At 61.5% G+C, this 57,142-nt stretch carries 50 protein-coding genes and 1 pseudogene (1 of these 51 cut by a window edge); 18 read left to right on the plus strand and 33 right to left on the minus strand.

Annotated features, from left to right (window positions below):
- The 4 genes and pseudogenes from BP38_RS0114650 to BP38_RS20860 all read right to left on the minus strand — a co-directional run.
- Window positions 1–261, minus strand: a pseudogene (locus BP38_RS0114650) (IS481 family transposase); the annotation flags it as partial.
- Window positions 262–370: 109 nt separating this feature from the next.
- Window positions 371–1,615 (minus strand): alpha/beta hydrolase family protein, encoded by a 1,245-nt coding sequence (locus BP38_RS0114655; RefSeq protein WP_026988357.1) that lies wholly within the window; start codon window positions 1,613–1,615, stop codon window positions 371–373.
- Window positions 1,616–1,742: 127 nt separating this feature from the next.
- A complete protein-coding gene (locus tag BP38_RS0114660; protein WP_026988358.1) occupies window positions 1,743–2,321 on the minus strand; it encodes an HD domain-containing protein in 579 nt (192 codons plus the stop codon).
- Window positions 2,321–3,451, minus strand: a complete 1,131-nt coding sequence (locus BP38_RS20860; RefSeq protein WP_081816704.1) for a TauD/TfdA family dioxygenase — start codon at window positions 3,449–3,451, stop codon at window positions 2,321–2,323. The genes BP38_RS0114660 and BP38_RS20860 overlap by 1 nt, the downstream gene beginning before the upstream one ends.
- Before the next feature lie 121 nt (window positions 3,452–3,572).
- On the opposite strand from BP38_RS20860, the gene BP38_RS20865 reads away from it, so the two are divergent.
- Window positions 3,573–4,526 carry a LysR family transcriptional regulator gene (locus BP38_RS20865; protein ID WP_051609408.1) on the plus strand — a complete coding sequence of 318 codons (954 nt, stop codon included), beginning with the start codon at window positions 3,573–3,575 and terminating at the stop codon, window positions 4,524–4,526.
- A 90-nt stretch (window positions 4,527–4,616) separates the two neighbouring features.
- The gene (locus tag BP38_RS0114675; RefSeq protein ID WP_162175170.1) at window positions 4,617–5,261 is read left to right on the plus strand and encodes a class I SAM-dependent DNA methyltransferase; all 645 of its coding nucleotides are present in this window, start codon (window positions 4,617–4,619) and stop codon (window positions 5,259–5,261) included.
- 123 nt (window positions 5,262–5,384) lie between these two features.
- Here BP38_RS0114675 and BP38_RS20870 read toward each other — a convergent pair whose 3' ends face one another.
- The 4 genes from BP38_RS20870 to BP38_RS0114690 form a co-directional block, all read right to left on the minus strand.
- Window positions 5,385–5,615 (minus strand): entericidin A/B family lipoprotein, encoded by a 231-nt coding sequence (locus BP38_RS20870; protein WP_035725458.1) that lies wholly within the window; start codon window positions 5,613–5,615, stop codon window positions 5,385–5,387.
- A gap of 261 nt (window positions 5,616–5,876) precedes the next feature.
- Window positions 5,877–6,050 carry an entericidin A/B family lipoprotein gene (locus BP38_RS22340; protein ID WP_081816705.1) on the minus strand — a complete coding sequence of 58 codons (174 nt, stop codon included), beginning with the start codon at window positions 6,048–6,050 and terminating at the stop codon, window positions 5,877–5,879.
- Between the two features lie 140 nt (window positions 6,051–6,190).
- Window positions 6,191–7,543 carry a magnesium transporter gene (gene mgtE, locus BP38_RS20875; RefSeq protein WP_035725459.1) on the minus strand — a complete coding sequence of 451 codons (1,353 nt, stop codon included), beginning with the start codon at window positions 7,541–7,543 and terminating at the stop codon, window positions 6,191–6,193.
- A gap of 272 nt (window positions 7,544–7,815) precedes the next feature.
- Window positions 7,816–10,053 carry a primosomal protein N' gene (locus tag BP38_RS0114690; protein ID WP_081816706.1) on the minus strand — a complete coding sequence of 746 codons (2,238 nt, stop codon included), beginning with the start codon at window positions 10,051–10,053 and terminating at the stop codon, window positions 7,816–7,818.
- Window positions 10,054–10,207: 154 nt separating this feature from the next.
- On the opposite strand from BP38_RS0114690, the gene fsa reads away from it, so the two are divergent.
- Genes fsa through BP38_RS0114705 form a run of 3 tightly spaced genes read left to right on the plus strand, consistent with a single transcriptional unit; the run spans window position 10,208 to window position 12,586 of the window.
- Window positions 10,208–10,870, plus strand: a complete 663-nt coding sequence (gene fsa / locus BP38_RS0114695; protein ID WP_026988361.1) for a fructose-6-phosphate aldolase — start codon at window positions 10,208–10,210, stop codon at window positions 10,868–10,870.
- Between the two features lies 1 nt (window position 10,871).
- On the plus strand, window positions 10,872–11,642 hold the full coding sequence (locus BP38_RS20880) for a DUF484 family protein (RefSeq protein WP_051609410.1): 771 nt from the start codon (window positions 10,872–10,874) through the stop codon (window positions 11,640–11,642).
- Complete coding sequence (locus tag BP38_RS0114705; RefSeq protein WP_051609411.1) at window positions 11,621–12,586, plus strand: tyrosine recombinase XerC; 966 nt, start codon at window positions 11,621–11,623, stop codon at window positions 12,584–12,586. Before BP38_RS20880 ends, BP38_RS0114705 begins: the two co-directional genes overlap by 22 nt.
- A gap of 48 nt (window positions 12,587–12,634) precedes the next feature.
- Here BP38_RS0114705 and BP38_RS0114710 read toward each other — a convergent pair whose 3' ends face one another.
- On the minus strand, window positions 12,635–13,615 hold the full coding sequence (locus BP38_RS0114710) for a 2-hydroxyacid dehydrogenase (RefSeq protein ID WP_026988363.1): 981 nt from the start codon (window positions 13,613–13,615) through the stop codon (window positions 12,635–12,637).
- A 210-nt stretch (window positions 13,616–13,825) separates the two neighbouring features.
- Between BP38_RS0114710 and BP38_RS0114715 the strand changes: the two genes are divergently transcribed.
- Window positions 13,826–14,347, plus strand: a complete 522-nt coding sequence (locus BP38_RS0114715; protein WP_051609427.1) for an SH3 domain-containing protein — start codon at window positions 13,826–13,828, stop codon at window positions 14,345–14,347.
- A 63-nt stretch (window positions 14,348–14,410) separates the two neighbouring features.
- Here BP38_RS0114715 and BP38_RS0114720 read toward each other — a convergent pair whose 3' ends face one another.
- The 4 genes from BP38_RS0114720 to irrA all read right to left on the minus strand — a co-directional run bounded on the left by BP38_RS0114720 (window position 14,411) and on the right by irrA (window position 17,610).
- Window positions 14,411–15,004, minus strand: a complete 594-nt coding sequence (locus BP38_RS0114720; RefSeq protein ID WP_026988365.1) for a DUF3501 family protein — start codon at window positions 15,002–15,004, stop codon at window positions 14,411–14,413.
- Window positions 15,005–15,051: 47 nt separating this feature from the next.
- Entirely contained in the window at window positions 15,052–16,413 is a 1,362-nt protein-coding gene (locus BP38_RS0114725) for a heterodisulfide reductase-related iron-sulfur binding cluster (protein WP_026988366.1), read from the minus strand.
- Between the two features lie 151 nt (window positions 16,414–16,564).
- Entirely contained in the window at window positions 16,565–16,981 is a 417-nt protein-coding gene (locus tag BP38_RS0114730; protein ID WP_022728492.1) for a rubrerythrin family protein, read from the minus strand.
- Between the two features lie 200 nt (window positions 16,982–17,181).
- Window positions 17,182–17,610 carry an iron response transcriptional regulator IrrA gene (gene irrA / locus BP38_RS0114735; protein ID WP_026988367.1) on the minus strand — a complete coding sequence of 143 codons (429 nt, stop codon included), beginning with the start codon at window positions 17,608–17,610 and terminating at the stop codon, window positions 17,182–17,184.
- A gap of 224 nt (window positions 17,611–17,834) precedes the next feature.
- Here irrA and fabA point away from each other — a divergent pair, with 224 nt between their 5' ends.
- The 3 genes from fabA to fabI all read left to right on the plus strand — a co-directional run bounded on the left by fabA (window position 17,835) and on the right by fabI (window position 20,570).
- A complete protein-coding gene (gene fabA / locus BP38_RS0114740) occupies window positions 17,835–18,359 on the plus strand; it encodes a 3-hydroxyacyl-[acyl-carrier-protein] dehydratase FabA (protein ID WP_026988368.1) in 525 nt (174 codons plus the stop codon).
- A gap of 123 nt (window positions 18,360–18,482) precedes the next feature.
- Window positions 18,483–19,703, plus strand: coding sequence for a beta-ketoacyl-ACP synthase I (gene fabB / locus BP38_RS0114745; protein WP_026988369.1), 1,221 nt, complete (start codon window positions 18,483–18,485; stop codon window positions 19,701–19,703).
- A gap of 39 nt (window positions 19,704–19,742) precedes the next feature.
- Complete coding sequence (gene fabI, locus BP38_RS0114750; protein ID WP_322098967.1) at window positions 19,743–20,570, plus strand: enoyl-ACP reductase FabI; 828 nt, start codon at window positions 19,743–19,745, stop codon at window positions 20,568–20,570.
- A 146-nt stretch (window positions 20,571–20,716) separates the two neighbouring features.
- Here the strand turns inward: fabI and BP38_RS22690 are convergent, their stop codons facing one another.
- Together BP38_RS22690 and BP38_RS0114760 are read right to left on the minus strand one after the other, a co-directional pair.
- The gene (locus tag BP38_RS22690) at window positions 20,717–20,875 is read right to left on the minus strand and encodes a hypothetical protein (protein WP_155992459.1); all 159 of its coding nucleotides are present in this window, start codon (window positions 20,873–20,875) and stop codon (window positions 20,717–20,719) included.
- A 27-nt stretch (window positions 20,876–20,902) separates the two neighbouring features.
- Complete coding sequence (locus tag BP38_RS0114760) at window positions 20,903–23,878, minus strand: Rne/Rng family ribonuclease (RefSeq protein WP_026988371.1); 2,976 nt, start codon at window positions 23,876–23,878, stop codon at window positions 20,903–20,905.
- Between the two features lie 516 nt (window positions 23,879–24,394).
- On the opposite strand from BP38_RS0114760, the gene BP38_RS0114765 reads away from it, so the two are divergent.
- The 4 genes from BP38_RS0114765 to BP38_RS22345 all read left to right on the plus strand — a co-directional run bounded on the left by BP38_RS0114765 (window position 24,395) and on the right by BP38_RS22345 (window position 29,866).
- On the plus strand, window positions 24,395–25,633 hold the full coding sequence (locus BP38_RS0114765) for an N-acetylmuramoyl-L-alanine amidase (RefSeq protein ID WP_026988372.1): 1,239 nt from the start codon (window positions 24,395–24,397) through the stop codon (window positions 25,631–25,633).
- Window positions 25,634–25,865: 232 nt separating this feature from the next.
- Window positions 25,866–28,382, plus strand: a complete 2,517-nt coding sequence (locus BP38_RS20885) for a penicillin-binding protein 1A (RefSeq protein ID WP_035725461.1) — start codon at window positions 25,866–25,868, stop codon at window positions 28,380–28,382.
- A 74-nt stretch (window positions 28,383–28,456) separates the two neighbouring features.
- A protein-coding gene (prfB, locus tag BP38_RS0114775; protein ID WP_155992460.1) for a peptide chain release factor 2 occupies window positions 28,457–29,588 on the plus strand; the annotation gives its coding sequence in 2 pieces (ribosomal slippage) (window positions 28,457–28,525 and window positions 28,527–29,588; 1,131 coding nt in all).
- A 14-nt stretch (window positions 29,589–29,602) separates the two neighbouring features.
- Window positions 29,603–29,866 carry a DUF1289 domain-containing protein gene (locus BP38_RS22345; protein ID WP_081816708.1) on the plus strand — a complete coding sequence of 88 codons (264 nt, stop codon included), beginning with the start codon at window positions 29,603–29,605 and terminating at the stop codon, window positions 29,864–29,866.
- A gap of 33 nt (window positions 29,867–29,899) precedes the next feature.
- Here BP38_RS22345 and metH read toward each other — a convergent pair whose 3' ends face one another.
- From metH to BP38_RS20890, 5 genes are read right to left on the minus strand one after another with little or no spacing between them, the layout of a single operon-like run.
- On the minus strand, window positions 29,900–32,566 hold the full coding sequence (metH, locus tag BP38_RS0114785; RefSeq protein WP_026988374.1) for a methionine synthase: 2,667 nt from the start codon (window positions 32,564–32,566) through the stop codon (window positions 29,900–29,902).
- A gap of 14 nt (window positions 32,567–32,580) precedes the next feature.
- Window positions 32,581–33,651, minus strand: a complete 1,071-nt coding sequence (locus BP38_RS23270; protein ID WP_026988375.1) for a homocysteine S-methyltransferase family protein — start codon at window positions 33,649–33,651, stop codon at window positions 32,581–32,583.
- A gap of 31 nt (window positions 33,652–33,682) precedes the next feature.
- On the minus strand, window positions 33,683–34,546 hold the full coding sequence (locus BP38_RS0114795; protein ID WP_026988376.1) for a homocysteine S-methyltransferase family protein: 864 nt from the start codon (window positions 34,544–34,546) through the stop codon (window positions 33,683–33,685).
- A 1-nt stretch (window position 34,547) separates the two neighbouring features.
- Complete coding sequence (metF, locus tag BP38_RS0114800; protein ID WP_026988377.1) at window positions 34,548–35,408, minus strand: methylenetetrahydrofolate reductase [NAD(P)H]; 861 nt, start codon at window positions 35,406–35,408, stop codon at window positions 34,548–34,550.
- A complete protein-coding gene (locus tag BP38_RS20890; protein ID WP_051609412.1) occupies window positions 35,405–36,397 on the minus strand; it encodes an ArsR/SmtB family transcription factor in 993 nt (330 codons plus the stop codon). The genes metF and BP38_RS20890 overlap by 4 nt, the downstream gene beginning before the upstream one ends.
- 208 nt (window positions 36,398–36,605) lie before the next feature.
- Here BP38_RS20890 and BP38_RS0114810 point away from each other — a divergent pair, with 208 nt between their 5' ends.
- Together BP38_RS0114810 and BP38_RS20895 are read left to right on the plus strand one after the other, a co-directional pair.
- Entirely contained in the window at window positions 36,606–37,217 is a 612-nt protein-coding gene (locus BP38_RS0114810; RefSeq protein ID WP_081816710.1) for a flavin reductase family protein, read from the plus strand.
- A gap of 21 nt (window positions 37,218–37,238) precedes the next feature.
- A complete protein-coding gene (locus BP38_RS20895; protein WP_051609413.1) occupies window positions 37,239–38,252 on the plus strand; it encodes a bifunctional riboflavin kinase/FAD synthetase in 1,014 nt (337 codons plus the stop codon).
- 48 nt (window positions 38,253–38,300) lie between these two features.
- Here the strand turns inward: BP38_RS20895 and BP38_RS21920 are convergent, their stop codons facing one another.
- The gene (locus BP38_RS21920) at window positions 38,301–40,154 is read right to left on the minus strand and encodes a right-handed parallel beta-helix repeat-containing protein (protein WP_162175171.1); all 1,854 of its coding nucleotides are present in this window, start codon (window positions 40,152–40,154) and stop codon (window positions 38,301–38,303) included.
- Window positions 40,155–40,539: 385 nt separating this feature from the next.
- Window positions 40,540–41,175 carry a peroxiredoxin gene (locus BP38_RS0114825; RefSeq protein ID WP_026988379.1) on the minus strand — a complete coding sequence of 212 codons (636 nt, stop codon included), beginning with the start codon at window positions 41,173–41,175 and terminating at the stop codon, window positions 40,540–40,542.
- Between the two features lie 234 nt (window positions 41,176–41,409).
- On the opposite strand from BP38_RS0114825, the gene BP38_RS20905 reads away from it, so the two are divergent.
- Complete coding sequence (locus tag BP38_RS20905; RefSeq protein ID WP_035725463.1) at window positions 41,410–41,973, plus strand: 5-formyltetrahydrofolate cyclo-ligase; 564 nt, start codon at window positions 41,410–41,412, stop codon at window positions 41,971–41,973.
- Here the strand turns inward: BP38_RS20905 and BP38_RS20910 are convergent.
- The 4 genes from BP38_RS20910 to BP38_RS0114850 form a co-directional block, all read right to left on the minus strand.
- On the minus strand, window positions 41,965–42,930 hold the full coding sequence (locus BP38_RS20910) for an alpha-L-glutamate ligase-like protein (RefSeq protein ID WP_051609415.1): 966 nt from the start codon (window positions 42,928–42,930) through the stop codon (window positions 41,965–41,967). The two genes, BP38_RS20905 and BP38_RS20910, sit on opposite strands and share 9 nt — an antisense overlap.
- A complete protein-coding gene (locus BP38_RS0114840) occupies window positions 42,927–44,477 on the minus strand; it encodes a UUP1 family membrane protein (protein WP_026988380.1) in 1,551 nt (516 codons plus the stop codon). Before BP38_RS0114840 ends, BP38_RS20910 begins: the two co-directional genes overlap by 4 nt.
- Entirely contained in the window at window positions 44,474–44,965 is a 492-nt protein-coding gene (locus tag BP38_RS0114845; RefSeq protein WP_162175172.1) for an ATP-dependent zinc protease family protein, read from the minus strand. Before BP38_RS0114845 ends, BP38_RS0114840 begins: the two co-directional genes overlap by 4 nt.
- Window positions 44,966–45,153: 188 nt before the next feature.
- Window positions 45,154–46,140, minus strand: a complete 987-nt coding sequence (locus BP38_RS0114850; RefSeq protein WP_035725464.1) for a DUF481 domain-containing protein — start codon at window positions 46,138–46,140, stop codon at window positions 45,154–45,156.
- A 153-nt stretch (window positions 46,141–46,293) separates the two neighbouring features.
- Here BP38_RS0114850 and BP38_RS0114855 point away from each other — a divergent pair, with 153 nt between their 5' ends.
- The gene (locus tag BP38_RS0114855; RefSeq protein WP_026988383.1) at window positions 46,294–48,603 is read left to right on the plus strand and encodes a molybdopterin-dependent oxidoreductase; all 2,310 of its coding nucleotides are present in this window, start codon (window positions 46,294–46,296) and stop codon (window positions 48,601–48,603) included.
- A gap of 17 nt (window positions 48,604–48,620) precedes the next feature.
- On the opposite strand, the gene rodA is transcribed toward BP38_RS0114855, so the two are convergent.
- The 7 genes from rodA to BP38_RS23225 form a co-directional block, all read right to left on the minus strand.
- Window positions 48,621–49,781 (minus strand): rod shape-determining protein RodA, encoded by a 1,161-nt coding sequence (rodA, locus tag BP38_RS0114860; RefSeq protein WP_026988384.1) that lies wholly within the window; start codon window positions 49,779–49,781, stop codon window positions 48,621–48,623.
- A 4-nt stretch (window positions 49,782–49,785) separates the two neighbouring features.
- Window positions 49,786–51,666 carry a penicillin-binding protein 2 gene (mrdA, locus tag BP38_RS0114865; RefSeq protein ID WP_026988385.1) on the minus strand — a complete coding sequence of 627 codons (1,881 nt, stop codon included), beginning with the start codon at window positions 51,664–51,666 and terminating at the stop codon, window positions 49,786–49,788.
- 48 nt (window positions 51,667–51,714) lie between these two features.
- Window positions 51,715–52,227 carry a rod shape-determining protein MreD gene (mreD, locus tag BP38_RS0114870; protein WP_026988386.1) on the minus strand — a complete coding sequence of 171 codons (513 nt, stop codon included), beginning with the start codon at window positions 52,225–52,227 and terminating at the stop codon, window positions 51,715–51,717.
- A 4-nt stretch (window positions 52,228–52,231) separates the two neighbouring features.
- Window positions 52,232–53,092: a rod shape-determining protein MreC gene (gene mreC / locus BP38_RS0114875; protein ID WP_051609417.1), complete on the minus strand. Its 861-nt coding sequence runs from the start codon at window positions 53,090–53,092 to the stop codon at window positions 52,232–52,234.
- Between the two features lie 159 nt (window positions 53,093–53,251).
- Complete coding sequence (locus BP38_RS0114880) at window positions 53,252–54,292, minus strand: rod shape-determining protein (protein WP_022728518.1); 1,041 nt, start codon at window positions 54,290–54,292, stop codon at window positions 53,252–53,254.
- Between the two features lie 224 nt (window positions 54,293–54,516).
- Complete coding sequence (locus BP38_RS0114885; RefSeq protein ID WP_026988388.1) at window positions 54,517–56,082, minus strand: 2-isopropylmalate synthase; 1,566 nt, start codon at window positions 56,080–56,082, stop codon at window positions 54,517–54,519.
- Window positions 56,083–56,194: 112 nt separating this feature from the next.
- A complete protein-coding gene (locus BP38_RS23225) occupies window positions 56,195–56,329 on the minus strand; it encodes a hypothetical protein (protein ID WP_281174423.1) in 135 nt (44 codons plus the stop codon).
- 147 nt (window positions 56,330–56,476) lie between these two features.
- Between BP38_RS23225 and BP38_RS0114895 the strand changes: the two genes are divergently transcribed.
- Window positions 56,477–57,142: the 5' portion of a zinc-dependent alcohol dehydrogenase family protein gene (locus tag BP38_RS0114895; RefSeq protein ID WP_026988389.1), read on the plus strand. 375 nt of this gene lie beyond the right edge of the window; only the first 666 of its 1,041 coding nucleotides appear in the window; the start codon lies at window positions 56,477–56,479; its stop codon lies beyond the right edge, outside the window.

Here is a 57,142-nt window from a genome sequence, read left to right on the forward strand (position 1 = left end):
AAGGCAGTCATCCAATGGCAACAGGGTGTGCCGCCGAAAGGCAATGATCACGGCCTCTTCCTCGAGGCTGAGAACGCTTGATGCTGGTTCCTTGGGACCAGTCTGCCTGTCGGTGACCGTCGCCCGCTTGCGCCATTTGAGAACCGTCTTCGGATTGATCCCATAGGTCTGGCTCAACTCCGAGGCCGAAGCTTCCGATCGCTGTATTGCAGCTCTGATGGCGTGCGTGGTCGTGGCGCAGCTGTGTAGAACTTGGCCCATAGTGCCTCCTTCCAGTCCTCGGACAGAATCACACCATCAAAACCTGGGATCAAACAGCTACCCTCAAGACTTCAGGCAAAGCGGCAGGACCCTTTGGTCGGGACGGCTCCTATGTCCTATCCCGGCTTGGCCTGGATGAGTCAGGGCGACCCTCCGTAAAGACATCATCCAGCCAGGCGAAGACCCGTTCGTCGAAGATCTCGCGGCCCATGCCTTCGCAGTGGCCACCGGCGCCTTCGGCTTTCGTGAAGCGTTGGAAGGTCACTTCGGCCGCCGTCATGGCGTTGGCCAGCAGCTGCCCCTGCCCCGTCGAGACAGCGTCCTCCTCGTTGTCGCAGATCAGGCTGGGACAGGTGATGTGCGGGGCGGCGTCCCGGTTATGATAGGCGACCAGTTGGCGGCAATAGTCCTGAACGCTGTCCACACCATGTGCCGCCATGCGCGGACGGAAAAGGAAGGTACCGTCGTTGCCCTGGGCCAGGCTTTCGAAAATGTCATGTGCGTCCTGGCTGTCCTCGTCCAGGCGTTCGATCATGTTGGGGGGCAGGCGCGCGAACATGGCCGAACCGATATCGTATTGTCCCGGATCGGCCACCAGTGCTGCCAGGCGGGGTTCCCCGCCTGCGGCACGTGGCACGAGATAGCCGCCAAAGCTGACGCCCATGGCCACCAGGCATTCCGGGTCCAGGCGGGAGTCCTCCAGGGCCCGGTCGACCACGGCCTTCAGGGCCGTCTCGAAGTCGGGGCGCATGAAGGCCCGGATCTCGGGATCATAGAGCGTCTTGCCCTGCCCCGGTCCATCGACGGCCAGCACGGCATAGCCCCGCGCCAGGGCCGGCAGCCCCACCATGACCAGCATTTCCTCAAGGCTGGAATCATAGCCCGAGGGCAACACCAGGGTCCGGTAGGGCCGGCCATTGCTGGCAGGCAGAGCCAGATAGGCGTGAAGCGTCCCGCCCTCATAGGGAATCTGCATGCCTTCGCCGGACCAGGGGCTCAGATTCATGAAACCCTGGAAGCAGGCCGCGATCCGTGGCCAGGCCTCCTGCAGCTCGCGGCAATCGAGGTTGATCCGGTGATAGAAGCAGGATTGACGCCAGGCCTCAGCGGCGCGCAGGAACAGCCCTCTGGCCGTTTCCTGCTGTCCAGCCGCCTGCGCGTGTTCGGCACGCGTCTCCAGGCGCTCGGCCAGCCGCCTCCAGGCCTGGTGCCAGCTGTCGACATTGGCGTCCCGAATGTCCGCGGCTGTGGCCATCACCTCTCCGATGGACGCGGCGCCAAGATAGGCCTTGCCCAGGCTGCGCTGCAGCTGGGCATTGAAATTCCGTGTCGCAAACGGGGTGAAGTAGTTCATCCTGAACGCATCCCTACCTGAGCCTTCCAGGCCGAGAGGAGTACGGCACTTTTCGAAGGTTTTCCCGCGGCTACATGAAGATAGCGCTGCGCAAGATTCTTACAAGTCCAATAATACGACAGTTTGTTCAGCCGTTTTGTTCCTTCAGGATCGCCGGGTCGAAGGGCGGACGGGCAAATATCTCGCGCAGCAGGGGCTCGAAGTGGGAAAGCGGCTGCGTGGGATAGCTCGGGTCGAAGGACTCCTGGTCCCAGTCGCGGCAGAAACGCTGGCAGCTTTCGAAATAGGGATGGTCCGCATAGGCCAGGTGCCGGTCCGTCGGCAGGTCCAGCCGGTCGCCATAGAACTGCATCTGGAACAGGCCGTGCATCTCCAGCACCCAGGTCACCTCCTCGCGCACATAGGGCCTCAGGATCGCGGCGGCGAACTGGGAGTGATTGTGCGGAGCCAGGTCGTCGCCCAGGTCGTGGATCAGGGCGGCCACGATCATCTCTTTGTCGGCCCCATCGGCTTCGGCCCGTGTTGCGGTCTGAAGCGAGTGTTCCAGGCGCGTGACCTGATAGCCTTCCAGCGAATGCTCCAACCCGGCCAGCGCCGCCAGGATGCGGTCGGCCACACCCTCGGCATGCTGGCGCTCCAATCGGTCAAGGAAGTGATAATCCGCGCGCGTGCCCTCGCTCATGCGCGTAAAGCTGACCTGTTCCATCACGCGACCTCCCGCACGTCGGCTGCAGGCTGGTCTTGCGCAGACAGCACGCGGTAAAGGCTTTCCGGCCCATCCCGGTCGATGTAACAGCCCTGAAGGTGGCGAAGTCCCTCGTCGGGGTCATAGGCTGTGCGCCCATGCAGCACGCGGTTGTTGTCGAACATCATCAGCTGCCCCTGCTCCAGCAGGAAGCGGAATTCGTTCTCGGGGTCGGACAGAAGGCTGCCCAGGCGGTTTCGCGCACGATGGAAAGACCTCAGCACAGCGGGGTCCAGCAGCGGCGTTTCATCCAGGCGCGGGCTGTAGTGAATTCCGGTTGGACGGCCCAGGTGGTCGGTCTCGATCATGGGATGGCGGTCGGTCAGGTGAGCCTGGCCATCGCGGAAGCGGAAACCGACCTCGATCTCCTTCAATAGCTGGAAACCTTCGGGGTCCTCGTCCTGCAACTGATCGCAGACACGAAACCCGTCCACCAGGGTCGAATGGCCGCCCGTGGTTTCGTTGGCCAGGCAATGCAGGATCTGGATGCCCGGCACCGGATTGCGATAGGGATTGTCCGTATGCGGCGCCAGGGGCACGGGGCGATAAGCCAGGTCGTTCGAGCCCGGCCGCGAATAGACCTCGAAAAAACGCCCAAAGTTGGTATGCCTCACCTGCCCGAAGTGTGCCGCCACGCTGAGGATGGAGTCCCGCTCCGTGGGCGTGTTTTCCAGGATCACGAAACCACGGGCCAGGAAGGCCTCGACACAGGCCAAGGTTTCGCGGTCATCGTCCTTGAGCTTCTGCCAATCGAAGATTTTCCCGGCCCCATCCACGGCCGCCCAGGTCGTGACGCTGGGCAGGCCATTGTCCTGTGCGATGGCTGCCTTCAGGTCTTCCAGGGCATAGCTGTCGCGGAAACCGTCGCTGTAGGTCACCTGCAGCGCACCATCCGCCACAACGGCCATTTCAAAGCCCAGATCCTCAGGCAGTTCGTGCGGGTTGAACAGGCGCTGGCCCGTGACCGGGTCACAGAGGCTTGCAGCCCGGCTACGCTCGCGCAGCCAGAGCGCCGGCAGGGAACAGCGTTCACGCCCCAGGGTCACGAAAGGCTGGTTGTCCACCACATCGAAGGTCATGGGTGACGTCATGAAAATCCTCGTTCCAACTTGTCTTGCGGGTCATGTGGCATGCATGTCGTGGCCAGAAAGTGACCCTCAGGGACTGGCAAAAAAAGCTGGAAAGTCTTAAGGAAATCCATAAGTTGGGCTTATGGATTCACTGGCTCGCCGCCTTCCGCCCATGAACGCGCTCATCGCCTTCGAGGCGGTGGTCCGCTGCGGCACGATCACCGCCGCGGCAAGGGAACTCGGCACCAGTCAACCGGCTGTGTCCCAGCGTCTGCGCAGTCTTGAAGCGCATCTGGACAGTCCCCTGTTCCAGCGCAGCGGGCGCCTTCTTAAGCCGACGCCACAGGCGCAGCGCTATTGGGAGGATGTTGCCCGGGCCCTGCACGGCATTGCCGGGGCCAGCGAGGACATGAAACCCGGCCGACAGGCCCGGCCCCCCATCGTCATTTCCGCCCCTTTCGGATTTGCCCATCTCTGGCTCGAACCCTTGCTTCCATCGCTGGAAGCCGCCTTTCCGGAACGGGACTTCATCATTCGAGCCGAAGATGATCCGCGTGTGAACCCCCAGCGCCGACCCGACATGGAAGTCCGCTTTGGCCAGCATGAGCGCAGCGGCTCCGCACTGCGTTTTCTGTTCCATGAGGCGGCCCAGCCGGTCTGTTCGCCCGCCTTTGCCGCGCGTCACGGCCTGGTTCCGGATGACCTGCTCGCGCCTGAACGCCTGCGCGAATTGCCTCTGCTTCATCTGGACGAACAGGAATCGCGCTGGTGCGACTGGCCGCTCTGGTTCCAGGCCCAGGGGATCGAGAATTTCCAACCCGACGTCCGACTCTACTACAACAACTACCCCCTGCTGCAGCAGGCCGCGCTGGAGGGCAAGGGCATTGCGCTGGGCTGGCGCGGACTGGTGGAGCCGCTGCTGGAGGAGAGCCGGCTGGTGACATGCGGCCAGGCCTTCACACGCTCCGGACGGGGCTATGGCCTGTTCCTGCACAACCTGTCCAGCCGGCCGGCCCGCCAGGTTGCCGACTGGATCGCCGAACAGGCAATTCCCCTGGCAGACCGCCTGCCACAACAGGACAGTGAAGGCCGCTGAATGGCTGGCATGCAGCCCGCTTCCTTGCAAGGCTGGCTGCAGCATGTGAGAAAACAGGCACTCAGCAACAACAAGGGAGACATCAGACCCGTGTCTGAAAACGAAGACCATTCCTGGCTGAAGGATATTCGCAAGATGGACCGCGAGGAGCTGCGTGCCTACTACGACCAGTGGGCCGAGTCCTATGACGAAACCCTGCACTCCTGGGACTACCAGGCACCGAAGCAGGCGGCGGCCATGCTGAAGCCACTGATTTCAGCCGACGCCACGATATTCGACGCCGGCTGCGGCACCGGGCTGAGCGGCCTGGCCCTGCGCGATGCCGGCTACACCGGACGTATCGACGGCAGCGACCTTTCGCCCGAGTCCGTCGAACTGGCCAGGAAGCGAGAAATCTACAACTCGGTGCAGGTCATCGACCTGGACAAGCATCCACTGCCCCTGGACAACGACCTCTATGAGGCAACCGTTTCCATCGGTGTCCTGACCTACATTAAGGATATGAACGGCCTGCTTTCGGAATTCTGTCGTGTCACGCGCCCCGGCGGCTACATCCTGTTCACCCACCGCGACGACCTTGTGGCCGAACAGGACTTCTTCGCCCTGACCCGGGAGCTGGAGGACAAGGGCCTCTGGGAGAAAGTCGAGATCACGGACTCCCAACCCTATTTGCCTGGCCATCCCGACTATGCCGACAACATCGGCATCATCTATTTCCTCTTCCGGGTGCGCTAAGCTGGAGCCTGTCCCCAGACAAGATGAATGGGAATGACGAAAGGCGGCCATCGGTCTCGATGGCCGCCTTTCGTTGATCAATGCCGAGGCCCCTTTTGGGGCCAGCATGGCTCTTCTGGAACGTCAGTCTTCCAGTTCTTCCTCGGCTTCACGCGCTGTTTCACTTGTCGCTTCACCAGCAGCCTGAGTATCTTCCCCCATTCCTTCAATGGTATTGCAGGAAGACAGGGCCGTGCTTGCACCAAAGGCAAGAAGAATCATGAAAATCGGTGCCATCAGTGCGGATGAAATATTCATTTTCATTTCCTTTTTTCCGAATTCCTCGAACACCAGATGGCTTTGATTATCCATCATTCAACAGGAGTTCTGATTCCTTGCTCTGTGACTATTCTATGGCATGGTTCACCACACTGGGCCGCAACAAGCCCCCTGCCGCTGTCCCGCTTCCCCCCTGGACAATGAACGCAATCTGAGTCCGCCTTCGTCTACCGCACAGCCCCTGACAGACCAATGGGTAAGGCGGCTGTCATCACATCCGACAACAGACGTTTACAGCGCGATGGAGGCGTCAGGCTTATACAAATCCGGCCTTGGCTGAACCGTCGGATTTTCCCATCAGTTCGAGAGCTCTCTCTTGGCATCACGGGCAGTTTCACTTGTCGCCTCACCAGCCAATTCCACATCACGCCCCATTCCTTCAATGGTATTGCAGGCAGAAAGCGCTACCCCCACGCCAAGTACGATTAGAACCATTACAATTAATAGATATGAATTATAAGGAATATACATTTTTATTTCCAATTATTTCCTGATTTCTATAAATAGTATTAATTATTTATAATTCAATAATAATTAATGAGTCTTCCTGAATATTCCATCCTATTACCTATGAGTAGGACCGAAGCCTGCGACAAGCCTGCCCTGATGTCTCAGATTGCCGGTTGAAACAACACCACGGTCGCGATGGTGAAAAAGATGATCACACCCACGGCGTCGGCAATGGTCGTGACCAGCGGGGCGCTGGCTGTCGCCGGATCCAGCTTCATGCGATCCAGCAGGAAGGGCAGCGACAAACCGATCAGGCTGCCAACCAGGACCACCAGGACCATGGTCAGGGAAACCACGAGCGCGATGTCCACGCCTCCACGCAACAGACCGATGGCAGAAACCGCCAGCGCCAGAGTGAGGCCCAGCGCCAGGGCCACAAGCAGCTCACGCCCCAGCAGACGTCCCCAGTCCCGCATCACCACATCGCCGGTTGCGATGGCACGGACCATGAGAGTGGCAGACTGGGATCCGGCATTGCCGCTGCTGCCGATCAGCAGGGGCAGGAAGAACAGCAGGCCCACGTGACTGGAAATGGTCTCCTCGAAATAGGCGATGCCGGCACCTGAGAACAGGTTGCCGACAATCAGCAAGGCCAGCCAGAAAATGCGCTTGCGATAGAGTGTTCTCATGCTGGCATTGCGTACGCTCTCGCTCAGCTTGCCGACCGTCCCGATCCGGTGGAAGTCCTCGGTGGCTTCTTCCTGCAAGGCATCCAGCGCATCGTCGTGCGTGACGATCCCCACCAGGCGCCCGTCCGAGTCCACCACCGGTACGGCAATCACGTCATAGCGCGCAATCTTGCGGGCCACGTCTTCCTGAGAATCCTCGACGCCTACCGCAAGGGTTTCAGAGATCATGACCTCGGACACCCGAGTCTCCGGCTGTGCCAGAATCAGATCCCGCAAACGCACGGACGACACCAGACGGCGATCATCATCGATCACATAGGTGCGATAGATCGTTTCCTTGTCAGGCGCTTCCCGACGCAGGACATCCAGGGCCTCGCGCACGGTAATGTCGGAGCGCAGCGCCACGTAGTCTGAGGTCATGAGCGCGCCCGCCGTGCCTTCCGCGTGCCCGGCCAGGCGCCGAATGTCCTCGCGCGCGGCCTGGGCAAGACCGGGCAGCAGGGCCTCCTGCTGTTCGGGGGACAGGCGGTTGAACAGATCAGTGCGGTCATCCGCATTCATCGCGCTGACGATCTGCGCCAGTTGTCCCCGCTCCAACCTCTGGGCCAGCTTGACCTGACCGCCAGGTTTCAGATAGCGGAAAACAGCGGTCTGGCGTGCCAGCGGCAGGGACAACAGTTGGGCCTCTGCCGTTTGCGGCGGCAACTCCTCCAGGAAGGTTGCGATATCCACGGCATAGGCTGTGTCCAGAAATTCACGAGCCGCTTCGGGATCTTCCCTCAGCACCTGCTCGATCGGCGTGCGTGTCCGGGCATCTTCCTTCATATATCCGCCTCCTTGGCATGGGCTGCCGGGATTGGCCAGAGGAGGGGGATTCGATCACTCAGATCCCGTTACCACCCCCGGCCGAGGACCGGCGATTCGGCATGATGGCCCGCCGGGCCCCGCTTCATGCCTGTTCTCCGAAGTGTCTCTGCTGATGACTCTACTCGGATCGTCCACTGCGGTTGTGCCTTTGCAAAAGCGCCGCAGGCAGACGATAGCAGTTGCTTCAGTCCATGCAGCAAGATTCGCCACGGCTGGCAACCGGGCCGCAGCTAGAGGAAGCTGTAGGGATCCACGTCAATGGCCAGGCGGACCGAGCCGTGCAGGGAAACCCGGTCGCGCCATTCCGCCAGCAGCCGCTGGAGCGGCAGGTCGCGGCGTGCCTTGACCAAAAAGCGGCGGCGGTGCCGGCCGCGCAGGACCGCCAGGGGGGCCGGGGCCGGTCCCAGCACCTCCAGCCCCTCTGCCTGTGGGGCCGCCCGTGCCATGGCCCTGCTGGCCGCATCGGCCTGTTCGGCATCGGGCGCGGAGATGACAAGGGCCGCCATGCGCGAGAAGGGCGGCAGGAAGCCGCGCTCCCGCGTCTCGGCCTCATGGGCCAGGAAGGCATCGCGGTCGCCCGACTGAAGCGCCTGCAATACGGGATGCTCGGGGATGTAACTCTGCAGCAGGACGCGTCCGGGCCGTTCCGCCCGGCCCGCCCGGCCTGCGACCTGCTGCAAGAGCTGATAGGTGCGCTCGCCTGCACGCAGGTCGCCACCGCCCAGCCCCAGATCGGCATCCACCACGCCCACCAGGGTCAGCCAGGGGAAATGATGCCCCTTGGCAACGATCTGGGTCCCGACGATCAAGTCCACTTCGCGCTGCTGAATCTGCCGCATCAGATCCTGTGCGGCCGCCGGCCCCGGCAGGGTATCACTGGACAGCAGGAGGTGACGTGCTTCCGGGAACAACAGGCGCACCTCCTCGTCCAGCCGCTCCACCCCCGGGCCGCAAGCCACCAGGCTGTCCGTCTCGTCGCAGGAGGGGCAAGCCCTGGGCAGTGGGGCACGGTAACCGCAATGATGGCATTGCAACTGTCCCCACTTGCGGTGCTCCACCAGCCAGGCCGTGCAATCGGGACACTCGATCCTGTGGCCGCAGGTGCGGCAGAGCGTCAGCGGTGCGTATCCTCGCCGATTGAGGAACAGCAGGGCCTGTTCGCCCTGCTCCAGTGTTTCGGTGATGGCCTTGCGCAGGCTTGGCGCCAGCCAGCTCTGCCCGCCGCTGGGCAGGCGTTCGGGCCGGTCCTTGCGCAGGTCCAGCACCGAAACCTCCGGCAGGCTGGCGCCGCCATGGCGCGCGGGAAGCTCCTCCAGCTGGTACTTGCCGGCCTGAACATTGAGGACGCTTTCCAGCGAGGGCGTTGCAGAGGCCAGAATCACCGGGAACTGGCCCAGTTGACCCCGCACCACAGCCATGTCCCGCGCCTGGTAGATCACGCCGTCCTCCTGCTTGTAGGCGGGATCGTGTTCCTCGTCGACCACGATCAGGCCCAGGTCGCGGAAGGGCAGGAACAAGGATGATCGCGCGCCCACAAGGACGGAGGCTTCACCTTCGGCCACGGCCCGCCAGGTCGTGCGCCGCTGCGCTGGAGTCAGGTCGCTGTGCCACTCTGCCGGCTGTACCCCGAAGCGCCGCTCGAACCGCTCGATCCATTGCGAGGACAGCGCGATCTCCGGCTGCAGGACCAGGACCTGGCGGCCTTGCTGCAGGGCGCTGGCCACCGCTTCGAAGTAGACTTCGGTCTTGCCCGAGCCGGTCACACCATCCAGCAGCGTCACCGAGAAGGCGTCCTCCCTGACCTTGCCGCAGAGCGCCTCGGCCACACTGGCCTGCCCTGCGGACAGGGTGGGCCCGGGACGAGCCCCCTCCGGGACCGCGAAGCTGCGCCTGGGACGCTGGGAAACCGCCTGCAGCAAGCCCGCCTCCTGCAGGCCCTTCACCACAGAGGAACTGACCCCTGCCTCCCGGGCCATGACTCCCGGTGGATGGGCGAAGCCCTGTTCCGCCAGCTCGATCACTCTCTGCCGGGCCGGGGTCAGGCGCAGATCATCCGACACGGGCTGGTCGCTGCGAACCAGGACCTGATGCGGGCGTGGTGGATCCAGGGCGGCCGGAACCGACAGGGCCATGCGCAAGACACCCCCCAGCGGCGCCAGGGTATAGCCGGCCACCCAGGTGATGAAGCGGCGCTGGACATCCGGCATGGGGGGAACATCGTGCACCCGTAGCACGCTTTTCAAACGGTCCCGTGCAATATCCGCTTGGTCCTGCCGCTTCCAGATGACTCCAGGCAAGCGCCGTTTGCCAAGCGGCACCTCGACAAAAGTCCCCGGCATGGCCGACAGGTCTTCGGGCAACAGATAGCTGTAGGGCTGATCCAGTGGCAGGGGCAGCAGGACGGCCACCACTGCCCCGCCCTCGATGACTTTCTCATCCGTACTCAGGCTGGCAGGCGGGGAAACCATGGGCTAGACTGGACTCCAGGGAACAGGGGCCATGTGGCTGCCCCGCTGGCCGGCCGTTGCCACAGAGGCGGCGCCGGATCGGGGCTGGACGCAGAAGACATGAGGTTCTATCACCCCCCGCAAGGCTAAAGGCAAACCCGGAGTACAGCATACCATGAAGTTTTTCATCGATACCGCCGATCTGGACGAGATCCGCGACCTTGCAGCAACCGGCCTTGTCGACGGCGTTACCACCAATCCGTCGCTGATCGCCAAGAACGGCGGCGATTTCCTGGAGGTCATCAAGCAGATCTGCGCTGTCGTACCGGGACCTGTCTCGGCCGAAGTCACCGCAACCGACCATGACACCATGCTGGCCGAAGGACGCCACCTGGCCAAGCTGGCGGACAATGTCTGTGTGAAGGTGCCCCTGACCCCGGATGGACTGAAGACCTGCAAGGCGCTGTCCGAGGAGGGCACAAGGGTCAACGTCACACTCTGCTTCTCGCCGGCCCAAGCCTTGCTGGCCGCCAAGGCGGGCGCCAGCTACATCTCGCCCTTCATCGGTCGACTGGACGACATCGGAACAGAGGGCATGGAACTGATCGGCCAGATCGTCGAGATCTATGCCAACTATCCGGACCTTCAGACCGAGGTCCTTGTCGCCTCCGTGCGCTCGCCGATGCATGTGGTGGAGTCGGCCCGCCTGGGCGCCGACGTGGCCACCCTTCCACCGGCGGTGCTGCGCTCGCTGTTCAAGCATCCGCTGACCGACAAGGGACTCGACGCCTTCCTGGCCGATTGGGCCAAGACGGGCCAGAGCATCCTGGGCAAGTGAGATGACACGCAAACGGCAAGACGCCGCGCAGGAACCAACCAAGGCAGAGGAGCCCGCCGGCTCCGATGCTGCGGCGCGCGCGGCGATCAATGCCGACATGGTGGCGGCCTGGCTGCGCCGGCATCCGGACTTCCTGGTCCGCCACCCGGACATCCTCGATTCCCTGGACCCCCCGGCCACACCGGGGCTGGAAGACACCGGGCGCAGTGTGATCGACATGCAGCAGGCGATGGTCCTGCGGCTGCGTCAGGAAAACGAGGAGCTGCGGCGTACGCGCGACGAGATGATCACCACGCTGCGCGACAACCTTCACTCGCAGCACAAGATCCACGAAGTCGTGATCACCCTGCTCTCGGCCCAATCCTTCGAGCATCTGATCGAAACCATCTCCAACGAGATGATGGTCCTGCTGGATCTGGACGCCACCAGCCTTTGCGTGGAGAACGAGACCGGCAAGGTGCCGCAGATGCATATCGGCCGGATCCAGTGCCTGCCGGCAGACAGCGTCAATGCCCTGTTCGGGCCCTCTGCCCGCGTGGTCCTGCGCGACCACCAGCCGGGGGACCCTGCCCTTTTCGGCCCGGCAAGCGAACTTATCCAGTCCGATGCGCTTCTCAGGCTGTCCATATCCGGCAGCACGCCCCCGGCCCTGCTGGCCCTGGGCAGCCGCGATCCCGAGCATTTCTCGAGCAGTCAGGGCACCGAGCTCCTGCAGTTCCTGGGCCACTGTCTTGAACGCCTGATACGCGGATGGCTGGAAATACCGGAATAGTCCCCGGCCTGCAGGCCAACAGCGACCTGCTGACCCTCATCGAGCGTTGGCAACGCTGGCTGGCCCATGAAAAGCGCATGTCCCCTCATACGCTACAGGCCTACAACCGCGATCTGGGCGCGTTCCTCTCATTTCTCGGAGCACATCATGGACAGCTGCCCGACACGAAGCTTCTGGCCAGTCTGAGTACGGCCGATTTCCGGGCCTGGATGACACAACGCACCCTGGACGGCCTTCAGAAAAGCTCATCTGCCCGGGCGCTGTCCACGTTGCGCAACTTCTATCGCTGGGCCGCACGCAACGGGCATTTCGACAACCCCGCCATCACCGCCCTGCGCAGTCCACGACAGGCGCTTCAAGTGCCGAAAGCGCTCGATGAAGAAGACTCCCGCAGGGCCACGGAAGCCGTTCACGAGTTGGACGAACGCCCCTGGATCGGCAAACGCGATTCGGCCGTTCTGCTCCTGCTCTATGGGGCCGGCCTGCGCATCAGCGAGGCGCTGTCCCTGACCCCGGCTGACCTGCCGGACTCAGGTCAGGAAGGACTCGTGGTCACCGGAAAGGGCAACAAGCAACGCCAGCTGCCGCTGCTGCCCGTGATTCGGGCGGCCCTCGGGGACTACATGAACAGCTGCCCCCATGACCTGCCGCCGGACCAGCCCCTTTTCCGCGGCGTGCGCGGCGGCCCTCTGTCCGCAAGGGTGATCCAGGGTCGCATGCAGCAACTGCGCGGACTTCTGGGCCTGCCTGAGAAGGCGACGCCCCATGCGCTGCGTCACTCCTTTGCCACGCACCTCCTGGCCGATGGTGGCGACCTGCGCACCATCCAGGAACTGCTGGGTCATGCCTCTCTGTCGACGACACAACGCTATACGGCCGTGGACGCCGCAGGTCTGCGCCGGGTCTATGACCAGGCCCACCCCCGAGCACGACGCCGCGACTGACGGCAACTGCGTGTATCAGGCCGAATCACGCCGATAGATTGGCAGTTCCTAAAACATCGCCTCCAGAACCCGGTCGGGCGGGGTGTGGCCATCCACGAATGTCTTGATGTTGATGATGACCTTCTCACCCATGGCGTGACGTCCCTCGATGGTGGCCGAGCCCATGTGCGGCAAGGCCACGACATTGGTCAGCTTCAACAGCTTGGGATTGATGGCCGGCTCGTGCTCGAAGACGTCCAGGCCGGCCCCAGCCAGATCGCCTGCCCCAAGCATGCGCACCAGGGCATTCTCGTCGATCACCTCGCCACGGCTTGTATTGACCAGGATCGAGTCCGGTCGCATCAGTTTCAGCCGACGCGCGGACAAGAGGTGATAGGTGGCCGGCGTGTGCGGGCAATTCACCGAAACGATGTCCATGCGGGCCAGCATCTGGTCCAGGCTTTCCCAGTAGGTGGCCTCCAGCGGCTTTTCGATGTCCTCATGCAGCCGGCGCCGATTGTGATAGTGGATCGAGAGGCCGAACCCCTTGGCCCGCCGGGCCAGAGCCTGGCCGATCCGGCCCATGCCGATGATGCCCAGGCGCTTGCCCCAGATGCGATGGCCCAGCATCGAGGTGGGACTCCACCCCGTCCAGTCGCCCGAGCGCGCCAGACGCTCACCTTCCGTAAGGCGGCGGGCGACGGCAAGAATCAGCGCCATGGTCATGTCGGCCGTATCTTCGGTCAGGACACCCGGCGTGTTGGTGACGGTAATCCCGCGCGCCCTGGCCGTCTTCAGGTCGATATGGTCGACGCCGGTGCCGAACGAAGCGATCAGTTGCAGTTGTTCGCCCGCCTGGCTGAGAACAGCGGAGTCGATACGATCCGTCACGGTGGGAACCAGGACATCGGCTTTGCGCACAGCCTCGATCAGATCGGCCTGACTCATGGGGCTGTCGTCCAGGTTCAACTGGCAATCGAACAACTCCATCATGCGCGTTTCGATCAGGTCCGGAAGCCGCCGGGTGACAATAACCTTGGGTTTGTTCATGGAATTGTATCCGTTGCCTGGTTTCTGACGTTTCGCCCGACACGCCCCCTACTCGGCAGGCGATACCGCGCGTTTAGCAGGGGCCCTCGCCGTTTGTCCAGCCTGCGGGACTTGACCTGAATCGATGAAGCCGCCTAGCTAGATTGAACGAAATCTTCGGTCTGTTCCATCGTGCGCACAATCCCTGTCTTCATTCTGGCTGCATTTTTCATGTTTCTTGCCTCCCCTGACGCCCCACAGGCTCAGGAGGATGAGGTTACAGCCACGACAAACGAGCGCACGGAAGTGGAACGGCCAGGGCGCACCGGCCTGCCCATTCCGCGTTTCGTTTCCCTGCATTCCAATGAGATCAACCTGCGCAAGGGACCGGGCACACGCTATCCCATAAAGTGGGTCTATCGTCGCCGGGGCCTGCCCGTGGAAGTCATCGATGAATTCACCACCTGGCGGCGCATTCGCGACTGGGAAGGCACTGTCGGCTGGGTTCACCAATCCATGCTCAGCGGCACGCGCACCCTGCGCGTCCTGCCCAGTGACACTGGCGAGCGCCGCATCCTGTTGCGTGAACAGCCTTCGCACACAGCGGAAGCGGTGGCAGAGTTGGAACCCGGCGTGCTGGGCAACCTGGAGGACTGTGAAGGCACGTGGTGCCGTGCCATCTTCTCCGGTCTGGAGGGCTGGCTGCCGCGGACGGCCTTCTTCGGTGTCTACGACAACGAAAAGCTGGACTGACGGCCCTCAAGTTTCCCTGGCGGGAATGCAGGACCGTCCGTCCAGGCTTCCTGGCTGCGGCAATCAGCCGAAGTCGGCGGCCAGCGCGGCCCGGGTCTTCTCGGGCAGGACCGTGATGTGCGCGTAGGCTTCGTGGGTGAAGCCCAGCATCACCTTGGCGCCCTCTTCCCGGAATGCCGCAACCTGTGCATCGGTGAAGGGAAAGTGGATGAACTGCACCGAAGAGGCCTTGCCGTCGGCTGTCGTGCGGTCCACATCCTCTTCCGGCTTGCCTTCGATCCGCTCGCCGTTGATCTCGAAGAAGGCGGTTTCCTCGACTCCGCCCAGTTTCGAGAGGAAAGCGGCGCGGCGCACCGGATCGTCGATTTCGAACATGACGGTCGCCACCAGTTCACGTCCCTTGGGAATCAAGGGATTGTAGGCGGCCAGCTCGTCGGCAATCTGCTCTTCTCCGCCCTTCTCGATATAGAGCATTTCCTGAATCTGCGACCACATGGTGTCGTAGTTCTCGAAATAGAAGGTACAGACCGGCCCCACGTCGCAACGACGGTGCTTCTTGCGCTCGACAAGCTCACTGCGCAGGCGCTTGCGCTCGGCCTCGTACTTGTCCAGCGGCCAGATATCGTCGCGTGTGATCTCTTTCTTCGGAGCGGACATTTTCTCAGGGCTCCTTTCGGTTTTCCTGAACAGGGGATACGGAAGGCTCAGGCTTTTAAGCCATAAGCCTGCGCGAAGAGTTCGATTGGGTGATAGGACACCTTGGGAACGGGCTTGCGCTCCTCCTCCTTGGTCTGGGCATCGATCCGCTCCATGCCCTGAAGGATATGGGTTCCAGCCAGGGGACATTCAGAGGCGACATACTTGGGCTCATTCTTGTAGACATCCCGGGCCACGGGCTTTCCGATCTTGAGCGCCGTTTCGAAATTGCCCTTCATGACACCCCAGGAGCCCCCATGCCCGGAACAGCGCGGCAGCTGCTTGATCTGGGCCTCAGGTATCAGCTTCAGCATTTCACGCGCCTTGTTGCCCATGTTCTGGGCCCGCGCATGACAGGCAATATGCAGGGCGACACTGCCATCCAGGGGCTCAAGTCCGTCGGCCAGGCCTTCCTTGCCTGCGATATCCACAATGTATTCGGTCACGTCGTAGGTGGCCCGGGCCAAGCGCGCGATATCCTCGTTTTCCGGCAGGATCAGCGGCCATTCGAATTTCATCATGAGGGCACAGGAGGGCGTCAGGGCAATGATGTCATGCCCCTTATCCACCCAGGGTAGCAGTTCCGCAGCAACCTTCTTGGCCCCTTCGGCAACGGTCTCGATTTCGCCCTTCTCGAACTGCGGCATGCCACAGCACTGTGGATAGGAGACTTCGGTTTCGACACCGTTGTGCGTCAGCACCCGGCGCGCGGCCTGGCCAATGGAGGTTTCGTTGTAGTTCGCAAAACAGGTGGCGTAGATCACCGCCTTGCGCCCGTGGGCCGGCGCCTTGTCGTTGACCGGCAGGCTGTCGCTCTTGGCCTCGGCCTCCAGCGTCTTGGAGCAGTATTTCGGCAGGGCCGCGTTGCGATCCACACCGGCCAGGGACTCCAGGACCGGACGGGTCAGGCCGTTCTTGGTATTGCTGGCCCAGTTCGCCAGTCCCGAAAACGCGGTTCCCAGCTTGCCGTTCCGATCCGTCTTCGTCAGTTCGCCCGCCAGGCCTTCCTTCTTGCCGTGATGGATTTCGGCCGCCCGGTAACGCAACATGAGGTGCGGAAAATCGATATCGAATTCATGGGGTGGCACATAGGGGCAGCTCACCATGAAGCACATGTCGCACAAGGTGCAGGCATCCACGACCTGCTTGTAATCGGCCTTGTCGACGGTATCCAGCTCCATGCTGGGCGCATCGTCGATCAGGTCGAAAAGCCTGGGGAAGGAATCGCAAAGATTGAAACAGCGCCGACATCCATGACAGATGTCGAAGACGCGTTCCATTTCTTCATGAATCTTGTCCCAGTCATAGAAGTCCGGGGCATTCCAATCGAGGGGATGACGAACCGGGGCGTCCAGACTGCCTTCACGCATACCTCACTCCGGAATTAGCTTGTGCGGAACGGCCGGCGCCGATTGTCCGCTCCATGACAGAACTATCCCGTCACGCAGCGCAAGCTGGCACCGATCAGCTCGAACGAAAAACGGGGCCCTGTCAGTCAGGGCCCCGTTTCACCGAGCCTACTCAGCTCATTGTTTCCAGAGCTTTCTGGAAGCGACCGGCGTGGGAACGCTCAGCCTTGGCCAACGTTTCGAACCAGTCGGCAATCTCGTCGAAACCCTCTTCCCGGGCGCTGCGCGCCATGCCGGGGTACATGTCGGTGTACTCATGGGTTTCGCCTGCAACGGCCGCCTTCAGGTTCAACTCGGTCTCGCCGATCGGCTCACCCGTCGCCGGGTCACCGACCTCTTCCAGGAACCCGAGGTGGCCGTGGGCATGGCCTGTTTCACCCTCGGCTGTGGAGCGGAAGACGGAAGCCACGTCGTTGAAACCTTCAACGTCGGCCTTCTGTGCGAAATAGAGGTAACGGCGATTGGCCATGCTCTCGCCAGCGAAGGCATCTTTCAGGTTCTGCTCGGTCTTCGTACCTTTCAAAGACATCTTGATCTCTCCCCAAATCTTTCTGGACTTTTTACATATGCCTACTGCAAGGCTTCTATACCTAATCCTATGAGCAAAAAAAAGAACCTGTCAAGGTTCTTAGACAGGTTCTAAAAATTTAGGAGAATTCTGTATCGGGAATTGAACGATCATCGGCCGGCTCAGGCCAGCCGCCAATCTGAGAGCTCGTGCAGGAGGGTTTACTCGTCGGAAACGCGTATGATGACATCCACGCGCTGGACCTTGGCGCCTTCCGGAGGAGTCGGCACAGAACTCAATTGCACCTCCTCACCTGGAATGTCCACCAGCTTTCCACTTTCCTCGAAGAAGAAGTGGTGATGGTCGCCAATGTTCGTATCGAAATAGGAACGACCAGGCTCGACGACAACCTCGCGCAGCAATCCGGCTTCGGTGAACTGGTTCAACGTATTGTAGATGGTGGCAAGCGACACCCGGACACCCTGTGCCATGGCCTCGGCATGCAACTGCTCTGCCGTCACATGCCGTTCGACAGGCTGCCCGTCGGTTTCGAACAGAAGTTTGCCCAAGGCCAACCGCTGCCGCGTCGGCCGCAAGCCGACCTCCTTCAGGCGATCTATCAATCCGCTATAGGGTCGCTGTGTAGTCATGCCTGCAATATAACGCATAAAGCGGAATATGAAAGGTATTTTTCAAACGGTTAACCGGTTAATTGGAAGAAGTCGAAGTTGACCCTGGGCAATTTCCGATGTCAGGCTGTTAATGAGGCTTTCCGTAAGCGCTTGAGTCGCGTATTTCAATTTCCAAAATATCGGCACAGAAATATACCGGAACCACGCTTTTCATTCCCCATCAAGTTCCCTAAGGTGAGCCTGTGACTGAAAAGAAAAACAGCTATAGTTTTGAAGACCTTCTGGCCTGCGGGCACGGAACGCTATTCGGCCCCGGCAATGCGCAGTTGCCTCTGCCGCCCATGCTCATGTTCGACCGCATCACGCATATCAGCGAGGAGGGCGGCGATCACGGCAAGGGAGAGATCATTGCCGAACTGGATGTCAGGCCAGACCTCTGGTTCTTCGACTGCCATTTCGAAGGCGATCCTGTCATGCCCGGGTGCCTGGGCCTGGATGCGCTCTGGCAATTGGTCGGATTCTTCCTGGGCCGCACCGGTGCGGCCGGCAAGGGCCGTGCGCTCGGCGTGGGCGAGGTCAAGTTCACCGGCCAGGTTCTGCCCGATATCAAGAAAGTGACCTACAAGCTCAACCTCAAGCGTGTAATCCTGCGCAAGCTCGTCATGGGCATTGCTGACGGTACTGTACTGGCCGATGACAATCCCATTTACGAGGCAAAGGACCTTCGTGTTGGGCTTTTCCAGGCCGAAAGCGTTTCCCAGGGATAATGGCGGACGCCGGGATAGCGAGGAACGCGGCAGGCTCTTGCGGCGCCTTGTCCTCTTCTCCCAGGAGGTACAGGGTGGCAGACTACCCGGATCTCACCATACAGCCAATTAAGGAATGATATCATGCGACGCGTTGTCGTGACCGGACTTGGAATCGTCTCGAGCATCGGGAACAACCGCGACGAAGTGGTCGACTCCCTGCGTGCCGGGCGTTCCGGTATCGTGAAGGCGGAAGACTATGCGGAAATGGGTTTCCGCAGCCAGGTCAAGGGTTCCATCGATATCAACCTGGAGGAACACATCGACCGCCGTCTGCGCCGTTTCATGGGCGACGGCGCCGCCTTCAACTACATCGCCATGCAGCAGGCCATTGCCGATGCCGGCCTTGAGGACAAGGAGGTCAGCCACGAGCGGACTGGCCTGATCATGGGCTCGGGCGGTCCTTCGACCTCGAATCAGGTGGAAGCGGCCGACATCGCCCGCAGCAAGGGAATCAAGCGCATTGGCCCCTACATGGTGCCGCGCTGCATGTCCTCGACAAACTCGGCCAATCTTTCGACATCGTTCAAGATCAAGGGTATCAGCTATTCCATCTCGTCCGCCTGTTCCACATCGGCACACTGCATCGGCAATGCCGCGGAAATGATCCAGTGGGGCAAGCAGGACGTCATGTTTGCCGGTGGCGGCGAAGAGCTGCACTGGAGCCTTTCCATGCTCTTCGATGCCATGGGCGCCATGTCCTCGCACTACAACGACACGCCCGAGAAGGCCTCTCGGCCCTATGATACCGGGCGGGATGGCTTCATCATCTCGGGCGGCGGCGGTGTGCTGATTCTTGAAGAGCTGGAACACGCCAAGGCACGGGGCGCCAAGATCTATGCCGAGATTGCCGGCTATGGGGCCTCCTCGGACGGGGATGACATGGTGGCCCCCTCCGGAGAGGGCGCCGTGCGCTGCATGCGCCAGGCCCTGGAAACCCTGGAAGGGCAGCGGGTTGACTATATCAACACCCATGGCACCTCGACACCGGTGGGTGATGGCACGGAACTGCAGTCCATCCGCGAGGTTTTCGGCAACGACCTGCCCCGCATCAGTTCCACCAAGTCCATGACAGGGCATGCGCAAGGCGCAGCCGGTGTCACGGAAGCCATCTATTCGCTGCTGATGATGGAAGAAGGCTTCCTGGCCCCCTCCATCAACATCGACGAGCCCGACCCGGAGGCCGAAGGCATCCCCATCGTTCAGAACAAGAGCGAGGAGGGTGAATTGAACTGCGTTCTCTCGAATTCCTTCGGTTTCGGAGGCACCAACTGCACCCTGGCCATGCGGCGGCTTCAGGAATAGCGCGCCGGCGACCTCAGCAACACGACAAGAAAGGGCTGGATGAACATGGGCTTGATGAGCGGCAAGCGTGGCCTCGTAATGGGGGTCGCAAACGACCATTCGATCGCCTGGGGAATTGCCAGAGAGGTTGCCAATGCGGGCGCCGAACTTGCCTTTACCTATCAAGGCGAGGCCTTCGGGAAGCGCGTGAAGCCGCTCGCCCAGTCACTGGGAAGTGATATTCTGTTGCCGTGCGACGTGGACGACAGCGACGGCGTTGCCAACACCTTCGCCGAGCTTCGCAAGCACTGGGACAGCCTGGACTTCGTGCTGCATGCTGTCGCCTATTCCGACAAGGACGAGCTGAAGGGACGCTATCTGGACACAAGCCGGGACAATTTTGCCAAGACCATGGCGATTTCCTGCTATTCCTTCACCGAGGTCGCGCGTGAAGCCCAGTCCATGATGACCGATGGCGGCGCTCTGCTCACCCTGACCTACCTGGGCGCCACAAGGGTCACGCCGAACTACAACGTGATGGGTGTGGCCAAGGCCGCCCTCGAAGCCAGCGTTCGCTATCTGGCAACCGACCTGGGTCCCAGGAATATCCGCGTGAATGCCATCTCGGCCGGACCAATGCGCACTCTGGCGGGCTCGGCCATCGCCAATGCGCGCTTCACCTATGGCTGGAGCCGGGACCAGGCCCCCCTGAACCGTTCCGTGGAACTCGACGAGGTCGGCGGGGCTGGTGTCTACCTCATGTCTGATCTGGCCGAAGGCGTCACCGGTGAAATCCACTATGTGGACTGTGGCTATAACCTGATCGGCATCCCAAGTCCGCAGCGGATGACCCAGAGCGAAGTCGACAAGGCCCGCACGAACGACTGATCATCACCATCAGTCTTTGCGCAAACCCTGCTCCGCGTACAAGTCTGGTTGACTACGGGTGAGGGTGAGCAGCTGCCAGCATTGATCCCAGGCAAGGCGAGACGGGCCTCGTCCACAAGACCTTTTTGGCCACAGAGTCTTCCGGATCAATAGCTGCCCCGGATCATCCGGGCCAGGCGCGGATCTTTCAGGATGAAATCGTGGACCAGCGCCATCACGATATGGCCTGCCAGGGCACCAACAGGGCCATGACCCAGTGCAGAGTCCGGCTTATCAGGCCATAGCCCTGTCTGTGATCCATCCATACCATGTTCAGTGGAAGAGTCCGGGGGTTATTCCAGCAAGCGGTTCCACCAGCCACGCTTTCGTGGCCGCTTCTGCTGCTGAGGCTGCGCGCTGTCGTCTCCAGCTACCGTCTCTCCGGTCTCTGGCTCGTCCTTCGAAGTGTCCTGGCCATGGCCATTCTCACGCGTGGCGCTTTCGGTCTGAACTGGCTCGCTGGACTGCTCGGTAACCGGCTGTGTCTGGCCATTGCCCGATGCAGCCACGTCAGCACCCGCGCCCGATTCGTCCGCCGCGTTTGTTTCAGCGGCGCTCTCGTCCTGCGCCTTCTTTGCGGTGGACTTGCGCGTCGAGGTCCTGCGCCGGCTGGAAGCTTTCTTCACCGGTTTTTCGTCAGGTTCGCTATCCTGCGCAACAGCATCCGCATCCCCTGCTGAAGCAGCCTCGGCTGTGGCAGTGTCCTCAGCGCTCTCGGTAGGCTCGCTTTTCTTGCGCGTGCGTCGGGTGCGCTTTTTCGGAGCGTCTTCAGTTGCCTCGCCTTCGGCCGGAGTCTCCTCGGTGGGCTCAGCTGCTTTCCGGCGGCGGCTCCGACGCGGTTTGGCGGGTGCCGCCTCTTCCTGCTGGGCTTCTCCTTCCGCAGAACCAGCCGCCTCTTCGCCAACGTCAGCAGAGGCGCTGTCTCCAGCACCGGCTTCAACCGCCGCAGCTTCGGCATCCGGCTTCCGACTGCGCCGCGTGCGGCGCCTGGGCTTCGGCTTCTCTTCCGCGTTTTCCACGGCCTGTTCGGCGCTTTCCTGACCGCTGCTGTCCTGAGGGTCAGCACTTACTTCAGCGGACTGCTCATCCGAGGGCTGCTGCGGTGCAGCTTCACCGTCACCTTCGTCCCTGTCCGTAGAAGATTCACCCTCGCTATCCCGGGATTCCGCCTGCTGGCTGTCTTCTCCATCCCGACGGCCACGACGACGGCGGCCGCCGCGACGACCACGGCGACGGCGGCGGCTCTTCTGCTCTTCAGTTTCCTCGTCCTCACCGCCACGCGCCTCTGTAGAGCCGGCTTCTGTAGAGGAGGTGTCCTCCTCGTCCCCGTCTTCGGAGTCGGCTGCGCTCTGGCTTTCCGTACTTTCCGTACTTTCCTTGTCGTCGCCTTGACCTCGGCGACGGCGGCCACCCCGACGGCCTCGGCGGCGGCGGTTGCCCTCTTCGTCGCTCTGCTGACGGCGGTCCTCGTCCTCGGAGGCAGACGCAGTCTCTTCGCTATCGGCTTCGGACTGGTCCTCGGCCTGGGTGGCCTCGCCGGGAGCCTTCGACGAGTCATAACTCAGGCGCTGCAGGGAAAAGTCCTGGGGGCCAAGTTCGCTGTCCGTCTGTACGACCACCTGCAGGTCGAAACGTTCCTCGACACGCCGCAGGTCTTCGCGCTTGTCATTGAACAGCGTCATCATGACCTCGACCGGCAGCCGCACTTCGACCTTGCCGCCGCCACGCCGCACGGCCTCGTCGGTCACGGCCCGCAGGAGGGTAGAGCTCACCGCATCGGGCGAACGCAGGTGACCCGTTCCACGACAGACCGGGCAGGCAATGTTCACCGTTTCGAACAGGCTGGGGCGCAGACGCTGGCGCGACAGCTCCAGAAGACCGAACGGACTGATCCGTCCCAACTGGATACGCGCGCGGTCATTGCGCATGGCTTCCTTCAGGCGCCGCTCGACCTCACGATTGTGCTTGGAATCCTCCATATCGATGAAGTCGATCACCACCAAGCCTGCCAGATCGCGCAGGCGCAACTGACGGGCCACTTCGTCGGCGGCCTCCACATTGGTCTTGAGCGCCGTTTCCTCGATATGCCGCTCCCGTGTGGAACGGCCGGAGTTCACGTCGATCGAGACCAGCGCTTCGGTGGGATTGATGACGATGGACCCGCCGGACTTGAGCTGGACCGTATGGCTGTACATGGCCTCCAGCTGTTCTTCCACCTGATGGCGATGGAACAGCGGCGCGGACGGATCGTTGTAGTGCGTAACCCTGCGGGCGTGGCTGGGCATCAGCATCTTCATGAAGGCCTTAGCGGACTTGTAGCCCTCCTCGCCCTCCACGAGGATATTCTCCATGTCGCGGGTATAGACATCGCGGATGGCCCGCTTGATCAGGTTGGCTTCCTCGTGGATCAGGCAGGGCGCCGTCGAGGACAGCGTCGTGTTGCGGATATCGTCCCACAGCCGCAGCAGGTATTCGTAGTCCCGGCGGATTTCAGTCTTGTTGCGTTGACTGCCGGCCGTGCGCACGATAACGGCCATCCCGTCCGGGATATCCAGCTCGGAGACCACGGATTTCAGGCGCTTGCGATCTGCGGCATTACTGATCTTGCGGCTGATCCCTCCGCCCTTCGCGGTGTTGGGCATCAGCACGCAGTAGCGTCCGGCCAGGGAGAGGTAGGTCGTCAGCGCGGCACCCTTGTTGCCGCGCTCTTCCTTTGTGACCTGGACCAGCATCACCTGGCGGCGCTTGATCACCTCCTGGATCTTGTAGCGGCGCAGCAGCTGGATGCGCCGGCGTTCGACCTCATCGTCCTCGTCACCGCCGACCGTATCGACGGAATTCTCGGTGGCGATCTCCTCGACGGAGCTGTCACCCCCCGGCTCGTCATCCTCCTCGTCACGGCCATTGGACGGGGTGGACTGACGGGTTCCTCCGTCGTCGTGATCCTCGCCATTCCCCTCGCTCTGGGACTCCTGGGCGCGCTGCTCCGCTTCCTCGGCAAGGAGCTTTTCGCGATCGGCGATGGGGATGCGGTAATAGTCGGGGTGGATTTCGCTGAAGGGCAGAAAGCCGTGGCGATTGCCCCCATACTCGACAAAGGCCGCCTGAAGCGAAGGTTCGACCCGTGTTACCTTGGCAAGATAGATATTGCCCTTGAGTTGGTGCTTGGTGGCTGTTTCGTAGTCAAATTCTTCAACCCGATTGCCATTGACCACCACCACCCGGGTTTCTCCCTGGCGGGTGGCATCGATTAGCATGCGTTGTGCCATAAAAGCGTGACTCCAGTTCGCGCCCGGCGGCGGCCTTGCCCCTCAGGGGTGGCGCTGCCGGCAACGCAGAAATAAGTTGGGTGTAAGACTTCATTTCGAACGGCTCCAGAAATGGTACTGCGGTTCCCACCAGGTGAGACTGTCTCTCCTGCCGGTCATGCTTTGCGCTGTTTCTTGACTGCGAGTCTGCATGTAACCGACTTCCCGGTTGAAAGGGCGGCAACCCATCAGTGGGTTGCAAGCCGTCCTGGACGAATCCTGCTAAACCTGCCGCGATGAACGACGATCCTTGGCGGCGCCTTATCGAAATGCCGCGCCTGCTTTCGGGCCGCTTCACGGAAGATGTTCGAAGAAGCACTGCTTGCATCAAACATTCAGGCAACTCCTACCCTATTAGGGCAAAAGCGCCACGGCAATGCTTTTGCGCAACAAAACTGTCGAAACTTTCTATTTTCATTGCACAGGGGCCACGAGGAAGCTATCCTTCATAAGCAAGGAGATTCAGGAAGATAGGCAATGATCTTAAACCGCATTTACATGGTGAGCGCGGTCAGGGCGACAATTCTCCTGTTTCTCGCTTTGCTTGCGAGCCTGATTCTGGCCGGAAGTGCTGCCGCCAAGCCCTTGGTGGAAGATGCGCGACTCGGTCTTCATCCGGACAAGACGCGTTTCGTTCTGGAACTCAGCGAACGTCCCCAGTACCGGATCTTTACGCTCGTCTCCCCCTACAGGCTGGTCATTGACCTGCCTGAGCTGGACTGGCCCGACCGCCAGGAAACGACCCCCCAGGCGAAAGGCCTGGTCTCGGCCCTTCGGTATGGACTCTTCACCCCGGGCACGAGCCGTGTGGTTCTGGACCTGTCCCGGCCTGCGGAAGTTTCGGAGATCCTGACCCTGCCCCCGCGTGACGGGCGCCACCACCGCCTGGTCGTGGACATGGCAGAGATTGAACCGGCCGTCTTTCGCAAGCGCGTGCAGCGCAAGGTCCATCGCTCCGATGATGCACTCAGGCAGGCATCGCTTGCCATGCCATCGCCCCCACGAAAGCCGGCGCAGGACCAGCGGCCGACCATCGTCGTGGATGCTGGCCATGGAGGTGTTGATCCGGGGGCCATAGGCGTTTCCGGCACGCGCGAAAAGGATCTGGTCCTGACCTACGCCCGTGCCCTGCAGGACAGACTGAAAGCGTCCGGAGCGTACAACGTGGTCATGACCCGCGACGATGACCGCTTCATCCCCCTGCGCGGCCGTGTGGACATTGCAGAGAAGCACAACGGCGATCTCTTCATCTCGCTGCACGCCAACACCAATCCCTCCAGCCGGGTCAAGGGCGCATCGGTCTATACGCTGTCTGAAAACGCCTCGGACGCCGAGGCAGCCGCACTGGCCGCCAAGGAGAACCGCTCCGACGTCATTGCAGGCGTCGACCTCTCGAGCGAGAACCCCGACGTCTCGCAGATCTTGATCAGCCTTGCGCGACGCGACGCCATGAACAGCTCGAAAAGTTTCGCCAATGTAACCGTGGAGGAACTGGGCAAGCGCGTTGACCTGTTGCGTAACACCCATCGCTTCGCGGGCTTTGCCGTGCTCAAGTCCGCTTCGGTTCCCTCGGTGTTGTTCGAGATCGGGTACATGTCACACCCGGCCGAGGAGCAGCAACTGCAGTCCGCCGCGCACAGGAAGAAGTTGATCGAAGGCCTGGTCCAGGCCATAGAACGGCACTTTGATGTCCAGCAGGCCTATAACCGCAACTGAATCGCCCTTCTATCCGCGGATCACTTCGTCCGCAGGGCAGATACACGCGGGCTGGTTCAAGCCTGTGCAGATTGTGTGAATTGAAGAACCTGTCACGGACTCACCTCATGATTCGATGCAACACTGTCGCGAATATGCCATAATCTTGAACGTGAATAGGGATCATTCGGATGTGAAATGCCTCCGTCTCCTCTCGAACGGTCCTTTCCTGCAAGTGAACTGAACGGTTGGTATGTTCATAAGACTCCTTTCCATACTTTTTGGCGCGCTCGTGCTTGGCCTTGTCGTAGCCGCCGGCGCCGGACTTTATCTGTTTCACCATTTCGGCAAGGACCTGCCGGATTACGAGCAGTTGGCCGATTATCAGCCGCCGACCGTCACCCGGGTACATGCCGGGGATGGACGCCTGTTGAGCGAACTTGCCATCGAAAACCGTGTCTTTGTCCCCATGGAGGCGATGCCAGACATGGTGAAGCAGGCCTTTATCGCCGCCGAGGACCAGAACTTCTACAGCCATCCAGGCGTTGACGTGCTCTCCATCGTGCGCGCTGCCGTAACCAACCTGCGCAACCTGGGCACCAACCAGCGGCCCGTGGGCGCCTCGACCATCACCCAGCAGGTGGCCAAGAACTTCCTGCTGAGCAACGAGGTCAGCCTGGAACGCAAGATTCGCGAAGCCATCCTGTCGATCCGCATGGAGCGTGCGCTTTCCAAGGACCGTATCCTCGAGCTCTATCTGAACGAGATCTACCTGGGCATGGGCTCCTACGGCGTGGCATCGGCGGCGATCAATTACTTCAACAAGTCCATGGACGAACTCACCCTGGACGAAATGGCCTATCTGGCCGCCCTGCCCAAGGCGCCCAGCAATTATCACCCCATTCGTGAGAAGGAAACCGCCATAGCGCGCCGGAACTGGGTGATCGGGCGCATGCTGGAAGATGGATTCGTCACCGAGGAACAGGCCGAAGCCGCACGCGCCGCCGACCTGGAAATCCAAAGCCGCGGTGAAACCGAAGTCACCCGCGCTGATTTCTTCTCCGAGGAAGTGCGTCGCAAACTGGTCAAGCGCTTCGGGGACGATCAGGTCTATAACGGTGGCTTGTCCGTTCAAACATCCCTGGATCCGGATCTTCAGGAAATCGCGCGAAAGACCTTGCGTGACGGCTTGATATCCTATGATCGCCGGCACGGCTGGCGCGGTGCTCTGGGGCAGATCGAATTCGGCGAGCAGGGTTGGGCCAAGAGCCTGAACGAGTTGCCGATTCCGCCATCCGCTGCCCCCTGGCAGATGGCCGCCGTCCTGGAACTGGATGAGGCCGAGGCGCGCATCGGCCTGACGGACGGCAGTCACGGTCGAATCCCCATGTCCGAACTGACCTGGGCGCGGCCCGCGCTGGACAACCAGGCTGTCGGCGCCCAGCCGTCAACACCGTCCGATGTCCTTGAAGTTGGCGATGTGATCCTGGTTGAGGCCCTTAAATCCGGGGACACGGAGGAAGAGGACAGCGCCGAAGCGGAAGGTTCGAACGACGCCGAAACGCAAGAAGAAACCTCGGTGCAAGACTATGGCTTGCGCCAGGTTCCCGCCGTTAATGGAGGGCTGGTGGCGTTGAACCCGCACACCGGCAGGGTGCTTGCCATGCAGGGCGGCTTCTCCTATTCACAAAGTGAGTTCAATCGCGCAACCCAAGCCATGCGGCAACCTGGCTCCTCCTTCAAGCCCTTCGTCTATTTGACCGCGCTGAACAACGGCTTCACCCCTTCGACCATTATCCTGGACGCCCCCTTCGTGGCAGACCAGGGGCCAGGTCTCGAAAAGTGGCGTCCCAGCAACTACACGAACCGCTTCTATGGACCGACGCCCATGCGCATCGGCATCGAGAAGTCGCGCAACCTGATGACCGTACGGCTGGCCCAGACGGTCGGTATCGAGAAGGTGGCCAATACGGCGGAGCGTTTCGGCGTCTTTGAGACTGAGGTCATGCCGACCCTCTCACTCGCGCTCGGTGCAGGCGAGACGACTGTCCTGCGCCTGACGGCCGCTTATGCCAAGCTGGTCAATGGAGGCAAGGAGATCACGCCCACTTTCATCGACCGCGTCCAGGGACGCCTGGGCGAGACACTGTTCCGGAACGACGATCGGAACTGTGAAGACTGCCGGAACGTCGAATGGAACGGCCAGGCCCCGCCGCGTCTGCCTGATGACCGCGAGCAGCTCGTCAGTCCGGGCAGTGCCTATCAGGTTGTGTCCATGCTGGAAGGCGTGGTCCAGCGCGGCACGGCAACGACCGTGTCCCAGGTGGGCAAGCCGCTTGCCGGCAAGACGGGCACGACGAACGATTACAAGGATGCCTGGTTCGTCGGCTTCTCGCCTGACCTTGCCGTTGGTGTCTACGTCGGTTTCGACCAGCCGCGCAATCTGGGCAGTGGGGAAGCCGGCGGACGAGTCGCGGCCCCGATCTTTCGGGATTTCATGATGGCTGCGCTGGAAGACGCGCCAGCAATACCCTTCCGCACGCCCGAGGATATCCGGCTTGTCCGTGTCATCCACGAAACCGGAAAAGCGGCGCGCGGCCAGGGTGGCCAGGTGATCTGGGAGGCTTTCCAGGAAGGAACCGGCCCCGAAGACCGGCGACGCATCACCTCCGACGGCAGCGTCATGGCTGAGGAACCCGTCAGCGGATCATCAGAGGACGACAGCGACTCGTCTTCTTCCTCCTCAGGAAGCACCGGTGGGCTGTACTAGCCCCCGGCAGGTCGGTTATAAGGCAGGCCGATTCAAGCGAGTCACACGCAACAGATTTTTGGGAGTACCCGCAAATGCGCGCTGAAACGCAAGCGGTGGTCGACGAGATTCGTCAGTCGTTGACCCTGCTGAGGAGGCATCTTTGACTGGGACAATGCACTTAAACGCCTGGAAGAACTGAACGCTCTGGCCGAGGACCCCCAGCTCTGGGACAATCCGGACAATGCCCAGAAGTTGATGCGCGAGCGCAGCAACCTCGAGGACAAGATCACGGCCTATCGCAAACTCGAGCAAAGACTCGAGGATGCTTTGACCCTGTACGGGCTGGGCGAGTCCGAGGAGGACGAGGACAGCCTGCAGGAAGCCCATGAGCAGTTGGTCCAGATCAAGGCAGAGGTGGCTAAGAAGGAGGTCGAAAGCCTTCTGTCCGGCGAGGCCGATGCCAACGACTGTTATCTGGAGGTAAACGCAGGCGCCGGCGGAACCGAAGCGCAGGACTGGGCGCAGATCCTGGTGCGCATGTACACGCGCTGGGCCGAAGCCAAGGGCTACAAGGTCGAGTGGGTCGAGGAAAGCGAAGGCGAGGAAGCGGGCCTGAAATCCGCGACCATGATCATTCGCGGCCACAATGCCTTTGGCTGGCTGAAGACCGAGACGGGCGTGCACCGCCTGGTGCGCATCTCGCCCTTCGACAGCCAGGCGCGCAGGCATACCTCCTTCGCCTCTGTCTGGGTCTATCCCGTGATCGATGACAGCATCGAGATCGAGGTTCTCGACAAGGACCTTCGCGTGGACACCTACCGCGCCTCGGGTGCAGGAGGGCAGCACGTCAACAAGACGGATTCCGCCGTTCGCATGACGCATATCCCCACGGGTATCGTTGTGCAGTGCCAGAACGATCGCTCGCAGCACAAGAACAGGGCCACGGCCATGAGCATGCTGCGTGCCCGTCTGTACGAGCACGAGCTGCGCAAGCGCGAGGAAGCCGCCGAAGCGGAGACTGCCGCGAAGACCGAGATTGGCTGGGGACATCAGATCCGGTCTTACGTCCTGCAGCCCTACCAGATGATCAAGGATCTGCGCACCGGCGTCGAGAAGGGCAATGCCCAGGGCGTACTGGACGGCGACCTGGATGACTTCCTGGAAGCTTCCCTGGCTTACCGCCTGGACCGTGGGTCCCAGCGCGGTGACCAAGAGTCGGCCTGAGGAACCTTCACTTCATGTCATCAGAAGACAAAGCCGCCGGCCCTCTGTCCGGTGAAAGCCGGAGCGAGCGTCGGCGGCGACGCGAACAGAGGCGCGGGGCTGTGCTGGACACCTCCGTCCCCTCACCTTGCGTTGCGATCTGCCAGATGGACAGTTCAAACGCGCAATGCATCGGCTGTCATCGAATGATCGACGAAATTCGCGACTGGCCAATTCTTACGGCAGACGAAAAACGCGCCGTTCTCGCAGCCATTGAAGAACGCAAGAACGGCGCTTAAGGTTTTCCGAGGGAGTCGGAATAAAGGGGCGGTTCAGGCCGCCTCTTTTTTCTTCCGCTGATTCGGATCATAGGCCAGGTTCGGTGCCAGCCAGCGCTCGGCATCCTCAAGGGACATGCCCTTGCGCTTGGCATAGTCCCTGACCTGATCCTCCTCGATCTTGGACACTCCGAAATAGGCCACGTCCGGGTGAGCGAAGTAATAGCCGCTGACCGACGAAGCCGGCCACATGGCACAGCCTTCCGTCAGCTCGATCCCGGTACGCTCGGTGGCCTCCAACAACTTGAAGAGTTCCGGCTTTTCCGTGTGGTCCGGACAGGCCGGATAGCCAGGTGCCGGACGGATTCCGCGATACTTCTCGGCAATGAAATCCTCGTTGCTGAGGTTCTCATCGGGCGCATAGCCCCAGAATTCCTTGCGCACGCGCGCATGCATGCGCTCGGCGAAAGCTTCCGCGAGACGATCGCCCAATGCCTGCACCAGGATGGCATTGTAGTCGTCGTTGTTGTTCTTGAGCTCCGTGGAGATTTTCTCCACCTCGGTACCCGTCGTGACAGCGAAGGCACCGATATAGTCCTCGACCCCGGTCTCCTTGGGCGCAATGTAGTCGGCCAACGCCAGGTGCGGACGATTCTTGCCGCTACGATCCATCTGCTGGCGCAGGGTATGGATATGGCTCAGCACCTCCTCGCGGTTCTCCTCGGTGTAGAGCTCGATATCGTCACCCACCGAGTTGGCCGCCCAGAAACCGATGACGGCACGCGGACGGAACCACTTCTCCTCGATGATCCGCTTCAGCATTTCCTGAGCGTCCTTGAAGAGACTGCGGGCGGTTTCACCCACCTTTTCGTCCTCGAGGATGGCCGGATAGCGCCCGGAAAGCTCCCAGGTGGCGAAGAAGGGCGTCCAGTCGATGTACTGGCTCAGTTCCTCCAGGTCATAGTTGTCGAAGGTCATCAGGCCAAGCTGGCCCGGACGCGGCGGCGTATAGTTCTGCCAGTCGAGTTGCAGCTTGTTGGCGCGTGCATCCTCGATGGCCACCTGCTTGCGGCCGGCCCCCTTCTTCTCGTGCTTCTCGGCGACCTCCTGATACTCCTCCTGGATCTGGGCGACATAGTCGTCCTTCTGCGTCTTGGACATCAGCTTGCTGGCCACGCCGACAGCGCGGGAGGCATCGAGCACATGAACCACGGGCCCACTGTAATGAGGGTCGATCTTCACCGCAGTATGCACCCGGCTGGTGGTCGCCCCACCGATCAGCAACGGCACCTCGAATCCCTGGCGCTCCATCTCCGCGGAGATATAGCTCATTTCCTCCAGGCTCGGCGTGATCAGGCCGGACAGCCCGATAATGTCGACATTCTCCTGCTTGGCGGTCTCGAGGATCTTCGCGCTGGGCACCATGACGCCCAGGTCAAGCACCTCGTAGTTGTTGCACTGCAAGACCACGCCCACGATGTTCTTGCCGATATCGTGCACGTCGCCCTTCACGGTGGCCATCAGGATCTTGCCCTTGGCCTCCTGCTTGCCCTGCTTTTCCGCCTCGATGTAGGGCAACAGGTAGGCCACGGCCTTCTTCATGACACGGGCGCTCTTGACCACCTGCGGCAGGAACATCTTGCCTTCGCCGAACAGGTCGCCGACGACGTTCATGCCGTCCATCAGCGGCCCTTCAATGACCTCGAGTGGCTTGTCGAACTGCTGGCGGGCCTCTTCGGTATCTTCCTCGACCCAGTCGGCGATGCCATGCACTAGCGCGTGGGTCAGGCGATCGCCAACGGAGCCTTCACGCCAGGAAAGGTCGGCTTCCTTCTTCTGGCTGCCGCCTTTCTTGAACTTGTCGCTGATCTCCAGCAGTCGCTCGGTCGCATCCTCGCGACGATTCAGGATCACGTCCTCGACAGCTTCGCGCAGTTCCTCGGGAATGTCCTCGTAAACCGTGATCTGGGACGGGTTCACGATGCCCATGTCCATGCCGGCCCGGATGGCGTGATACAGGAAAGCCGAGTGCATGGCCTCACGTACGGCATCATTGCCACGGAACGAGAAGGAGACGTTGGAGACACCGCCCGAAATGTGCGCATGCGGCAGGTTCTCGCGAATGCGGCGCGTGGCATTGATGAAGTCGACCGCGTAGTTGTCGTGCTCCTCGATCCCGGTACCGATCGCGAAGATATTGGGGTCGAAGATGATGTCCTCGGGCGGATAGCCGATCTTCTCGGTCAGGATCTTGTAGGAACGCTCGCAGATCTCGAACTTGCGGTCCTCGGTATCTGCCTGCCCCTTGCTGTCGAAAGCCATGACCACCACGGCGGCACCGTAGCGCTTCAGCTTCCGGGCCTGCTCGAGGAACTGTTCCTCACCTTCCTTGAGACTGATGGAATTCACCACCGGCTTGCCCTGGACGCATTTCAGGCCAGCCTCGATAACCGACCACTTGGAGGAGTCGATCATGATCGGGATACGGCTGATGTCGGGCTCGGAGGCGATCAGGTTGAGGAACTTCACCATGCAGGCCTCGGCATCCAGCATGGCATCGTCCATGTTGATGTCGAGTATCTGGGCACCGTTCTCGACCTGGTCGCGCGCGACCTCCAGGGCCGTGTCGAAATCGCCTTCGGAAATCAGGCGCTTGAATTTGGCGGAACCGGCGACGTTGGTGCGCTCGCCGATATTTACGAAACGGGCTGTTTCAGTCATGGGTCACAGCCTCCTTATCTTGGAAGGGTAAAGGGTTCGAGGCCGGAAAGCCGCAGCAGCGGATCGAATTCCGGAATCTCGCGGGGCTTCTTGCCCTCGACGGCCTTGGCAATGGCCTCGATGTGTTCATACCGGGTGCCGCAGCAGCCACCGACAATGTTCAGCAGGCCGTTGTCGGCCCAGGACGAGATATGCTCAGCCATCTCTTCCGGCGTCATCTCGTACTCACCGAACTGGTTCGGCAGGCCGGCATTGGGGTGCGAACTGACCCGCGTATCGGCCACACGCGCCAACTCGGCGATATGCGCGCGCAGCTCACCCGGTCCAAGCGCGCAATTCAGGCCGATACTGAAGGGACGGACATGGCGCACCGAGTGCCAGAAGGCCTCCGGCGTCTGGCCGGACAGCGTACGTCCCGACATGTCCGTGATGGTGCCAGAGATCATGATCGGCACATCTTCGCCCATGTCCTCCAGCAATTCGTCGACGGCATAGAGTGCGGCGCGTGCGTTCAGGGTATCGAAGATCGTCTCGACAAGGATCAGATCGACGCCATTCTCGACCAGCGCCTTGGTGGCCTCGTAGTAGGCCTCGCGCAGCTCGTCGTAGGTGACGTTGCGCGCACCCGGATCATTGACGTCCGGCGAAATCGAGGCCGTGCGCGAGGTCGGCCCAAGGACACCGGTCACGAAGCGGGGCTTCTCAGGTGTCTTCTTGGTCATCTCGTCGGCCGCCTCGCGTGCCAGGCGCGCACTTTCCGCGTTCAACTCATAGGCCAGGTCGGACAGGTCGTACTCGATCTGGCTGATGGCGTTCGCGTTGAAGGTATTGGTCTCGATGATATCCGCACCAGCCTCCAGATACCCCAGGTAGATCTCCTTGATCAGGTCGGGGCGGGTCAGGCTCAGGATATCGTTGTTGCCCTTCAGATCCTTGGAATGGTTCGTGAAGCGGGACCCGATAAAGTCGGCATCCTCCAGCTTCTGGTCCTGGATTGTGGTGCCCATGGCTCCATCCAGAACAAGGATCCGTTCACGTGAAATCTGCTTCAGGGAGGCCACCCGGGCCTCACGTCCGGTAGTCATCTATACTCAGCTCCTTTCGGGAGTCACTCAGTCAATGCAATTCGGCCAGGATGGGATCCGGCCGTATCAGGCTTGACGGGGGTTCGCTTTCCTCAATGGCACCCAGACGGGCGCGCAGGTCAGCATTCAAGGGGCGTAGGTTGTCTTCCGCTTCCAGGCGCAGCAGGCGGTCCAACTCTTCCGTATCCTCGGGAGTATCTCCGCCGCCCAGCAGATTGATGCCTTCTTCCCGTATGGCTCGCTGCAGCCAGCGTCCCCGGGAAGGCGCGCCTGGACGATAGACAATAACGCCATCAGCCTGCGCGCGAGCGTGATCGGAAAAGCCTGTCCCGTCAACGCCGCCCTGCAGGAATATGGGGACCCTGGCGCCCACGGCCTGCCGCGCCCTGGCCGCACCATTCAGGAAAATTGGCCCGCGCCCGATGCCCGGCGTGATATCCAGGGCGATGCCATCGACACCCCCGGACAACAGGCCTTCGACCTGAAGGGCTACGGCCTGCTCGATCTCCTTCGGTGTCGTGTCCCAGCCCTGGTCGCGAACCAGCCCAAGAACAAAACGACGGCGACCACGGCCAGGCACGGCGTCAACGGACTCGCAAGCCAGCTGGGCTGCCGCATGGTTCAGGTAGAAGGCATGATCGGCCAAGCCGGCCGCCTCCAGCGAAAGCGGCGAAGCCGCCAGTGTATGGGTACGCAGCACATCCGCCCCGGCACGCAGGAAAGCCTCGTGCAGGTCACGCACCAGACCGGCGCGTGTCAGGTTCAGGATCTCAAGGCAGCTCTCCGCCCCCCAGAGGTCCCGCTCCACATCCAGGTCCTGCTGACGCAGTCGGCGGCTCAAGGAGCCATCGGTCAGCAGCACCCGTCTGTCCAGGACGTCATGCAGGCAGCGCATTTCAGGCGGCCTCCTCCATGCGCGGCTGAATGCCCAACTGGCGACAGACCGCATGGGTCAGCGGCGCACGGTTCAGGGTGTAGAAGTGGAAGCGATCCACGCCTTCGGCCTGCAAGGCGCTGCAGAGCTCGGCCGCGATGATGGCACCGACCTGGCCACGCGTTTCCGGATCGTCATCCAGGCCCTCGAAACGCGGCCCCAGCCAATCCGGCACGATGGCGCCGCACATGTTCGCGAAGCGCACCATCTTGTGATAGTCGTGAACAGGCAGGACACCGGGAACCAGCGGTACGTTGATCCCAGCCTTTTCCGCCTTGTCGCGGAACCGCAGGAAGGCTTCGACGTCGAAGAAGAACTGGCTGATCGCCCGTGTTGCGCCGGCATCGATCTTACGCTTCAAGTGCTCGATATCTGCCTCCTGTGAAGGCGAATCCGGGTGAACCTCGGGATAGCAGCCAACCGAAATATCCTTGGCACCACGCTTGGCCAGGACCTCGACGAGGTCGGCCGTGTTCTCGTAGCCCTCGGGGTGCGGCTTGTAGGGCTGCCCCGGTTCCGGCATGTCGCCACGCAGCGCGACAAAGCGCTTGATGCCATAGCCCGTCCAGGTGTCTATGAGCTCGTCAATCTCGGCCTTCGACTGCCCCACACAGGTCAGGTGAGCGGCGGTTTCGAAGTCCTTGCGCTTGCCCAGTTCCTTGAGAATGCGATTGTTCACATCCCGGCTGCTGCCGCCAGCCCCGTAGGTCATGGAGACGAATTCGGGCTCGAGCGGGGCCAGTTGGTCCAGCGCCTCGTAGAGGGAAGCCTCGGTCTTTTCGGTACGAGGCGGGAATATCTCGAAGGAAACTTTAAGTGTCATGAGCTGACGGCCTCCTGACCGTTCGTTGTTGAATCGTTTGCCTGCTTCGCAGGAACATCATTGGCCGGACGCCGGCCCAGCCAGACGGAAACTGTAATCTCGCCGCCACGCAGGCGGATGGGCGATTCGACGACCAGGCCGTTTTCCGCAAACAGCCCTTCGATGGTCATGTCGCCGAACCCAAGCCAGCGATGCGCATGTTCCTCGCGCAGTTCGTGTCGGTTATGTGGCGTGAAGTCGACGATGACCAGACGCCCGCCAGGGCGCAGGACACGCGCGGCCTCAGCCACCGCACCCGCCGGCTGTCCGGCATAGTGCAGCGCCATGTGCAGCGTCACCGCATCGAAGCGCCCATCCTCGAAAGGCAGTTGCAGCATGTCGGCCTGCCGGACCTGACAGTTGCGCAGACCACTGCGGAACAATTCCGCACGGGCCACGGTCAACATGTCACGCGACAGGTCGACCCCGATCGCGTTCTTCACATGCGGCCCCAAAAGCTTCAGGACATGGCCCGTTCCCGTTGCAATATCGAGAAGCTCGCCCACTGGCTCCTTCTCGAAAACGCTCTTGAGCACAGCATCCACCTCGGCCGGATCCGCATGAAGTGCCCGCAGCCGCGACCAATTGGTCGCATTGCGGCGAAAGTAGGCGGCTGCCTTCGTCGCCCAGCTTTCCTGAACCGACTGAAGGCGCAGGAGATCCCGCGCATGCTGCGGATCGCTCTCGGGCAGCAGGTCCGCGATCAGGCGGGCCAACGCTCCGTTGCGATGGCCCTCCGCAAGACGGTAGTAGGCCCAGCTGCCCTCCTGGTGACGCTGCAGAAGCCGCGCCTCGACCAGCAGCTTGAGATGACGCGAGACCCGCGGCTGGCTCTGCCCCAGGATCTCGACCAGATCGCTGACGGTCAGTTCAGCCTGGGCACAAAGCGCCAGTATGCGCAGCCGTGTTGGCTCCGCCACTGCTCTCAGACCTTGCAGCAGCTCGTCCATCTCTAACGAAACTCCCTTTCGAAGATGGACATAAAGATATCTTTATATGCTTATCGATGCAACCCCTGTCCCGGAATGGGCGCTGAATCGCCCTGAAACTGCGCCCCACAGCCCCACTGGACCGTATTTCCTGGACAAAGTTTGCGCTTGCGGTTGCCATTGCGGCTGGCATCGTCAATATCAGCCCCGATCATCTATCGGACAGGACATGAAAGAGACAGGATCGGCCAGGAACGGAGAGCAAGCCATCACAGCCAGGGACGAATACCGATTAGACGAAAGCGCACGGACGGATGCGGCGCAGGACAGTGTCCTTGAGCACGCTGCGACCGGAACGAACGTTGCAGGCCTGCGCACGGCATTGGGCAGCTACGCCACCGGTGTCTGCATCGTTACCACGACCACAGCGGAAGGGGCGCCCATCGGGCTGACCGTCAACTCCTTCAATTCCGTTTCCCTGGAGCCGCCGCTCGTTCTTTTCAGCCTGGCCCTGCGTGCCATGAGCTTGCCCATCTTCCAGCAGGCCGAACACTTCGCCATCAACCTGTTGAGCCGGAAACAGACCGCGCTGTCGCAACGCTTCGCCAAGCCGCTTGCCGACCGCTGGGCCGGCGTCGCCTACCAGACAGGCCGCGACAGCGGCTGCCCGCTTCTGCCCGACAGCCTTGCTGTATTCGAATGCGCCCGCCATGCGGTTCATGAAGGGGGCGATCACATCATCATTGTTGGTGAAGTCCGACGCCTGCACTGGACGGGCAACGCCGAACCCCTGGTCTACCTGCGGGGCCAGTACGGTCACTTCCAGCCCGAGTCGGACTGACAGCGAAGGCTTGTGCGCCACATGATGATCCTTCGACATTACAAGTCGGTCCCCGAACAGGCGCGCGGCGCTGTGGTCGTGATCGGCAATTTCGACGGCATTCACCGCGGTCATCAGGCCCTGATCGCCAAGGGCCGGCGGCTGGCCGAGGAGTTCGGAGCCCCCCTCGCCGTCCTGACCTTCGAGCCGCATCCGCGCAGCTATTTCCAGCCCGACCAGCCGCCCTTCCTGCTGACTCCCTTTCGCGTGAAGGCGCAGCTGATCTCCACTTTGGGTGTGGATATCCTGGTGGTACAGCGCTTCAGCAAGGCCTTTGCCTCGCTGACGGCCGAACAGTTCGTCGCCGACGTCCTGGCCGAGGGGCTGCAGGCCCGCCATGTCCTGGTGGGGGAAAATTTCCGCTTCGGCAAAGGCCGCGGCGGCGACCTTGCGTTGCTGGAGACGGAGGGGCGCAGACACGGCTTTGGCGTAACCGGCATGAGCCTGGCCGGCGCACCGGGAAAAACGGATGCGGACAAGCCGCAGGAGGTCTTTTCCTCAAGCCTGGTGCGGGAATACCTGCGCGAAGGTAGCCCGACCCGTGCCGCCTTGCTGCTGGGCCGCTACTGGGAAATCGAAGGGCGAGTCCAGCCCGGGGCCCGGCGCGGGCGCACGCTTGGATTTCCCACTGCCAACATCGCGCTGAAGAAGGAGATGTTGCGCCCGGCCTATGGCGTTTATGCCGTACGCGCCACACTTGAAGGCCAAGGCCCTCCGCACTGGCGGGCCGGCGTTGCCAACCTGGGACTCAGCCCCATGTTCAACTACAAGGAGCCTCTGCTGGAGGTCTACCTGTTCGACTTCGAGGGCGACCTCTACGGCCGCAACATGCGCGTGGCCTTGATCGACTACCTGCGCGGCGAGATGACCTTCGACAGCCTGGACGCACTCAAGGAACAGATGGCCGAGGACAGCCGCCGCGCCCGCGCCACCCTGGCCTGGGAAGACTGGGACGCCCAATGGCCCGCCAGTCCCTTCCTGACACCCCCTGGGTAATGCCGCTGGGAGCCTGCTTTAGAGAGCACTCCCATAATTTCAGTACACTCAGTCTCCGCAGGTGATGACACTGCCGTCCGAGGCATTGATGATCTCAAAACCGGGACCGGAATAGGTTGGCCCCGACCCTTCATCGCACACTTCACCAGCAATGCTTTCCGTGGCATTGACGTTTCCGGTTCCGTCAAATTCTCCACCTCTTATCTCGAACAGGTTATCACTGGCCGTGTGCCCGACCTCCCCTTCGATCCGATTCCTCAAAACAGTTATTCCAGAGGCATCATCACCAAAATCGATCGCATCTTCTCCAGGCACTCTGATCAGATTGTCTCTTACAGTCAGATTCTCTGAAAAATCACCTATGTGAAGACCATCACCGCCGGTCTCGGAAATCTGGTTGCCGCTTAGCAACACGCTGCCACCAAGGTCACCGGCGCCGTCTCCGAAGGAAACGCCATCTTCGCCCGTTCCGGAAATTTTGTTGCCACCCAGCAGCACACTGCTGCCAAAGGCGCCGGCACCAACCCCGAAACCTATGCCATCCTCATCCGTTCTGGAAACCTCGTTATCTTTCAGAGTGACAGCCGTCACAAAGTCACCGAAAGCGACGCCATCACCACCAGTCTCGGAGATATCGTTGCCGGTCAGGGTGATATTGTCGATGAAGCTGCCGCCATAGACCCCCATGTTGTCTGAAGCGGCTGAGGTCCCGCCGCCGCGCACAGCGAGCCCACCGACGTACGTGTTGTCGGCCAGTTCGACGACCGGCGAGTCGCTGCCATGGCTTACCGTCCCACGGCTGCCGGGGGCTCTGTAGGTCAGGGTCTGGCCCGAGTCGACACCACGCACGGCGAGGTCGTGGCCGCCGCCGATCAAGGTCTGGCCGTCCTCCAGCGTGACGCCACCTTGCAGATCATCGTCACCGCCCTTTGCGACAACCAGCCCATTCTCCTCGGCTTCGGCCAGAGCATCCGCCAGGTTGCCGCCGCCGGCCACCTCGACCACCTCGCCGATAGTCACGCCGGTGGCGACATTCTCCACATCCTCCGTCGTCTCCGGGCGCTCCGAGGGACCGGCCTCGGTGACGATGTCCACATCGCGCACCACCGGCGCCATCATGCGCCGCTCCTGGCGTGTGAGCGGCCGCGCGTCCGAACCGCCCATGTCGCCCTGCAGCGGGATCGACAGGCTGAGCCCCAGGAAGCCCTGGCTGCCCCGCGGCTCGTCCCACTGCGCCTCGGCGCTGGCCGTCACCCGCGCGTTGGGCGAGAGCCCCGGCAGCTCGAAGATGTCCAGCTCCACGCGCCCGCGCGGGCCGGTCACACTCTCTGCGCTCGAACCGTCGAAGTGGTAGCCCCCGGCATAGACCCGCAGGTCCAGCGGGCCCTCGCGCTCGAAGATGGGAACCCGCGCCCCCACTTCGGCATCGACCCCGTAGAGCGCACGCTCCTCACCGGCGCGCAGCTGCAGTTTGCCGCCCTGAATGTCCAGCTCGGATTCGCTGGGCGCGTCCTGCCACTGCGCCCCGAAGGGAATGTAGGCGTTGGCGCGAACGTCGAAGTCCGGCCCCAGGGCCTCGACGCCCAGGGTCGCTTGGTGGAAGGTGTTGTCGTGCGCGCTGCGGCGGACGTCCAGGTAGCCGTAGCCACCGACATTCCAGCCGCTCTCCAGCATGCGCCGGTAGATGACGCCCAGGTTGCCTTCCATGGAGCTGTTGTTATCGCCCACCATGCGCAGGTTGACCAGGGCCAGCGAGCGTTCGTCCTGCCAGACCGGGGCGTAGATGTCGAACTGCCCCAGCGAGCGCTCGGTGCCCAGCTTGCCCCCCATCTCCAGCCAGCCGGACCATTTGGGCGTATCGGTCTCGCTTTCTTGCGCAAAGGCGGCATAAGAAGGAAGCATCAAGGCCATCGTACCGGCCAATAGGGCTTTCTTTGATACCTGGTAAATCCACGCACGAAAAAAGCGGCTTACGCCGCTTACATCGGTTTCAACAACTCGAAACATCTATTGCCAGCCCCCGGCTCAAGCGACATCTGCTGAGTGCCGGAAAACTGGCATTAAACGAAAAAAGCTGTCAACCCTTGATAGCCATAATCCAAGGCTTTACAGCTTCTCTTGATTTGGTTGTTATCCGGTGAGAATGAGCCCTGACCATAGCTCTCTCTAAGAGAGTTCTGGCACCAGCACGCAATAAGGCCATGGCATTCATACCATGGCCTTATTGCGTTCGGAAGCCGGATCGAAGCTTGCTTCTATCCCGCCTCGTTGCATTCAAGCATAAGGCTCAGACATTCGGCTGCTTGGTCACGCGCAGGTACGGCTTTTGCTCGTCCCAGCCCTGGGGGAAAAGCTTTTTGGCGTCTTCGTTGCTGAGCGACGGGACGATGATGACATCTTCGCCTTGCTTCCAGTTGACCGGTGTGGCCACCTTGTAGCCGTCGGTCAGCTGCAAGGAGTCGATCGTGCGCAGGATCTCGTCGAAGTTCCGCCCCGTGGAGGCCGGATAGGTCAGCATCAGGCGGATCTTCTTGTTGGGATCGATGATGAACACCGAACGCACCGTCAGGGTATCGTTGGCGTTTGGGTGAATCATGTCATAGAGATCGGAAACCTTGCGGTCCGGGTCGGCCAGCAACGGGAAGTTCAGGGCCTGGCCTTGGGTTTCCTGGATGTCGCCGACCCAGGACTTATGGTCATCCAGCGGATCGACACTCAGGCCGATCACCTTGACGTTGCGCTTGGCAAATTCCGGCACGAGCTTGGCTGTATAGCCCAGTTCGGTTGTGCAGACCGGTGTGAAATCCTTGGGGTGCGAGAACAGCACCACCCAGCTGTCGCCGGCCCACTCGTGGAACGAGATGGGGCCTTCGGTGGAGTCCTGTGTGAAATCGGGCGCTGTATCGCCGAGACGAAGGGTCATGGCTTTCCTCCTGGCCTGTATCAGGCAGTTGCGAATTTCGAGTGATTGACACATGGCATGCCCAGGCCTTTCCTGCAAGTACTGACTGGACAATTATTATATATACAATTTTTTTATGTTATTTATTTGTCGCTTACCCTGCCCTCTTCGGCGTTCACGGACGTGTGCAGCGGGTTTGCCGCTCCCACCCTGTGGTAACCAAGACAGGAATGCCCGAACCGAAAGGACCCCTGCATGGAGGACAAGGAACTCAAGGCCTGGCGCAAGGAAAAGCGCCGCGAGTTACTGGAGGCACGAAGCACCCTGGACCGTGAAACGCGCCGGAGCTACGGCGAGGAGATTCAGCGCCAGTTGAAGGGCATCCTTGGCGATGTCTCAGGCCATTGTGTGGGCGCATACTGGCCCTTCCGCGGAGAATTCAATGTTCACCCCCTGCTGGAAGAGCTCCAGGCCAGCGGTACAAGCCTGGCCCTGCCAGTGGTGGTGGAGAAAGCTGCGCCGCTGGAATTCTGGAGCTGGCAGCCCGGCGCCGCCCTGGGCCGCGGTGTCTGGGACATTCCCATACCGGCCGAACGCAACCCGGTTACGCCGGATATCCTACTGGTGCCTCTGGTGGGCCATGACGACCAGGGATACAGACTGGGGTACGGCGGCGGCTATTACGACAGGACACTGGCCCAGTATAAGCGCAAGCCGCTTGCAATCGGGATCGGGTACAGTCTTGGCCGGCTGGACACCATTAATCCACAGGATTTCGACATCCCCATGAGCCGGATCGTCACCGAAATCTCAGGCTGACGCGCTTTCCATGGCCGCTTCGGGCTGCAGCTGCCGCGCCATGTCCAGACGCTCTTCCAGGCTGCATTCCTCCGGATCCATTGCATCGATACGCGCAAAGGGAAGTTCCAGCCCTGTTCTATTGGCGATCTGGATTGCCAGGCCGGGCCGAGCATTGAGCTCGAGGATCAGGGGTCCCCGCTTGCGGTCCAGAACCACGTCGACCCCTAGGTAACCGAACCCGGTCAGGTCCGCGCAGCGCGCCGACAGGCGCAGTATGTTCTGCCACCCCGGAACCTGCAGTCCTTCCAGTTGGTGGCCCGTGTCGGGGTGCAGGGCAATGGGATTGTCATGGAGCATGCCCCCGCAGGTCATGCCGGTTGTCAGGTCGATCCCGACCCCTACGCCCCCCTTGTGAAGGTTGGCTTTGCCGTCCGAGGCCCGGGTGGGCAAGCGCAGCATCGCCATGGCCGGCACACCGCGATAGACGATCACGCGCAGGTCCGGCACACCCTGATAGGTCACCTGGTCGAAAACGGAATCGAAATCCACGCGATATTCCACCATGGCCTCATCCGGCTGGCCGGCCAGGCTGTACATTCCGCTGAGGATGTTCACCAAGTGATAATGCAGGTCCTCGTCTGTGATCATGGTGCCATCGGCCTTGCGCCAGCCGTGGTACATCCGGGAATCGATCACCAGGATGCCATTGCCCTGAGAGCCCTGAGCCGGCTTGATGACGAAACGCTCGCGCCCTTCCAGTAACTGTTCGAAACGCTTCACCTGCCAGTGCGCCGCCACCACTGCATAGAGTTCGGGAACCGCCAGCCCCGCCTCTTCCGCCAGTCGCTTGGTCTTCACCTTGTCATCGACCAGAGGATAGCGACGCCGGTCGTTCAGCAGCATTTGATAGGACGCATTGCGGGCATTGATGCCCAGCAACCCCGCCCGCTTCATGCGACGTGCCAGACCGATCATGACGATTTCCGCTTCATCAGGCTTCGGAAGCGGTAAAGCTCGATCAGGCGATAGCCTGTATAACGCCCGAACAGCAGCATCAGCGCCAGGATCACCAGCAGCAGTTCAGGAAAGGTGAACAGCAGATGCTCGACCTCCCAGATATTCATGACGAAATAGGCAATGACCGCGGCAAGACCGCTTCCAAGTCCTTCCTTGATGCTCTCGAAGGGGCCGTACTCCTCCCAGACAATGGACATGCGCTCGATGGTCATCGCCAGGATGACGATGGGGAAGAGAGCAATGGACAGCCCCATGCCCAATCGTACGGTTTCAAGCGCCGTACTGGCCACCGCCATGATCAGGATCACCACGGTCAGAACCGCTGATAGTCTGGGGACGAACAGGAGTTTCAGGCGTTCGAAGTAGAACCGGAAGAACAGGCCGACGGCCACCAGGCCGGAAAACATGAGCAAGCCTGTAACCAGCTCGGTCTCCCGGAAGGCCAGGGCGATCAGCACCGGCATGAAGGTGCCGAATGTCTTGAGCCCCACCACCTGGCGCAGGATGACAATCACCAGCGCTCCCAGCGGCACCAGCATCAACAGTCGATAGACGGCCTGGGTATCCACGGGCAGCTGGTAGAAGGTCAGCTTGCCGACGAAGCTGTCCTCCAGCTCCGTGTTCAGATTGGCAAGCGAGATGCGAGGGCGCGATTGCTCGGCAAAGGAGAGGGTCAGGTTGCTGAGCTCGGCCCCACTGATCTGCATCTGGGGTGTGACGCCCCGCCAGAGGGGCAAGAGGTTTTCAGGCAGGGGCGTGTCGGGACCTTCCAGCGAATACGCGCTCCAGTCACCATCCAGCAGGATCTCGATCCAGTGGTAGAGTTCCGCCTCGCGATCGATATCCCCCAGTTCCACGCCATGAACGGCGCGGGCAGGAATGTTGTACATGCGCAATGCCCTTTGCGCGACCTCGGACTTGCGCAACAGCGAAGGTCCCTCGTTGCCGAGCAGAAGCTCCTCGTAATCCTGTGGGTCCTCGGCGTTCAGCCGGTTGATCAACTGTGCAAGAAAGGTTTCCGTATCGGCCGAGCCCTGTTCCAGGCTGTCCACAAACTGCTCCAGGGCAACGCGCTTGGTTGCGCCCAGTTCCTCATTGCCGATCTCCAGCACCGTGTTCAGGTCATCCGGATTATCGCTGCGCATTGCGCTGGAAAAGCGATAGATATCCGCTTGATAGATGAGGGTCGCAGGACCGGAACGGTCGCGCACCGACCAGACAGCCAGTTCGTTCCCAAGATCGTCGGTGGTCCGCGTCAGTCCGAAACCGCTGGACAGATAGGTCTCGTCAGTGATTCCGAAAAGTCCCTGGGTCTGCGGCACATAGGTCGAGAAGATGGCCGGCTCTCCGTCAAGCTCCAGGTCGGCACGGATCTCGAAACGCCAGGACTCGGCGCGCTGGGACGGCAGGATCGGGAAGTCGAGGACCTGGGACTTCCAGGCAAAGATTCCCAGCCCCGTGATAACAAGTAGAAAGACCAGGAGGTAGAGATGCAGGCGTCTCACTCGGGCACCGCGAGGTCACAATCGGGGGTGCTTGTGTTCTTCTCGGTGCCATTCACGAGGATTCCCGGCTGCATGAAATTGCGACCGATCAGGGCCGAATAGGTCAGCTCGGAGCGATCGTTCAGATTGACTTCCACAGTCTTCTGCAGGTTCCCCAGACAGACGTCCATCATGATCACCGGACGTGAGTTTTCCTCTCCTATAATCTTCACGGTGTGCAGAACCTCTCGCTCGTACTCGGCGTTCTTGCCGTCGTCCCCCTCCGTGGTGAAGCGCACCCACTCTTCATCATCCTTTTCGAAGGTCTCGATATCCGTGGCGTGCAAGGACGTCGTTTCGGCTCCGGTATCCAGCCGTGCCTGCATTTGAATATTGCCCTCCACCAGGACAATCGGCTCCACATAGCCGAACAGGCGGACCTTGTACCAGTCCTCCCTCTCCTCGTCGTCCGCCAATCCGGCAGACATACCGAGAAGCATTGCAGTCATAATGAAAATGCCAAGAAGGGCACTTTTGCGCCAGTCTATGGAAGCCATACTTGCTGTTATCCTGTCCCGCTTATTCTGCCAATTGCCGGCTTGAACCCGGCCCAACCTGCTGAATTACAGGGCACGATGGCTCTTTGCAATCCGTCAGAATGGGATCGAGGCGGCACGTCCGCGACCTGCATGCTACTTTACCACTTATAGCCCAAACGGAGTCTCAGCGTGCGTTCGAATTGATCCGCGCTTCCACGCGGGTCGCTGTCCAGCCCGAGTTCCATTATGCCGGCCAGGTAAAGATCTCCGAAAATCTTGTAGCGCAAACCTGTATCCATCTCGAAAAGCAACCGGCCGGTGTCCCCATATACATCCGTGGATCCGCTCTGCTCGTGGAAAAAGGATACGCCTTCAACCAGGTTGTACAAGCGCCGGTTATACCTCCCGCCCCAGGTCGCGAGATAATCCTCATACATGCCATCATCCTCGATCCGTTCGCGGCGATAGCCAGGGCCGGCCTGTACTGTCAGGCTCTGCTGGTCACTGTCGAAGACATCATAGCCTGCCTGCAGGACCGTTGTGATGCGACGCTCAAGATCCGCCACGGAATCACGCCGATACTGAACGCCCGGAGCCACAAAGAAGCGTTCGCTCAAATAGCGATTGTAGGCCGTGGCGACATGCTGCTTGTCCACAAGCGTATCCCCCTTGGTACGTTCGTGACGCACGTCCACGTTCAGGACCAGTCGGTCGTCTTCCACGGCCCAGGAGTTTTCCATGTCGACGAGATACTCCTGACGCGCGTTCGTCCCTTCGACTGCGGCAAGATCGATCTCCAGTGAGCCGCTCCAAGGAGACTCATCCTCGGCCTTCTCTTCGGCCTGCCCAGACGTCTTCCTTTCGCGCGCATCCCTGTCGGACTGAGGCGGCATACTTCCCTCCGCCTCTTCCCAATGCCGGGCGACCCTCTCATCCATGTTGTCCAGCTGTTCGATCTGGTCCGTGTCGATCTTCACTCTGCCGGAATAACCGGTTTCCAGGACCAGTGTTCCGTCTTCTATCGCGATCACCTCTCCGGTTATGCGATCGCCATTGTCCAAGTGGACCTGAGCGGCCTTGGCGGGCAGTGCAAAGACAAAAAGAGGCATGAGGAACCGGAACAGGCAGGTGAGTCTTGAAAGCATGGAGGGATTTTTTGCAGACGGCTTTGACAGCAGATGCGTTGCGGGCCGCATCCTGTGGAAATAAGGTGGCCAGGAACAGTGCACTTTTTAAGACAATTAAAAGTCTTTGAGGGTTCCCTTCCTCAAAACCCCTTTTCCGGAGCCGAAGGCGTCATGGCAGACAAGCAGACGAGACGCACAGCCACCCACTGGGGTGTCTACGACATCGAGACTCAAGCGGACAGGATCGCCTCGGTTCATCCCTGGCCCCTCGACCCGGACCCTTCTCCCATTGGACAGTCCCTCGATGCCGTCGATGGACCGACCCGGGTGCGTCGGCCTGCTGTCCGGAAAGGCTGGCTGGAAGGCGGCCCCGGGCAGGGACGTCGCGGCGCCGAACCCTTTGTGGAGATCGACTGGGACACGGCGCTCGACCTTGTAGCCGGCGAGCTGGACCGGGTGCGCCGGGACCATGGCAACCAGGCCATCTATGCCGGCTCCTATGGCTGGGCCTCGGCAGGCCGCTTTCATCATGCGCAAAGCCAGATCCATCGCTTCATGTCTGCCCTTGGGGGCTACAGCCGTTCGGTCAACAGCTATTCCCTGGCTGCAGCGGAAGTGATCGTGCCGCATGTCGTCGGCCACCGCTACGGGGATGTACAGCTTGCCACTACCTCGCTGAACGTCGTGGCGGAGGAAACGGACCTGATGATCTGCTTCGGCGGCGTACCCTTGAAGAACGCACAGGTCCAGAATGGCGGCCAGGGACAGCACCGCACGCGCGGCCTTCTGGCACAGGCCCGGCGCAATGGCTGCCGTTTCGTCAACATCTCTCCCATCGCTCAAGACCTGGACCGTGAGCTCGAGGCACAGTGGCTGGCACCGCGTCCCAACAGCGACACGGCCATCATGCTGGGACTTGCTCATACGCTGGTTACGGAAAACCTGCATGACCCGGCTTTCCTGGAACGCTATTGCGTCGGGGCAGCCCTGTTCCTGTCCTACTTGAAAGGTGAACAGGACGGACAGCCCAAGGATGCCGACTGGGCATCTGGAATCAGCGGGCTGGACGCGAACGATCTGCGCCAGCTTGCCCGCGAGATGGCGTCGTCGCGCACCATGCTGAACGTCAGCTGGAGCCTGCAACGGGCCGAGCATGGAGAGCAAACCTTCTGGATGGTGATTGTTCTGGCCGCCATTCTGGGCCAGATCGGCCTGCCCGGCGGCGGTTTTGCCCTGGGGTACGGAGCTGTAGGTTCCGTTGGCAACGGCGCCGCCCGGCACAAGCAGCCAACCCTGCCACCCCTGCCCAACCCCGTGGACAGTTTCATTCCTGTGGCCCGCATCGCGGACATGCTGGAAAGCCCGGGCAAGCCCTACAGCTATAACGGACAGACCCGACAGTATCCGGACATTCGCCTAATCTACTGGGCTGGCGGCAATCCCTTCCATCATCACCAGGATCTCAACCGCCTGGTAGAGGCCTGGCAGAAGCCCGAGACCGTTATCGTCAACGAACCCTTCTGGACCGCCACCGCACGCCACGCGGATATTGTACTGCCCGCGACCACGCCCCTTGAGCGAAACGACATGAGCGGATCCTCGGCCGACGACTTCCTGGTGCTCATGGAACAGGTCCTGAGCCCACGCGATTCAGCGCGCAACGATTACGACATCTTCTGTGGCCTTGCGATGCGGCTGCGTTGCCTGGACAGCTTCAGCGAAGGCCGCAACGAAGCCGCATGGCTGGAGCAGATCTACGAGACCTTTCGCAAGCAATCCAACCAGATACCCGACTATGAGGCCCTGCGCGAGCGGGGCCACCTGCAGTTCGGTGGCGAACAGGCCGGCCGTGTGCGCCGTATCCTGTTCGAGGATTTCCGCAGGGATCCCGATACCAATCCCCTGCCCACACCCTCGGGCCGCATCGAGATCTGGTCGCAGCGCATAGAAAGCTTTCAGCTGGATGATTGCCCGCCGCATCCCGCATGGATGCCTGGAGAGGAGTGGCTGGGTGCACCGCGCGCCGATCGCTTCCCGCTGCACCTGCTGACCCACCAGCCGGGAACACGCCTTCACAGCCAGCTGGATGCGGGAGCGCACAGCCGCACGCACAAGGTACAAGGCCGCGAAGCCGTGCTGATAAACCCGCAGGATGCCAACACCCGCGGAATTGCCGATGGCGACCTGGTCAGGCTGTTCAACGATCGCGGCGCCTGTCTGGCGGGCGCCAGGCTCACAGCGGACATTCGCCCCGGTGTCATCTGCCTGCCGACAGGGGCCTGGTATGACCCCCAGCAGCCGGGCGAAGCCGGCAGCCTGGACAAGCATGGAAATCCCAATGTCCTCACACGGGATTGCGGAACCTCTGGCCTGGCCCAGGGCAGCAGCGCCCAGAGTTGCCTTGTGGAAATGGAAAGGTTCGAGGGCGAAGCCCCACCTGTGACGGCCTTTTCGCCCCCATCCCTGTCACCGGCCTCCTGAGAAACAGGGCAGCTCGGTCAGACGACCTCGCCCTGCAGGCCACGGCGCGGGATGCTGATATCTCGGTGTACGCGTACGCAGAGGATCAGGCCGAAGGACGTCATCGCGGTCAACATCGCCGTCCCGCCATAGGACACCAGGGGCAACGGGATGCCAACCACCGGCAGCAGGCCCATCACCATCGCGATATTGATGAAGACATAGAAGAACAGATTGACGGTCAGCCCCAGGGCCAGCAGGCGCCCGAAGTGGTTGCTGCTGGTCAGGGCCACGGCAAAACCATAGATGAAGACCAGGAGATAGAGGCCGATCAGGCCCAATGCCCCCACCATGCCGAATTCCTCGGCCAGCATGGTGAAGATGAAGTCGGTCTGCTTCTCCGGCAGGAAGTTCAGATGACTTTGCGTGCCTTCCAGGAAGCCGCGCCCGAAAACGCCACCCGAGCCCAGCGCAATCTTCGACTGCGTGATGTGATAGCCGGCCCCCAAAGGATCGCTTGAGGGATCCAGGAAAGTCAGCACCCGGTTCTTCTGGTACTGGTGCAGGAAATTCCAGGCCACGGGAAGCGCTGCTCCTGCACCTGCTGCAACCAGCAGGAACTTCCACAAGCGCACCCCCGCCAGCAGGAAAAGCGCCCCGCCCGCCAGGACAAGCATGGCCGCCGTGCCCAAATCCGGCTGTTTCAGGACAAGGCCGGCCGGTGCCAGCACCAGGAACAGTGGAAACAGCAGATAGAGCGGACGGCGCACATCCTCCAGGGAGAGGCTGTGGAAATAGCGGGCCAGCGCCAGGACCAGCGTCACCTTCATGACCTCGGAAGGCTGCAACTGGATCACACCCAGGTCGATCCAGCGCTGGGCCCCCATGCCAACGGTGCCCTTGAATTCAACGCCCACCAGAAGAATCAGCGTAATGAAATAGGCCGGATAGGCGAACCTGAACCAGATGCGGATGTCTGTGAGGGCGATGCCGATCAAGAGGACCAGCAAGACAGCGAAACGGATGAGATGGCGTTCGGCCCAAGGATCCATGTTGGCGTTGGCCGCCGAATAGAGCATCCCCGCGCCAACCCCGGCCAGCGCACAGATCAGCAGAACTATGGCCCAGTTGACCTGGAGCAGTTTCTGCAGCAGCGACATGGAGGGGGCGCGGCGGAAGCTGAGATTGTATCCGGCCATGCCTCTACTCCTTCAGGCCGGCCAAGGGGGATGGCGGCATGGCATCCATCGGATCGCGCCTTTGCGTCTCGATCAGCAGGTCACGTGCAATGGGCGCCGCGACCGAGCCGCCACCGCCACCGTGCTCGACCACCACGGAACAGACATAGCGTGGATTGTGAACCGGCGCATAGCCAACGAACAGCGCGTGGTCCCGCCGCCGCCAGGGCAGGTCCTCGTTGCGCACGATACCCGCCGCACGCTCGGAAGCCGTGATGCGACGCACCTGGGAGGTTCCGGTTTTCCCGCCCATTTCCCAGCCCGGCAGGTGGATACGAGCCGAGTAGGCCGTACCACGCTGCTCGTTACAGACAGCATCCATGGCATCCAGGATCGACTTCACCTGCAGGGGCATGAGCCCAAGGTCCGGCGATTCCTCCTTGACCTCCTCTGTGATGTTCTCGACGCCCACGATGCGGCGCGTGACATGTGGACGAATGGCCTTGCCGCCATTGACCAGGCGTGCCGTCATCACGGCCAATTGCAGTGGCGTTGCCAGCATGTAGCCCTGGCCGATGGCCTGGATCAGGGTTTCGCCGCCTTGCCAGCGCTCTCCGATGTTGGCCAGCTTCCAGTCTTCCGTCGGCATCAAGCCTGTTCGCTCGCTCGGCAGATCGATGCCCACGGTCTGGCCAAACCCCATGCGCCGCGCCATGGAAGCAATGGCATCAATCCCCAGACGCTTGGCAATGTCGTAGAAATAGACGTCACAGGACTGCTTGATTGCATCGCGCATATGCATACGGCCGTGACCGCCACGCCGCCAGCAATGGAAACGATGGTTACCCAGATCCATGTAGCCGGGACAGTAAACCTCTTCCTGAGGCCCTATGTGATGCTCCATGGCCGCCAGACTCACCACCATCTTGAAGGTCGAGCCTGGTGCGTACTGGCCGGATATGGCCTTGTTGCTCAAGGGTGAGAGCGGGTCCTCGACCAGACTGCGCCAATCCGAGGAGGACAGCCCGCGCGTGAAGGCAGAAGGATCGTAACTGGGCACCGAAACCAGGGACAGAACATCCCCGGTGAAGGCGTCCATCACGATGGCACTGGCACTGCGCTCGCCGATCAGGCGCTGGTGCGCATAGTTCTGAAGTCCCATGTCCAGCGTCAACTCAACATCGTGACCGGGTTGCCCCTCCACGCGTGAAATCTGCTGCATGACACGGCCGACGGCATTGACTTCCACCTGGGTATTGCCGGCGCGGCCGCGCAGTTCTTCGTCATGGACCTTCTCGATGCCATTCTTGCCGATACGAAAACCGGGCAGTTCCAGCACGGGGTCCCCCGTCAGGTCCTGTTCACTGACGGCACCGACATAACCGACGATATGCGCCAGGGTCGGCCCGTAGGGATAGTGGCGGCTCTGGCCGGCCTCCACAAAGACACCCGGCAGCTCCACCGAATTGACGGCAATCCGGCTGACCTGGTCCCAGGTCAGGTTGTCCTTGACCCGCACCGGAACAAAGGAGCGGCGCGCGGCAATGTCCCGCTTTACGCGGACACGGTCCTCGCTGTCCAGATGAATAATGTGGGTCAGCGCATCCAGGGTCTGGTCCACGTCCTGCGCCTGCTCGGCAACCAGGTGGACCTGGTAGTTCTGCCTGTTCACGGCAAGCGCTATCCCGTTGCGGTCAATGATCCGTCCGCGCCGCGGCGCACTCAGCCGCATGGAAATGCGATTGTCCTCGGCCAGCAGGCGGTAGCGCTCGGCATCGACCACCTGCAGGTAATAGAGGCGTGCGCCCAGAACAGACAGCAGACCAACCTTCGCGCTACCCAACAGCAGGGCACGGCGCGTGAAGGACTTCTGCCGGTTCTGTTCCTCGGTGCGGGCTCTGCTCATCGACTGACGCCTGTCATGTCTGTCTCGATCTTGTAAAGCAACATGCACTCAATTCAAGAACAGCTGCTGTGCCCGTGCCAGCAACCAGGCCAGGCAAGGGTAGGAAGCCACGGTCAGGGCGTACTGCAGCATCACGGGATCCCCTGATGGTACCATTGGCATCAACAGGGCGGCCAGTCCCCATCCCAGTGTATAGGCAATCGCGGAAAACAGCGCGAAGATCACCCAAAGCATGGGAAAGGTGGAATTGGTGAAGATCCGCCTCTGTCCCATGACGGCCAGATGCACGACCAGCAACATCATGATCCCGGTGCCCAGCGGCACCCCGGTCAGGAGGTCCTGGACCAGTCCAATCAGGAAGGTGGCCCAGAGCGGCAGCAGGTCCGGCCGGAACACGGCCCAGTAATAGACCGCCGGCATCGCCAGTGACGGCACCACAGGCGCATAATCCGGCGTGTTGAATGGCAAGAGGCTGAGCAGCACCAGCATCAGCGTCAACACGAAGGGAATGATCGCCCGAGCCGCAGTGTCCAGGCGATACCAGAGACCCGTCTGCTTCATGGCATCAGTTGACGGCCGTCTGGTCCTGCCCTTCGACCAGCGGCGCGATCAGTCCAGGCAGTTCGTAATCCACCAGGCGCAGGAATTCGGGGTCGCGCCAGTCGGCGTAAAGGCGCACGCGGGCGCCGGTATCGTCCACCTGCGAGATCACGCCAACGGGAAGGCCGGAGGGGAAAACGCCGCCGTCACCGGAGGTCATGATGGCTTCGCCGACCCGCACCTCTTCATCGGGTGCCAGGTAGCGCAGCGAAGGTTCGGGAGAATTGTCTCCGGCCAGGACGGCCTTCTTGCGGTTCGAGCCGACAGCCACGGGAATGCGGCTGTTCAGATCGGTCAGCAACAGGATACGCGCCGACTCCTCGGCCACCTCGACCACACTGCCCACCAGACCCTGGCCCGCCAGGGCGGCCTGTCCGCGGCTCACTCCGGCGGTCTCTCCCGCCGCAATCAGGACAGAGCGCACAAAGGCCCCGCCGCTGTCACCGACCACACGCGCCGTGACAAAGCGCATGCCGGGTTCGGGCACAAGGTTGAGAAGATTGCGCAGGGCCGCATTCTCGGCTTCCAGCTGCTGGGCACGATGATGCCAGGCCATCAGACGCTCGTTCTCGGCCCGCAGGTCGGCATTGATCTGGCGCAATTCCGCGATCTCGCGGACATTGGTAATGAGTTGTTCGACTGTGTTGACCGGCTTGGCCAGGGTCTCCAGCACGGGGGTGGTTATGTCCACCACCTGGGTCCTCAGCGTCTCGACGAGCCGGTTGTCCGTACTGCCCATGACCATCAGGGCGAAGGTCATGCCTATGATCAGGAGGAAACTGAAACGCTGCGCCCAAGCCTTGAGAGGCGTGGCGATGCGAGTCATTGTTCCGGTCCTGTGCTTCAAGACCCTCCTCCTGTGGATGGCACATCCATCCTTACGGATCTATCCGTATCTCGGAATCGTAAGAGATTACAAAACAAATTGAAAGGCATATCTGAGTGTCGGCGCCGAGCGGCCTGGAACTCCGAACGACGAGGACTGTTAATACATGGTGATGAGGACGTTCTTCAGCGTCTTCATCTCCTCGAGGCAGCGTCCCGTTCCCAGGGCCACGCAGGACAGGGGATCATCCCCCAGGGACACCGGCAGGCCCGTTGCCACGCGCAGCACATAGTCCAGGTTGCCCAGCATCGAGCCGCCACCGGTCAGGACAATTCCCTTGTCGACGATATCGGCCGCCAATTCCGGTGCCGTGCCTTCCAGCGCGACTTTCACGGCCTCGACGATGGCGCCAACCGGCTCGGCCAGGGCTTCCGCCACCTGGCGCTCGGAAATGACCAGTTCCTTGGGCACGCCGTTCATCAGGTCACGGCCCTTGATCTCAAGCGTCCCGCCGTCGCCGTCCTCGGGCGGACAGGCCGATCCGATCTCTTTCTTGATGCGCTCGGCCGAGCCCTCACCCACAAGGAGGTTATGGTTGCGTCGGATAAAGGCGATGATGGCTTCGTCCATCTTGTCGCCGCCGACACGTACCGAGCGCGAATAGACAATTCCGCCCAGCGACAATACGGCAACCTCGGTGGTGCCGCCGCCGATATCGACCACCATCGAGCCCGTGGGTTCCGTCACCGGCAGGCCGGCGCCGATGGCAGCCGCCATGGGCTCCTCGATCAGGAAGACCCGCCGCGCACCTGCCGCTTCCGCGGATTCCTGAATGGCACGGCGCTCGACCGCGGTGGAGCCGGAGGGCACGCAGACGATAATCTGCGGACTGGTGAAGGACCGCCGATTATGAACCTTGCGGATGAAATGCTTGATCATTTCCTCCGCCACTTCGAAATCGGCAATCACGCCATCACGAAGCGGCCGGATTGCCTGAATGTTTCCGGGTGTACGGCCCAGCATCAGCTTGGCTTCGTCGCCGACGGCCAGCACCTGCTTCTTGCCGCGGATTTCCGCGATGGCAACAACGGATGGCTCATTCAGGACAATGCCGCGGCCCTTGACGTAGACCAGTGTATTGGCTGTACCGAGGTCAATGGCCATGTCGGCTGACATGAAGCCGAGAATGCGCGACATCATAGGCTTGTGAGGTCCCCTCGAGACTGAACAGATGCGGCGGTGTGTGTGACAGGCACCTTTATGCCGCAAGAACGTTAACGTCGTCTTAGCGAATAACGTTCCGCCCGCGCGATTTCAAGGAAAGCTTTTCTGGGCGGCAAAAGCAAGAGGTCGGGTGCACTGCAAAAAAAGCGGCCTCCCGAAGGAGGCCGCCTTGTGTCTCACAGTTGTCACCGCCTGTTGGCTCAGGCCGTCATGGCCGTGGGCTCCGTCTTCTCGCGCTTCACCATCATCTTGTTCAGCGCATTGATGTAGGCACGGGCCGAAGCCACCAGAGTGTCGTAATCCGCGCCTTGGCCATTGACGGTCTTGCCGTTCTCCTCCAAGCGTACGGTCACCTCGGCCTGGGCGTCGGTGCCGCCTGTCACGGCATGGACCTGATAGAGCTGCAACTGCGCCTCGTGCGGAATCAATTCACGGATGGCGGCGAAGGTTGCATCGACCGGACCATTGCCCTCGGCCTTGGCTTTCTGCTTTTCACCGCCGATCTCGACTTCCAGCTCTGCCGTCTGCGGGCCTTCGGTCCCGCACTGGATACCCAGCGAGACGAAACGGATGTGATCGTTGTGGCGCACCACGGCATCGTCAACGAGGGCGATGATGTCCTCGTCGAAGATCTCTTTCTTGTGGTCGGCCAGGTCCTTGAAGCGCACGAAGGCGTCCTTCAACTGGTTTTCCTCCAGTTCGATGCCCAGTTCGGCCAGCTTCGACTTGAAGGCATGCTTGCCGGAATGCTTGCCCATCACCAGCGTGGAGCGGTTCAGACCCACGGACTCCGGTGTCATGATCTCATAGGTCTGGGCATTCTTCAGCATGCCGTCCTGATGGATGCCGGATTCGTGCGCGAAGGCGTTGGCACCGACGATGGCCTTGTTGGGCTGGACCGAGAAGCCGGTGATCGTGGAAACCAGGCGCGAGGCCTTCGTGATCTTGGTGGTGTCGATACCGGTTGAATAGGGCATCACGTCGTTGCGGGTACGCAGCGCCATGACGACCTCTTCCATGGCGCAGTTGCCCGCGCGTTCACCAATGCCGTTGACGGTGCATTCGATCTGCCGTGCACCGGCCTGCACGGCCGCCAGCGAGTTGGAGACGGCCAGTCCCAGGTCATTGTGACAGTGCACCGACAGCACGGCCTGATCGATGTTGGGCACGCGGTTCATCAACATGCGGATCATTTCCGCGAATTCCTCCGGCACGGTATAACCGACCGTGTCGGGGATGTTGATGGTGCGCGCCCCGGCCTTGATGGCGCCTTCCACACAGCGCGCCAGGAAGTCGTGTTCGGTGCGCGTTCCGTCTTCGGGCGACCACTCCACATTGTCGCAAAGATTGCGCGCATAGCCGACGCTCTCGACGACGGCATCGTAGACGTCCTCCGGCTCCATCTGCAGCTTGTACTTCATGTGCAGCGGGCTGGTGGACAGGAAGGTATGGATGCGCGGGCTGGCCGCCGGCTTCAGTGCCTCCCAGGCCCGGTCGATGTCCTTGGGCGTGGCGCGGGCCAGGCCGGCAATCGTGGAATTGCGCACCTGCTTGGAAATGGCATTCACCGCCTCGAAGTCTCCGATGGAGGCGATGGGGAAGCCGGCCTCGATCACATCGACGCCCATCTCTTCCAGTGCGCTGGCCACCGCCAGCTTTTCCTCCAGGTTCATGGAGCAGCCGGGCGACTGCTCGCCATCACGCAAGGTGGTGTCGAAGATGATAACGCGGTTGGTGTCTTTTTCGTTGATCTGTACGGAACTCATGGATGATAACCCTTCTTCCTTGTTCCAGGCCGGCGTCAATTGCGCTCGAGGCCACGGAAATTTCGTTTGTCAGACTGTCCCCTGCCCGCTTGCCGCACCGCGGCTGTGGCGTTCAGGGGCTGATAAGGAGAAGGAGGAGAGCGCCGCCGGACAGGCGGAGATCGGTCAGATCGGTTGCGCGCGCAGCCGCGATATCCGCGGATGCGGACTTCGGCAGTTCATTCTCTGTGCGCAGCTCTTCGGACATTATCCAGTCTCTAACCCAAGGCTCTGGTTTATATAAATAACGCTGATTTACCTTCGCGACAACAGGGAATCTGGTCACGCGGCTGGAGCCTGCCAAGATGACAGGATAGATTCCAGGCCATGTCAACATCCATAGCAGGGAGCCCTCATGAGAGCCGTCCTTTTCGAAGACTTCGCAAAACCACCCCAGGTGCAGAACCTGCCTGACCCGACGCCTGCCCCTGATGGCGTCGTCATCAAGGTCCAGGCCACCGGTCTCTGCCGCAGCGACTGGCACGGCTGGATGGGCCATGACCCGGATGTGACTCTGCCCCATGTGCCGGGACACGAACTGGCCGGCACCGTGGCCGCCGTGGGGTCGCGCGTCACCCGTTGGCAGGGCGGAGAACGCGTGACCCTGCCCTTTGTGGGCGGTTGCGGCAGTTGCCCCGAATGTCACTCCGGGAACCATCAGGTCTGCGAGCAGCAGTTCCAGCCCGGCTTCAATGCCTGGGGCTCCTTCGCCGAATATGTGGCCATCGACTATGCCGACACCAACCTGATCCCCCTGCCCGAGGAGATGAGCTTCGAGGTGGCCGCCAGCCTGGGGTGTCGCTTCGCCACGGCCTTCCGCGCCATTGTCGACCAGGGCCGGGCCCAGCCCGGCGAATGGATCGCCGTCCATGCCTGCGGGGGCGTCGGCCAGTCCGCCATCATGATCGCCTCGGCCCTGGGCGCCAGCGTCTTGGCCGTGGATGTCAGCGAAGACAAGCTGCGCCGTGCCGAAGAGCTGGGCGCCGTCGCCTCGATCAATGCCGCTCACAGCCCGGACGTG

It is taken from the genome of Fodinicurvata fenggangensis DSM 21160 (assembly GCF_000686045.1).
In the GTDB taxonomy this organism is placed as follows: domain Bacteria; phylum Pseudomonadota; class Alphaproteobacteria; order Kiloniellales; family DSM-21159; genus Fodinicurvata; species Fodinicurvata fenggangensis.

Bases quoted from the DNA above. Each gene is read 5' to 3' on its own strand.
- BP38_RS0114710 (WP_026988363.1), bottom strand. From the start codon at position 13,615: ATGAACAAACCCAAGGTTATTGTCACCCGGCGGCTTCCGGACCTGATC.
- BP38_RS0114765 (WP_026988372.1), top strand. From the start codon at position 24,395: ATGATCTTAAACCGCATTTACATGGTGAGCGCGGTCAGGGCGACAATT.
- BP38_RS0114825 (WP_026988379.1), bottom strand. From the start codon at position 41,175: ATGACCCTTCGTCTCGGCGATACAGCGCCCGATTTCACACAGGACTCC.
- BP38_RS0114715 (WP_051609427.1), top strand. From the start codon at position 13,826: ATGTTTCTTGCCTCCCCTGACGCCCCACAGGCTCAGGAGGATGAGGTT.
- BP38_RS0114795 (WP_026988376.1), bottom strand. From the start codon at position 34,546: ATGCGCTGCCTGCATGACGTCCTGGACAGACGGGTGCTGCTGACCGAT.
- BP38_RS20890 (WP_051609412.1), bottom strand. From the start codon at position 36,397: ATGGACGAGCTGCTGCAAGGTCTGAGAGCAGTGGCGGAGCCAACACGG.
- BP38_RS20880 (WP_051609410.1), top strand. From the start codon at position 10,872: ATGACACGCAAACGGCAAGACGCCGCGCAGGAACCAACCAAGGCAGAG.
- BP38_RS0114655 (WP_026988357.1), bottom strand. From the start codon at position 1,615: ATGAACTACTTCACCCCGTTTGCGACACGGAATTTCAATGCCCAGCTG.
- BP38_RS0114690 (WP_081816706.1), bottom strand. From the start codon at position 10,053: ATGGTTTCCCCGCCTGCCAGCCTGAGTACGGATGAGAAAGTCATCGAG.
- BP38_RS0114850 (WP_035725464.1), bottom strand. From the start codon at position 46,140: ATGCTTTCAAGACTCACCTGCCTGTTCCGGTTCCTCATGCCTCTTTTT.
- BP38_RS23225 (WP_281174423.1), bottom strand. From the start codon at position 56,329: ATGTCCGAAGAGCTGCGCACAGAGAATGAACTGCCGAAGTCCGCATCC.
- BP38_RS20895 (WP_051609413.1), top strand. From the start codon at position 37,239: ATGATGATCCTTCGACATTACAAGTCGGTCCCCGAACAGGCGCGCGGC.
- BP38_RS20910 (WP_051609415.1), bottom strand. From the start codon at position 42,930: ATGATCGGTCTGGCACGTCGCATGAAGCGGGCGGGGTTGCTGGGCATC.
- irrA (WP_026988367.1), bottom strand. From the start codon at position 17,610: ATGACTACACAGCGACCCTATAGCGGATTGATAGATCGCCTGAAGGAG.
- BP38_RS20905 (WP_035725463.1), top strand. From the start codon at position 41,410: ATGGAGGACAAGGAACTCAAGGCCTGGCGCAAGGAAAAGCGCCGCGAG.
- fabB (WP_026988369.1), top strand. From the start codon at position 18,483: ATGCGACGCGTTGTCGTGACCGGACTTGGAATCGTCTCGAGCATCGGG.
- BP38_RS0114855 (WP_026988383.1), top strand. From the start codon at position 46,294: ATGGCAGACAAGCAGACGAGACGCACAGCCACCCACTGGGGTGTCTAC.
- metF (WP_026988377.1), bottom strand. From the start codon at position 35,408: ATGACACTTAAAGTTTCCTTCGAGATATTCCCGCCTCGTACCGAAAAG.
- fsa (WP_026988361.1), top strand. From the start codon at position 10,208: ATGAAGTTTTTCATCGATACCGCCGATCTGGACGAGATCCGCGACCTT.
- BP38_RS20885 (WP_035725461.1), top strand. From the start codon at position 25,866: ATGTTCATAAGACTCCTTTCCATACTTTTTGGCGCGCTCGTGCTTGGC.
- BP38_RS0114720 (WP_026988365.1), bottom strand. From the start codon at position 15,004: ATGTCCGCTCCGAAGAAAGAGATCACACGCGACGATATCTGGCCGCTG.
- BP38_RS0114760 (WP_026988371.1), bottom strand. From the start codon at position 23,878: ATGGCACAACGCATGCTAATCGATGCCACCCGCCAGGGAGAAACCCGG.
- BP38_RS0114660 (WP_026988358.1), bottom strand. From the start codon at position 2,321: ATGGAACAGGTCAGCTTTACGCGCATGAGCGAGGGCACGCGCGCGGAT.
- mreC (WP_051609417.1), bottom strand. From the start codon at position 53,092: ATGACTCGCATCGCCACGCCTCTCAAGGCTTGGGCGCAGCGTTTCAGT.
- fabI (WP_322098967.1), top strand. From the start codon at position 19,743: ATGAACATGGGCTTGATGAGCGGCAAGCGTGGCCTCGTAATGGGGGTC.
- BP38_RS20870 (WP_035725458.1), bottom strand. From the start codon at position 5,615: ATGATGGATAATCAAAGCCATCTGGTGTTCGAGGAATTCGGAAAAAAG.
- BP38_RS22345 (WP_081816708.1), top strand. From the start codon at position 29,603: ATGTCATCAGAAGACAAAGCCGCCGGCCCTCTGTCCGGTGAAAGCCGG.
- BP38_RS0114810 (WP_081816710.1), top strand. From the start codon at position 36,606: ATGAAAGAGACAGGATCGGCCAGGAACGGAGAGCAAGCCATCACAGCC.
- BP38_RS22340 (WP_081816705.1), bottom strand. From the start codon at position 6,050: ATGTATATTCCTTATAATTCATATCTATTAATTGTAATGGTTCTAATC.
- BP38_RS0114725 (WP_026988366.1), bottom strand. From the start codon at position 16,413: ATGCGTGAAGGCAGTCTGGACGCCCCGGTTCGTCATCCCCTCGATTGG.
- BP38_RS0114730 (WP_022728492.1), bottom strand. From the start codon at position 16,981: ATGTCTTTGAAAGGTACGAAGACCGAGCAGAACCTGAAAGATGCCTTC.
- BP38_RS23270 (WP_026988375.1), bottom strand. From the start codon at position 33,651: ATGACTACCGGACGTGAGGCCCGGGTGGCCTCCCTGAAGCAGATTTCA.
- mreD (WP_026988386.1), bottom strand. From the start codon at position 52,227: ATGAAGCAGACGGGTCTCTGGTATCGCCTGGACACTGCGGCTCGGGCG.
- mrdA (WP_026988385.1), bottom strand. From the start codon at position 51,666: ATGAGCAGAGCCCGCACCGAGGAACAGAACCGGCAGAAGTCCTTCACG.
- rodA (WP_026988384.1), bottom strand. From the start codon at position 49,781: ATGGCCGGATACAATCTCAGCTTCCGCCGCGCCCCCTCCATGTCGCTG.
- metH (WP_026988374.1), bottom strand. From the start codon at position 32,566: ATGACTGAAACAGCCCGTTTCGTAAATATCGGCGAGCGCACCAACGTC.
- BP38_RS22690 (WP_155992459.1), bottom strand. From the start codon at position 20,875: ATGGATGGATCACAGACAGGGCTATGGCCTGATAAGCCGGACTCTGCA.
- BP38_RS0114845 (WP_162175172.1), bottom strand. From the start codon at position 44,965: ATGACTGCAATGCTTCTCGGTATGTCTGCCGGATTGGCGGACGACGAG.
- BP38_RS0114705 (WP_051609411.1), top strand. From the start codon at position 11,621: ATGGCTGGAAATACCGGAATAGTCCCCGGCCTGCAGGCCAACAGCGAC.
- BP38_RS20865 (WP_051609408.1), top strand. From the start codon at position 3,573: ATGGATTCACTGGCTCGCCGCCTTCCGCCCATGAACGCGCTCATCGCC.
- BP38_RS0114880 (WP_022728518.1), bottom strand. From the start codon at position 54,292: ATGATGTCGCGCATTCTCGGCTTCATGTCAGCCGACATGGCCATTGAC.
- mgtE (WP_035725459.1), bottom strand. From the start codon at position 7,543: ATGAAGGAAGATGCCCGGACACGCACGCCGATCGAGCAGGTGCTGAGG.
- BP38_RS0114885 (WP_026988388.1), bottom strand. From the start codon at position 56,082: ATGAGTTCCGTACAGATCAACGAAAAAGACACCAACCGCGTTATCATC.
- BP38_RS20860 (WP_081816704.1), bottom strand. From the start codon at position 3,451: ATGACGTCACCCATGACCTTCGATGTGGTGGACAACCAGCCTTTCGTG.
- BP38_RS21920 (WP_162175171.1), bottom strand. From the start codon at position 40,154: ATGCTTCCTTCTTATGCCGCCTTTGCGCAAGAAAGCGAGACCGATACG.